This is a genomic window from Micromonospora sp. DT233 (assembly GCF_049841815.1).
Lineage (GTDB): Bacteria > Actinomycetota > Actinomycetes > Mycobacteriales > Micromonosporaceae > Micromonospora.
The window spans coordinates 554,200-610,038 of sequence record NZ_JBNCLB010000002.1; the positions used below are offsets into that span (position 1 = coordinate 554,200).

Here is a 55,839-nt window from a genome sequence, read left to right on the forward strand (position 1 = left end):
CGCGAAGCGCGCGCGGTGGCGGGTGGCGTTGGCCGCCGCAGTGGTGATCGTCGTGGCGGGCGGCGCCGGGATCGCCACCGTCGTGAGCAGTCTGAACGGCGGCGACCAGGACGACTCGCCCGCCGTGGCCGTGCCGGCGGAGTACCAGGTGCCGATCGCCGAGGCCGCCGAGTCCTGCCCGGCGCTGACGCCGGCGCGGTTGGCCGGGCATCTCATGGCGGAGTCCCGCTTCGTCGCCGACGCGGTCAACGATCGCGGCGGGCGGGGCCTGGCCGGGCTGACCGACGACGCCTGGCGGGCCTGGCAGCCCTGGTCGGGTGCCGACCGGCTGGACGCCAGGGCCAACATCGCGGCGCTGGCGCACTACCTCTGCCACCTGGTCGGGCAGGTCGACGCGGCGAAGATCGAGGGCGAGCAGTGGCCGCTCGCGGTCGCCGCCGTCCGGTCGGGGCCGGCGGCGGTGCTCGCGGCCCGCAGCCTGCCCGACGACGCCCGCGGCTACGTGGAGCGGGTGCAACGGTATGCCGCCTGGTACGAGCGGAACGCGACCTTCGGCAACCCCGCGCTCCTGGCCGCCGACGCCGACGAGACCACGGCGGCCGTGCCCTCCGCCGGCAGCACGCCGTCGCCCAAGGCGTCCGCCGCCCGTAGCACCGACGCGTCCGCCTCCCCCCGCGCCGAGGGCACCCCGTCGCCCAAGGCACCCGCCGCCCGCCGCAGCGACACGCCGGCCGCGCCGGAGCAGGCCAACACGTTGGCGAAGGGCAACTCCCTGTTCAACGACGAGTACCACGGCTGCCTGGCCGCCTACCGCCGCAGCGACGGCATGCCGGTGGTCATCACCTTCTGCGCGGACTCGGCGGTCCAGCGCTGGCAGCCCCGCTCCGACGGCACGATCCGGCTGCTCGACTCCACGCTCTGCATGGACGCCGCCGCCGGCGCGACGGCGAACTTCACGCTGGTGCAGGTCGCCCACTGCAGCGGCAACCTGGCCCAGCAGTTCCGCCTCCGGGGCAAGCAGCTCTACAGCTCGTACGCCGACAAGTGCGTCAACATCCACTCCACCCCGGGCAAGGGTACGGATATCGTGCTCTTCGACTGCCTGAGCCAGAGCAACCAGTACTTCCGCATCCGCTGACGAGCCTCGGGTACGCGCCCCGGGGGCGGCCGCGCGATGCGGTCGCCCCCGGGATGTGCCCGTCAGATCAGGCGAGCGTGCAGGTCGCGCCGTTGAGGGTGAACGAGGTCGGCCTGGCCGTGTTGCCGGCGTGCGTGGCCTGGAAGCCGATGGTGACCGACCCGTTGACGGCGATGGTGCCGTTGTAGGCCACGTTCCTGGCCGTCACCTGCCCGGAGCTCGGTGCGTAGGTGGCGTTCCAGCCGGAGGTGATGCTCTGCCCGGCGGGCAGGGCGAAGCCCAGGGACCAACCGTTGACGGCGGTGGCGCCGGTGTTGGTGATGGTGATGTTCTCGGTCAGCCCGTTGTTCCAGGCGTTGATGGCGACGCTCACGCCACAGGCCGCGTTGCCCGGCGGCGGGCTGGTCGGCGGCGGGGTCGTCGGCGGCGGACTGGTCGGCGGCGGCGTCGTGGTCGGCGGCGGCGGGGTCGTCGGGTCCGGCGGGGTGGTCAGGCCGAAGAACTGGACGGCGGCGGCGGCCATGCCGGCCGAGGGCAGGCTGTGCCCGGCGCCCTGGATGCTGTACGCCTCGACCTTGACGGCCCCGCTGGAGTCGGCGTACCTGCGCCGGTTCCAGTTGGCCTGGGGCGTGTCGGTCGAGGTGGGCGTCTGGCTCAACCCGAACACGTTGGTCCACTGCTCGATCGACTCCTGCAACAGCGAGTACGGCACCAGGTTGTCGCTGGTGCCGTGCCACAACTGCACCGGCGGGCGGGGCCCGGTGTAGCCGGGGTAGGCCTGGCGGACCGCGTCCCCCCACTGCTGCGGGGTGCGGTTCATCGTCCCGTTGGTGCACCCGCTGTTGGGGGGCGGGAAGTCCGCCGCGTTGGCGAAGCAGTTGAAGGGCACCCCCATGAACGCGGCCCCGGCCTTGAACACCTCGGGGTGCAGCGCCAGCATGTGGTTGGTCATCATGCCGCCGGACGAGCTGCCGGTGGCGTACACCCGGTTGGGGTCGGCGGCGTACTGCTGCTGCACGTGGCGGAGCATCGAGAGGATCGAGACCGGGTCGCTGCCGCCACCACGGCGCTTGGCGGCGTCCGACCAGGTGTCGAAGCAGTTGCCGAAGCCGGCCTCCTGGGTCGCGGTCGGGTAGATCACGATGAACCCGTACCGGTCGGCCAGGCTGGCGAACTCGCTGCCGGAGTAGAAGCCGGGGCCCGACCCGCCGCAGCCGTGCATGGCCACCACGGTCGCCGGTCGGGCGGGGCGGGAGTCCGGCACGTAGACGTGCATGCGCATCCGGCCGGGGTTGTCGCCGAAGCTGGTCACCTCGGTCAGCGAGGCCGCGTACGCGGGTTGCAACGTGGGGACCACCAGGCCGGCGGCCGCGAGCGACGCGGCCAGGGCGAGCAGCAGTTTTCTCTTGATTCTCAACGGACGACTCCTCGGATCACCTGTGCAGGGTGGGATCGGCCGCGCGTGCCGTGGGCGGGGGGTTGCCCGACTCCCCGCGTCGGTCGCGCACTGCCCGCTACCGGTGGCTCGCCTCGCCCGGCTCGGGGTGGCGTCGCGTAGCACATAGTGTTCCCCCGGGACGCACAAGTGTCAATCGAGATACCTCGATCACCTGCGCGCTGCGGCCCGTCTAGAGTCGACGCACCGTCGCTGATCCTGAGCCTGATCCTGATCCTGAGCCGAAGCCGGAGCGTCCGTGGCAAACGCGTTCGACATCGAGGAGATCTACCCGGACGGCGGGGGCCACCCCCTGCGGCTGCCCCGGCGGCAGAACGGCAACTCACCCCAGGGCGTCACCGTGACCCTGCTGGCGGACTACACCCTGACGACCCGCGCCGCGCTCCCCTCCGCCGCCATCGTCGCCCTGCTCACCGAGACCGGGGTCAGCACCGCCGGCGCCCGGACCGCGATCAGCCGGCTGGCCCGCCGCAGCGTGCTGGAACGCAGCCGGCAGGGGCGGCACAGCTCCTACCGGCTCAGCCGCGCCGCCGCCGCCGACCTCTCCGCCGGCGGCAACTGGATCCTCACCGCCACCACGGCGACGGACTGGGACGGCTGCTGGACCATCGTCGCCTTCTCCCTGCCGCAGGAGCACACCACGCAGCGCCGGGCCCTGCGCGGCCAGCTCCGGTGGCTCGGCTACGCCCCGCTGTACGACGGGCTCTGGGTCTCGCCGTACGACCTGACCCCGCCGGCACGGGCGCAGCTCGAAGCGCTCACCCTCGGCGCGGTCACCGTCTTCCGTGGCCGCCAGGCCGCCCTCGACGCGATCAGCCACCGCGCGCCCATCGACGCCTGGGACGTCGAGGGCATCGGCCGGCACTACCGGGAATTCCTGCGGCGCTGGACCCCGCTGCTGCCCCGGGTGCGCTCCGGCCAGGTCGACGGCGCGGCGGCGGTACGGGCGCGCACCGAGGTCATGGACACCTTCCGGCGCTTCCCCAGCCTCGACCCGCGGCTGCCCCTGGAACTGCTCCCGCCCGGCTGGCTCCGGCAGCCGGCCCGGGACCTCTTCGCGGCCGTCTACGACGGCCTCGCCACCCCCGCCGAGCAGCACGTACGGGGGGTCGTCGCGCGGTTCGGCGGGGGTGGCGAGGCCGACATCCGGGCGCACACCACCGCCGACATCCTGGCCGGCGTACGCCCCGACGAGCCCACCGGCCTACACGACGGTCAGCCCACCCCGACCACTCACTGACCCACCCCCGACGCCGAGCGCTGGGCGCTGGGCTGGGCCTGGCCGGGCTGGGCCGGGCTGGGCTGGGCGCTTGATCCACTTCGTGTACGGCACATTGCGCCTTCCCGCACGCTGTAGACCGCCTTATGCCGCACACGAAGTCGATCAAGGGGCCTACGCCATCGGCGGGACCCGATCGGCGGAGAAATCGACCGTTTTGCCGGCCGGTCAGCGGCGGGGAGGCTCCGCGACGAACACTCCTCGCCCCGGACGGCCGACCAGCAGGCCCCGCTCCCGCAGCGTCGCCACCGCTCGGCTGATGGTCGACTGCGAGACGTCGTAGGCGTCCGCCAAGTCCCGCCCGGAGGGGAGTTGAGACCCCGGCGGATAGGTGCCGTCGCTGATCTTCCTTAGCAAGTCGTCGAGCAGCTCGTCCATCGTGGGCGGGATAGGCACGTGGGGCCCCTTGCGGTCGGTTGGCCCGCCCAGTATCGATCAACGGCTGCGGCACAGGCAACACACCTAGCGGTGCCGACAGCTTTGGGTAGCTGACTCAAAGACATGCTTGACATAGGTGGTTCAGTGGCAATACCGTCGCTGTCGGTGATGCAGTGCTGTGCGGCCGGTTGGCGCCTCTCGTGTCGGCTCTCGCGTCGCCACCGAAGACCCCACACCCCGCGCCACTTCCCCCGGCGCGGCTCCCTGCTGCCGTACCGCCGCTCGTGGCTGCGGCGGCAGGGCGGGGCGGCCCTCGCCGGCCCGGACCCCGGCGGGGGCCGCCCCTCACGTCGACGTGCACCCGACGAAGGGCGGTCCCCCGTGCCACCTGATCCGCCGGCCGATCGGCCGACCGAAGAGAGCCGACCTGCCCACGCCCGCGATGGAACGACGTTGACACCCCGCGCCCGGGCAGCATCCGCGCCGATGACCGACCGCTGGGTGATCCACCTGCCGATCACCGCGCCCGACCTGCTGCGGGCACGGGTCTTCGCCCGGACGGCGGCCCGGCTGCTGGCCCGGCTCAGCCGGCGGGTCGATGCCGGGGAGGTGACCGTCTCGGCCGAGGACGCCCAGGGCGTACGGCATCGGGTCTTCTGTGACCGGCTGCTGCCCGGCGGCGCGCGGTGCGCCTTGCCGGCCGACCACGCCGCGCCCTGCTCCCACCGGCCGTGGTCACCGGCGCGCAACGCCCGGCCGGGCCGGTACCGGCTACCCGGCGGCTGAGTCAGGTTGGCGCGATGCTCAAAGCGACCGGGTGATCCCCTCGGCGGCGATCAGGTCGTCGCGGCGGGCCGGGTCGAGGTTGGCGCGGATGACCACCGACGCGCCCGCGACCAGCGGCGCGAGCAGCCACTTCACCGGGTGCTCGTACTCCGGGCGGTCCACCAGCAGCCGATCGCCGGGACGCAGCGCCAGCATGTCGGCGAGTTCCCGGGCCAGCTCACCCCACGCCTGGTAGCTCGTGCCGTCCGGGGTCGCCGCGAACGACGGGTGCACCCCGCCGTACGCGGGCGGGGCGGTGTCCTGCCCGCGGGCCTCGGCGAGCCAGTCCCGCCAGCCCTCGGGCACCTCGGCGCGCGGGTGCCCCAGGCCGAGCACGAAGCGGTGCTGACCCTGCGGCACGTCCTCCAGCCAGTCGTCCAGCCGCTCCCAGGAGACGAAGACCGCGTCCAGCGGCTCGTCGGCGCCCGGCCCGAGCACCGGCAGGCCGGCCGTCGCCCGGGAGTGGACCGACACGGCCACCCCGATCGACCAGGCACCCAGCAGCACGGCGGCCGTCTGCCAGTGCGCCGGCAGCAGCACCGCGACCCGGTCCCCCACGCCCAGCCCGCAGTCGTCGCGCAGCAGGGCGGCGGCGCGGGCGGCCCACTCGCCCAGCTCGGCGGCGGTCAGCTCGGTGTGCTCGCCGGTCGCGTCGTCGTGGAAGACCAGCAGCGGACGCTCCGCGCCGGCAACCGGCCCGGAGAACGTGGGAACGACGGCCGGGGAGATGGTCTGGTCCACGTGCCACTCCTCGCTGCGGCGGATCGTCCGACCCGAAGACCCTACCGCCGCGCCGGGGCCGAGGCGACGACCGACGTACGCGAGGAAGCGGCGGCGCGGCGACCGCCGGGACCATCCCGGCGGCGGCCCGGGAAGGACCGCCGCCGGGTCTGCGGTCAGGGTGCGACCTGGCCTCCCCAGGAGGTCGACACCGCTCCGCCGGCCGGCTGCCAGCGCCGGTCGATCAGCGCCCCGTCGCCGCCCCGGGTGAAGACGTGGGTCTCGTCGCGCCAGGCCAGCGCGACCGGATCGGTGGTGGCGCCCGTGCCGCCGCTGTCGACGGTCACCGCGCCGCCCGGCCGCCACACCAGCCGCCACACGGTGCCGTCGGCCGACCGGCCGAACACCTGCTGCGCCTGGCCGTGCCGGATGGCGAAGGGCGCGCCGACGATGTTGCCGCCCCAGTTGTCGGTGTAGTGCGCCCAGTCGCCGTGGTCGAAGAAGTGGTGCTCGACGCTGCCGTTGGCGGTCCGGTAGAAGACGTGCTGCTGGTCGCCGAAGGTAAACCCGGTCGGGTCGGACTGCACCCGCCCGGCCCCGATCCCCCAGTTGTCCAGCGCCGGCAGGTTGTTGGCGATCTCCGGGTACCAGAACCAGTGGCGCAGCGAGTTGTCGCTGCCCCGGGCGAAGACGTGCTGCTCGGTGCCGAAGGCGTACGCCACCGGGTTGCCGACCAGGTCGCCGCCGCCCCAGGTGTCCCGGCGGACCGTGCCGTTGGGCTCCTGCCACCAGTGGTTGAGCTTGCCGTCGGCGCTGCGGCCGAAGACGTGCTTCTGCCCGTTGGAGTAGAGCATCCCGGTCGGGTCGCCGGCCAGCCCCGCCCCCCAGTCCTCCTGGCGGATGCCCACACCCGGCGCCCACCACCAGTGCCGCAGGTGCCCGTCCGGCGTACGGGCGAAGACGTGCTGCTCGCCGCCGACCGGGTAGGTCACCGGCCGGCCGGCGATCGGGCCGCCCCAAGACTCGCGCCGCAGCACCCCGTCGGCCGCGCTGCGCCACCAGTGGGCGAGCGTGCCGTCGGGGGCCCGGTCGAAGTAGTGCGACCCGTCCGCGACGTGGCCGCGCGACGCGCCCGGCTCCTGACTCGACCACGGGTCACCGGAGGGGGGCGCCTGCGGGGTGGTCAGGGAGAGCGGGCGACCGAAGTTCGGCGTGCCGTCGGGATTCCAGACGACCGGCTGGGCGCGGGTGGTGCGCCCGTCGTAGGTGTACGCGGAGCTGGTCTTGCCGTGGTAGACGATCCAGTCCTGGGTGTCGTCGGGCGAGCGGAAGAAGTCGTTGTGCCCGGGGCCGAAGACGCCGGCCGCGTCGTTGCGGGAGAAGACCGGGCCGGGGTGCTGCCGCCAGTTCGACACCACCAGCGGGTCCGCGCCGTCCGCGATCGACTTCATCCAGAGCTGGTAGTCCGGCTTGCCGGTGTCACACGCCGAGTAGACGAGGAAGAGGCGGCCGGCGCCACGCAGCCCGGTCGGCCCCTCGCGTACCTCGTTGCAGCCGCCGTCGGCGGGCAGCGCCACCCGGTTGCCCGACGTCGTCCACGGGCTTGTCATCAGCCGCAGGTAGAGCTGCGCCGGGCCGCCCATGCCCCGCCCCGGGCCGGCCCAGACGAAGTACGACCGGCCGTTGTGCGTCACCGGTTCGCCGTCGATGGCGTACTCGCCGTAGTCGGCGATCCGCCCCTTGAAGTGGTACGGGCCGAGCGGGTTGTCCCCGTCGGACTCGATGACGTAGTTGCGGTGGTTGGTGTCGACGCCGTCGCTGGCGGTGTAGTAGATGTACCAGCGGGGGCCCTCCGGCCGGATGAAGCGGTGGATCGAGGGGGCCCAGACCTGCTTGTTGCGGGTGGCGTCCGGGTCCCGCCACACCGTCCGCTCGGGCGCGGTGGCCAGGCCCGCCAGGGTCGGCGAGGTCCAGATGCCGATGCGGTCCCCGAGCGTGGTGGCCAGGTAGTACGCGCCGTTGAAGTAGGTCATGGTGGGATCCGCGCTGCCGTTGAGCTGACCGCGGAAGGGGGTCGAGGCGGCGGCGGGCTGCGCCGGCAGGGCCAGCAGCGGCAGTACGCACGCGAATGCCATGAGCCGAGCGACGAACCGTTTCATGAGCGGTCCTCCACGGGGGGCGCGCCGGCGACCGGTAGGAATCTTTCAAGCCGACGTCATTCGAGGTCGGATCCTAACAGTGCAAGCGATTGACGTCGATGGAATCGTTGCTCGGCCCGGCGCGTCAGCCCCCGCGCAGTTCCGGCCCGCCGTCCAGCAACCCGCCGAGCAGATCCCCGTGCTTCTCCACCCGTTTCAACACCTCCACCGCCGTGTACGGCCGCGCCGCCGGCCGCTTCCCCGCCGCCCCCGCCGACACCTCGTCCCAGGTCAGCGGCGTCGACACCGCCGGCACCGCCTGCGCCCGCAGCGAGTACGGGGTCACCGTCGTCTTCGCCGCGTTGTTCTGGCTCCAGTCGATGAAGACCTTCCCGCCGCGCAGGTTCTTCGCCATCCTGGACACGACCAGCCCAGGATGCTCGCCCTCCAGTTCCCGGGCGACGCGGTGCGCGTAGTCGGAGACAAGGTCGGCGGGTTGGGTGCCGGCGATCGGGCAGCAGAGCTGCATCCCCTTCTTCCCCGACGTCTTCGGGTACGCGGCCAGCCCGTCGGCGGCGAGCCGGTCGCGCAGCAGCAGCGCCACCCGGCAGCATTCCCGCAGCCCGGCCGGGGTGCCCGGGTCGAGGTCGACGACCATCATGTCCGGGTGCGCACCGATCTTCCACTGTGGCGTGTGCAGCTCCAGTGCGGCGAGGTTGGCCAGCCAGACCAGGGTCGGCAGGTCGTCGCAGACGACGTAGTCGATGGTCTCCCGGCCCTTGCTGGAGCCGGGGACTGGCAGGTTCTCGGTGCGTACCCAGTCGGGGGTGGCGGCGGGGGCGTTCTTCTCGAAGAACGAGCCGCCGTCGACCCCGTTGGGGAAGCGGATCCGGGTGAGCGGCCGGTCGGCCAGGTGTGGCAGGAGCACCGGGGCGATCCGGGTGTAGTAGTCGATCACCTCGCCCTTGGTGAAGCCCGCCGCCGGGTAGAGCACCTTGTCCAGGTTGGACACCTCCAGGGCGCGCCCCTGCACGTCGACGCGGAGCCGGTCAGCCGGCATCGTCCACCTCCTCGGGCGGCTTGTCGGGGCGCAGCCGCAGCACGCGGGGGAAGCGCAGCCGGCCGTCGGGGGTGCGCTGGCCGTACTTCACCTCCACCACCACGCGGGGGGTTACCCAGATCGCGCCCCGGGCATCCTCGCGGGGGACGTCGTCGGCGAACGGCGACGCGTCGGCCCGCAGCGGTTCCAGCTCGCGCAGCAGTTCGCGTTCGATGGCCGCGCCGATGCCGCCGCCGACCCGGCCCCGGTAGGTGAGCCGGCCGTCGGCGCTCGGCACCCCGACCAGCAGTCCGCCGATCTTGCGGGCGCCGGGGCGCCAGCCGCCCACCACGAAGTCGCCGGTGACCTCCAGTTTGACCTTCACCCAGTCGGGTGAGCGGACGCCGGGCCGGTAGGCCGAGCCGGCCCGCTTGGCCATCACCCCTTCGAGGCCGTGCTCGCCGGCCGCCTCGTAGGTGGCCGGCCCGTCGGCGAAGCTCGGCGGCACCGCCCAGCGGGCGGCACCGAGGCCCAGGCCTTCCAGCAGCTCCCGGCGCTCCCGCCAGGGCCGGCCGGTCAGGTCCGCGCCGCGCAACCGCAGCAGATCGAAGATCATGTACGTCACCGGGACGGTCGCCGCGAGCCGGGCCGCCTTCGCCGCGTTCCGTACGTGCATCCGCTCGGCGAGCGCGGTGAACGAGGGCTGCCCGGCCCGGTTGAACAGGACCACCTCGCCGTCGAGCAGCGCGTCGTCGACCTGCTCGGCGAGGGGGATCAGCTCGGGGTACGCGGCGGTGATCTCCACGCCGGTCCGGGCGTACAGGTGTTGCCGGCCGGCGGTGATGTCGGCCAGCGCGCGTACGCCGTCCCACTTGAACTCGTACGCCCAGTCGGCGCCGGCGGGCAGCGGGCCGGTCATCGCGAGCATCGGCTTCAGCGGCGCCCCGGGCACGTTTCGACTGTAGTAGGGCACGGAAGCGCTCGCGCCGCCTTCGATCCTTTGCGATCCTGAGCTGAACCGGGGAGAGGAGCAGGTCATGCGGGCGATCTGGAAGGGGGCGGTCTCGTTCGGGCTGGTCTCGATCGCGGTGAAGCTCTATTCGGCCACCGAGGAGAAGGACATCCGCTTCCACCAGGTGCACCGGGCCGACGGTGGTCGCATCCGCTACAAGCGCACCTGCTCGGTCTGCGGCGAGGAGGTCACCTACGACGACATCGCCAAGGGGTACGACATCGGCGGCGGCGAGATGGTGATCCTGACCGACGACGACTTCGCCGAGCTGCCGCTGACCACCTCGCATGCGATCGACGTGCTGGAGTTCGTCCCGGCCGAGCAGGTCGACCCGATCCTCTACAACAAGGCGTACTTCCTGGAGCCCGAGGGCACGGCCACCAAGCCGTACGTGCTGCTGCGCGACGCCCTCGTCGACTCGGAGCGGGTGGCGATCGTCAAGGTGGCGCTGCGTCAGCGGGAGCAGTTGGCCACCCTGCGGGTGCGCGAGGGCGTGCTGCTGCTCAACACGATGCTCTGGCCGGACGAGATCCGTACCCCCGCTTTCGGCTTCCTCGACGAGGACCTGAAGGTCCGGCCCCCGGAGCTGGCGATGGCCAGCTCGCTGATCGACTCGATGGCCGGGGAGTTCGAGCCGGAGGCCTTCACCGACGACTACCGGGCGGCGTTGCAGGAGGTCATCGACGCGAAGGTGGAGGGCCGGGAGGTCGTCCAGCCGGAGGCCCCCGAGGAGGCCCCGGCCGCCGCGGTGGACCTGATGGCCGCGCTGAAGGCGTCGGTGGAGCGGGCCCGCGCGGCGCGCGGCGAGGAGCCGGCGCGGGACGAGGAGCGGGGGCGCGGCGGTGAGCCGACCCCGATCACCTCGGCCCGTTCGGCCCGCAAGGAGGCCGCCGAAGCCGCCGAGGCCCCGGCGAAGAAGGCGGCCCAGAAGAAGACCGCCGCGAAGAAGGCCGAGAAGAAGCCGGCCGAGAAGAAGACCGCGGCGAAGAAGGCGGCCCAGAAGAAGACCGAGAAGGCGGCCGAGAAGAAGACCCCGGCCAGGAAGACCGCCCCGAAGAAGGCGCCCCGCAAGACCGCCTAGATCCGTCGTACGGGGCGCGCGGCGGTCAGGAGATGGCCGGGCGGTGGGTCTGGTGGGTGCGGCACCGTCCCTCGCGCTCGGCTAATGCTCACACGATGACCTAATCACGCCACTGTGAGTAATGAATCGGGGTTTTCGGAGGCGCCGAACGGCGGGTGTCGGCGGCGTTCGATCGCGCCACGTGGGCGGGCCGCTGGCCGAGCCGGCGGCGCCAGCCTGCCTCCGAGCCGCCGTCGCCGGCGACTGATCCGCGCCTGCTCGCGGCGCAGCCCGCTCCGCTCCCCCGCACCCAACTCGGCCCTGCCGGTACGACAGCCGCGCTGCATCCCGAGGGATGCTGCGCAGCTGACGGGTGAGCATCCGCCGCGCGCTCCCTGACAGTCAAGATCCGAGCATCTTCAGGGAAAATGCTGGGTGAGAGCTTAATCGAGGCAGCATTTTCAGGGAAAATGTTCGGATCTTGGGCCTGCGGGAGGGGTGGGGCAGGAAGCGTGGGCATCCGTGCGGAGACGGCGTCGCCCTTGCGAAGCGTCACCGTCTCGGCCGGCTCGGTGGGGCGGCCGAAGGTGCCCCGCGGCGGTGCCATGATCACGAGCCCTTCCGACCGGATCAGCGCGATGGCCTGTCGGACGCTCGTACGCGACGGTCGTCGGCGTGGAGAAAATGATCCCCACCGATCCGGCGCACGGAGGGCCGGAGCGGGCGACCGCGTCGGGCGGAGCAGCACCAAGGGCATCGAGGCGGGTACCGTGTGCGCTGGCCTCGGCAGCGGCCGTCGGGCCGCCATCTCTCCTGAGCGGGCCGCCACCTCTTGAGCAGGGAGTCGACGTGAGCGAGCGTGTGCAGAACCGGTCGGGCCAGGGCCCGGGCAAGGCGGAGCGGCGGCTGGCCGCCCAGTTGGCGGCGAAGAAGGCCGCCGAGGCGAAGCGCCGCCGGCAGTCGATCCTCGGCGCGCTCGCCGGCCTCGCCGTCGTCGGGGTCCTGGTCGGGGTCTTCGTCGTGGTGAACCAGGGCGACGACGACTCGTCCGAGCCGGCCGCCACCGCGCCGTCGGCCGAGGCCACCGCCCCGGCCGAGCAGCCCACCGCCCCGCCCGCCCCGCAGCTCCCGGCGGGGTCGGACCCGGCGCTGAAGACCAAGCCGAAGGTCGAGCCGGGCAAGGGCGAGCTGAAGAAGCTGGCCGTGACCACGCTGATCAAGGGCAAGGGCGCGGCGGTGAAGTCGGGCCAGCAGATCACCACGAACTACGTGGGGGTGTTCTACAAGGACGGCAAGGAGTTCGACGCGTCCTGGAAGAACGGCCAGCCGGCCACCTTCCCGATCGGCGTCGGTCAGGTCATCAAGGGCTGGGACCAGGGCCTGGTCGGGGTGACCGTGGGCAGCCGGGTGCAGCTCGACATCCCCGGCGAGCTGGCGTACGGCAACGACGCCTCGGGCGGCCGGCCGGCCGGCCCGCTGCGCTTCGTCGTGGACGTGCTGGCCGCCCAGTAGTCCCCACCGCTTTCCTTCGGTCTTCCGCTGCGTTGCGGACGACCAGTAGGTTCGGGTCACCGTGGGCGGTTCCCGCCGCGCCACGGTGACCCGACACCGTTGGAGGTGCACGTGGCGGCGCTGGACGACCCGGGCTTCGCCCGGCTGATGTGGACGCACTTCGAGCCGGTGCATGCGGTCACCTACTTCCATCCCCGGGCCCGCGCCGCGTACGAGGCGGTCGGGCTGCGGGGCTTCTGGCGGGGCTACTTCGCCGGCCGGGCGGCCCCGCTGGGCGCGATCGGGGCGGCCCCGGTGGTCGCCGCGTTCTTCGCCTTCGCCCCGGGCACGGTGGGCCGGGCGTTGCCGGCGGTGTGGAGCCTGGTCAGCCCCGAGGAGGCGCTGCGCGCCCGGCTCACCGGGGCGGTGCAGGCGCTGGCCGAGCTGACGTACGAGCTGCCGGAGCAGCACCTCGTCGAGGCGGCGGGGCTGCTGGAGACGGCGGCGGGGGCGGCCGGGCACGGCGGCCGGGTGCTGAGCGCGGCGAACGCCGCGCTGCCGGCCGCCGAGTACCCGCTGGCCCGGCTCTGGCAGGCGGCCACCGTCCTGCGCGAGCACCGGGGCGACGGGCACTTCGCCGCGCTGGTCGCCGCCGACCTGGACCCGGTGGAGACCCTGGCGTGGAAGGTCGCCACGGGCATGCACGAGGCGCAACTGCTCGGCCGGGGCTGGTCCGAGCAGCAGCGGCGGGCGGCGGACGACCGGCTGGCCGCGCGGGGCTGGCTGACGCCCGGCGGCGAGCCGACCGAGCGCGGCCGGGCCGCGTTCCGGGCCGTGGAGGACGCCACCGACGCCGCCGCCCTGCGCCCCTGGCGGGTGCTCGGCGCGGAGCGCGCCGCCCGGCTGCGGGAGCTGCTGGAGCCGATCGCCCGCGCGGCGCACCTGGTCATCCCGTCGGGCAACCCGGTCGGCCTGCCCGCCCTCCCGGCCTGACCCCCGCACCGCACCAGCACCGGCACCGCGACGGCCCCGGGAACGGGTCGTCGCGGTGCGGGCGGGCTGGGGCAGGATGGGGGCGTGGTGGATGCGGTGGTTTTCGACCTCGACGGCGTGCTCGTGGACTCCGAGCCGGTCTGGGAGGAGGTGCGCCGGGCGTACGTGGCGGCGCACGGCGGCACCTGGCAGCCGGACACCCAGCGCCGGCTGATGGGGATGAGCACCGGCGAGTGGGCCCGGTACCTCAGCGACGAGCTCGGCGTCGACCGGACGGCCGAGCAGGTCGCCGCCGAGGTCGTCGAGGAGATGGCCCGGCGGTACGCGGCTCGCGTACCGCTGATCGACGGGGCCGACGAGGTGGTGCGCCGGCTGGCCGGGCGGTGGCCGCTGGGGTTGGCCAGTTCCTCGCCCACCCGGTTGATCGAGGCGGCGCTGGACGCGGCGGGCCTGACCGACGTCTTCGGCGCGACGCTGTCGACGGAGCGGACCGCGCGCGGCAAGCCCGCGCCGGACGTGTACCTGGCGGTCGCCGGGCGGCTCGGCGTCGACCCGGCCGGCTGCGTGGCGGTCGAGGACTCCTCGAACGGGGTGCGGTCGGCCGCCGCCGCGGGGATGCGGGTGGTGGCGGTGCCGCACGGGGCGTACCCGCTGGATCCGGACGCCGGGGCGCTCGCGGCCGTGACGTTGCCGGCGGTGGGTGAGCTGACCCCGCAGGTCGTCGCGGCGCTGGACTGACCGACCGGGATCCGGCCCGCCGCGCCGGGTCGGCCGCGCGGGCCGGGTCCGGCGCGCAGAATGATCAGGAACGGTCCGGGGCCGAGGGCGCTCGGACCCGGGGGACGGGCCGCGGCGCCCGCCGGGTGTGAGGGAGACGGTGATGAGAGCGATCGTGTACGAGACCAACGGTGACCCCTCGGTGCTGCGCCTGGTCGACCGGCCGACACCCGAGCCGGGTCCCGGCGAGGTCCTGGTCCGGGTGGCCGTGTCCGGGGTGAACCCGACCGACTGGAAGTCCCGGCGCAGCGCGCCGCCGCCGGTGGGCTGGCAGATCCCCGGCCAGGACGGCGCCGGGGTGGTGGAGGCGGTCGGCGTGGGCGTCGACCGGGCCCTGATCGGCGAGCGGGTGTGGCTCTGGGAGGCGGCCTGGCAGCGGCCCTGGGGCACGGCCGCGGAGTACACGGTGGTGCCGGTCCGGCACGCGGTGCCGCTCGGCGACGCCTCCTTCGAGCTGGGCGCGAGCCTGGGCATCCCGTTCCTCACCGCGCACCGCTGCCTGACGGCCGGGGAGTTCATGCCGGAGAAGCTGCACCCGGGTGCGCTGGCCGACCACACGGTGCTGGTGCAGGGCGGGGCGGGCGCGGTCGGCAACGCGGCGATCCAGTTGGCCCGCTGGGCCGACGCCACCGTGATCACGACGGTGAGCAGCCCGGAGAAGGCGCGTCTCGCGGCGGCGGCCGGCGCCTCGTTCGTGATCGACTACCGCCAGCAGGACGTGGTCGAGGAGGTCCACCGGATCGCCCCCGACGGGGTGCACACGATCGTGGAGGTCTCGGCGGCGCGCAACGCGGCGGCCGACGTGCAGGTGCTGCGCCGGGGCGGGGCGGTCTGCGTCTACGCCGACGACGGCGGCGACGAGGTCACCCTGCCGATCCGGCCGCTGATGGCGCCGAACGCCCGGTGGCAGTTCGTGCTGGTCTACACGGCCCCGGCGGCGGCGAAGGCGCAGGCGGTGGTCGACGTGACGGCGGCGGTGGCGCAGGGCGGCGTACGGGTCGGTGAGGCGTCCGGGCTGCCGCTGCACCGTCACCCGCTGGCCGCCACGGCGGCGGCGCACGAGGCGGTGGAGCACTCGGTGGTCGGGAAGGTGCTGGTCAGCACCACCGACTGAGTGACCGGCAACCTGCCGCCGCGTTCACTGGTTGTTTTCCCCGACGTCAGGACAGAACCGAACAAGTTTCGCAAGAATGGCAGTGCGGGGCCACCCGCGTGAGACGGGCGGCCCCGGCGCGGTGCGAACGCCGGGGCCGCCCCCCTGGGCAGGGAGGTTAGGAGTACGTCCCTACCCATCCAGGCGATGATGCGCCTGAAGTCGTTACGGCGTTGTCAGTTCCCTGACACTGAGCCCGCCGTCGGCGTACCGGGAGCGGACCACCTTCTTGTCGAACTTGCCGACGCTGGTCTTCGGGACCTCGTCGATGAAGGCCCACCGCTCCGGCAACTGCCAGCGGGCCACCGTCGTGGCCAGGAACGCGCGCAGCTCCTCGGCGGTCACCTCCGCGCCCTCCCGCACCACCACGGTGGCCAGCGGACGCTCGTCCCAGCGCTCGTCCGGCACGCCCACCACGCAGGCCTCCAGCACCGCCGGGTGGGCCATCAGGGCGTTCTCCAACTCGACCGAGGAGATCCACTCACCGCCGGACTTGATCACGTCCTTGGCCCGGTCGGTGAGCGTGATGTACCCGTCGGGCGACAGGGTGCCGACGTCGCCGGTGCGCAGCCAGCCGTCGCGGAACTTCTCCTCCTCCGGGGCGTCGTCGCCGACGTACCGGGCGGTCACCCACGGCCCACGGACCTCCAGCTCGCCGACGGCGGTCCCGTCGGCGGGCAGCGGCTCGCCCAGCGGGCCGACGATCCGCGCCGCCACCCCGGCCGGGATGCGGCCCTGGGTGTAGCGGTAGCGCCAGGCCTCCTCGCCGGTCGCCCCCGCCGGCGGCCGGGCCACCGAGCCCAGCGGGGACATCTCGGTCATCCCCCAGGCGTGGATCACGTCGATCCCGTGCCGGTCGTGGAAGGCGTGCATCAGGGCGGGCGGGCAGGCCGACCCGCCGACGGTCACCTCCCGCAGCGAGGAGATGTCCACGTCGTGGGTGTCGAGGTAGGCCAGCACGTCGGTCCAGATGGTCGGCACCGCGCCCGCCAGGGTGGGCCGCTCCGTGGCGATCATCTCGGCGATCGGGGCGGCCTGGAGGAAACGGTCCGGCATGATCAGCGACGCGCCGGAGAGGAACGCCGCGTAGGGCAGCCCCCAGGACATCGCGTGGAACATCGGCACGACGGCCAGGTCCCGTTCGGTCGGCCCGAGGCCCATCCCCTCCGGCATGCAGACCTGCAACGAGTGCAGGTAGATCGAGCGGTGCGAGTAGGCGACGCCCTTGGGGTGGCCGGTGGTCCCCGAGGTGTAGCAGAGGGCGGCGGCGTCGCGCTCGTCGACCTCCGGCCAGTCGAAGACCTCCGGCCGGTCGGCCAGCAGGGCGTCCCAGTGGTGCACGGCGATCCGGTCGCCGGCCGCCGCCAGCAGCGGGGCGGGGTCGCCGCCGACGACGACCACCACGTGCCGCACCGTGGTCAGCTCGCCGATCACCCGGGCCAGCAGCGGGATCAGCGTCGAGTCGACCAGCACGACCCGGTCCTGCGCGTGGTTGGCGATGTAGACGACCTGGTCGGGGAAGAGCCGGATGTTGAGCGTGTGCAGCACGGCCCCCATGCTCGGCACGGCGAAGTACGCCACCAGGTGCTCCGCGTTGTTCCACATGAAGGTGGCGACCCGCTCGTCGCCGGTCACCCCGCACTCGTCGCGCAGCGCGTGCGCCAGCCGGGCGGCGGCCCGCCCGACCTCCGCGTACGACATGCGACGGGACCCGCCGCCGGTCCAGGTGACCACCTCGGCACCCGCGTGCACGGTCGAGCCGTGCTCGAGGATCCGGGAGACCTGGAGGGGAGCGTCCATCATCGTGCTACGCATGGGTAACAAGCTAACTTCGGGGTGACACCTTGGGAACCCCCGTTAGGTTGTCCCGGTGAGCATCTCCTGGGCCGATTCGTACGTGGGGCAGCTGCGCGCCCTCGCCGGTGACCGCACGCTGATGTTCGTCGGTGCCCGCGCCGTGGTCCGCGACAACGCCGGCCGGTTGCTGCTGATCCGGCGTTCCGACAACGGGCAGTGGGCGATGCCGGCCGGCGCGATGGAACTGGGCGAGTCGATCGCCGACTGCGCGGTCCGCGAGGTGCGCGAGGAGACCGGCCTGCGCGCCCTGCGGGTCGGCGCGTTCGCCCTCTACACCGGCCCCGACCGGGTCAGCACCAACATGTACGGCCACACCTACCAGGTCTTCACGGTCGCCTTCCGGGTCGAGGACTGGGACGGCGACCTGGTCCGGATGACCGACGAGACGACCGACGCCGGCTTCTTCCACCGCAACCGCTTCCCCACCCCCCTGTCGACGTCGGTCACCGAGACCCTGGCGGACCTGGACGTCTTCGAGCAGACCAACCGGCTGATCCTGAAGTAAGGCCGGCCGGCCGGCTGGCCTCAGAGCATGGTCTGGCTCTTGGCCTCCATGTCGGCAGCGGCCTCCTCCTTCGACTCCTTCGCCAGCGGCCGGCCGCCGGGGGCGGGGGCCTTCCCGCCGAGCGGGTCCGCGCCACCGGTGGCGCCCTGCGGGCCGGCCCCGCGCAGCTGGTCGTTCGGCAGGGCCAGGGTCAGCAGCACCGCCACCACGGCGATCAGCCCGGTGGTCAGGAAGACCAGGTGCAGCGAGTCGACGAACGCGCCCTGCACGGCGGCGCGGACCGGGCCGGGCAGGGCCAGGATCGTCGCCGGGTCGTCGATCGAGATGCCCGTCCCGCCCTGCGCCGCCACCGCCGCCCGCTGCTGCGGCGGGAGTTGGGCGATCGCGCCCGGGAGCCGGTCGGCGAGCTGGCCGGTGAGCCGGGAGTTGAGCACCGTGCCGAGGATCGCCACCCCGAACGAGCCGCCCAGGGAGCGGAAGAACGTCGCCGAGGAGGTGCCCGCCCCCAGGTCCCGGGCGTGCACCGCGTTCTGCACGCCGAGGACCAGCGACTGCATGCACAGCCCCATCCCGGCCCCGATCACCGCCAGGTAGCCGAAGGCCAGCCAGAGCGAGGTGTCGACCTGGAGCCGGGTGAAGAGCAGCATCCCGGCGACCAGCACCGCCGAGCCGGCCACCGGGAACCACTTGTACCGGCCGATCCGGCTCATCGCCCGGCCGGCCGCGATCGAGGCGACGATGACGCCGGCCATCATCGGCAGCATCAGCAGGCCGCTGCGGGTCGGCGACGCGCCCCGGACGATCTGCAGGTACAGCGGGATGAAGACGATCGAACCGAACATCACCAGGCCGAGGACGAAGCCGGCGCCGTTGGCCAGCGCGAACGTCCGGCTGCGGAACAGCCGCAGCGGCAGGATCGGCTCGCGCACCCGGGCCTCCTGGGCCAGGAAGAGCCCGGCCAGCACCGCCCCGACCGCCAGCAGCCCGACGATCAACGGCGACCCCCAGGCGTACGAGGTGCCGCCCCAGCTCAGCGCGAGCAGCACGCAGCTCACCCCGGCGACCAACAGCCCCGCCCCGAGCCAGTCGACGGTGTGCTCCCGCCGGGTGAAGGGGATCAGCCGCAGCACGTGGTAGCAGACCACGATGGCCAGGATGCCCAGCGGCACGTTGACGTAGAAGATCCACCGCCAGTTGGTCTCGGCGAAGTAGCCGCCGACCAGCGGCCCGGCCACCGAGGAGATCCCGAAGACCGCGCCGAACAACCCCTGGTAGCGGCCGCGCTCCCGGGGCGCCACCACGTCCGAGATGATGGTGAACGCCAGCGTCATCAGGCCGCCCGCGCCGAGGCCCTGCACCCCCCGGGTGACGATGAGCTGGGTCATGTCCTGCGACAGCCCGGCCAGCAGCGAGCCGAGCAGGAACATGCCGATGGAGAAGAGGAAGACCGGCCGCCGCCCGTACAGGTCGGCCATCTTGCCGTAGAGCGGGGTGGAGGCGGTGGAGGCCAGCAGGTACGCGGTGACCACCCACGAGTAGTGGTCGATCCCGCCCAGCTCGCCGACGATGGTGGGCAGCGCCGTGCCGACGATGGTCTGGTCCAACGCGGCCAGCAGCATGCCCGTCATCAGGCCGAACAGCAGCAGGCGGAGCTGACGGGCGGTCAACAGGGGGTGAGGCTGGGCTTCGCTGGTCACCCCGCCCACTTCCCGGTTCCGCGCCGAACATGCCCGCCTCGGGTGAACCCGTCGACAGCGCTGCCGTCGTGGCGCAGCACCGGGGCGCGGAGCCGCGCCCGCGCCCGGCTGGTGCCGCCGAGGCCGGGCGCGGGCTGGGGCCCCGGGTCAGTGGCGGCCCTCGGCGAACTCCTCGACGATCTTGGCGCAGAAGGCCGGCAGGTCGTCCGGCTTGCGGCTGCTGACCAGGCCGTTGTCCGTGACGACCTCCTCGTCGACCCAGGTCGCGCCGGCGTTGGTCAGGTCGGTGCGCAGGCTCGGCCAGGAGGTGATCCGGCGGCCGGCGACCACACCCGCCTCGACCAGGGTCCACGGGCCGTGGCAGATCACCCCGACCGGCTTGCCGGCGTCGAAGAACGCCTTCACGAAGCGGACCGCGTCCGGGTCGGCGCGCAGGAAGTCCGGGTTCGCCACGCCGCCCGGCAGCACCAGCGCGTCGTAGCCGCCGGCGTCCGCGTCGGCCACGGCCACCGCCACCTCGTACGTCCCGCCGTGGTCCAGGTGGTTGAAGGCCTGGATCTTGCCGGGCTTCAGCGATACCAGCTCGGCCGTGGCCCCGGCCTGCTCGACCGCCTCGCGCGGCTGGGTGTACTCGACCTCCTCGACGCCGTCGGCGGCCAGGAAGGCGATCCGCTTGCCCTGCAGTGTCGTCGCTGCCATGTCGTGCGTCTCCTCTCGGGGGGTACCTCTGGACCGTTCCCGGCCCCCGGGTTCCGAAACACCGCGCCGATCCCCTCGCCGGTGCCGCCGGGCGGTGCCGGGGGCGGGTTTGACCGGGCACCCGACGGGGACCCGGCGGTCATGGCAGCAGCAGCAGCGGAAGAGCGCCGGCTCGCCACCGTCGTGGAGAGCTGGCTGGGGCGTCCCGTGCTGGTGATCGGCGACGCCATGCTCGACGAGTGGCGGTTCGCGGAGTCCGACCGGCTCTGCCGGGAGGCGCCCGCCCCGGTCCTGAGCCTGCGCCGGCACCTCTCGGCGGCCGGCGGCGCGGCGAACACCGCCGTGAACGTCGCCGCGCTCGGCGGCCGGGCGGCGCTGGTCGCCCCGGTCGGCGCGGACGTCGCCGGGGACGAGCTGCACGACTGCCTGGACCGGGCCGGGGTCTGGGACCGGACCGTCAACCAGCCCGGCCGGCCGACGCCGGTGAAACGCCGGATGCTCGCCGGCAACCAGATCCTGCTCCGCGAGGACTCCGGCCACCCGGACGACGTGCTCGACGACGAGGGCGTGGCCGGGCTGCTGGCGGCGCTGGAGGCCGCCACCGAGGAGCTGCGGGTCGCCGCCGACGGCGAGCCGCCCACGCTGGTGGTCTGCGACTACGGGCTGGGCTCGCTGCCCGGCCCCGTGCGCGCCTGGCTGGTCGCCGCCCGGGACCGGTACGCCACGGTCGCGCTCGACGCCCACGACCTCGCCGACTGGCGGGGGCTGGCCCCGACCGTGGTCACCCCGAGCTTCGCCGAGGCCACCCGGCTGCTCGCCCGCGCCGCCGCCCGCAACGACTCCCACCTGCACCTGGACCACCCCGATGTCGACCGGCCCGACGGCCCCTCGGAGCTGACCGTGGGCAGCGCGCCGGGCGAGCACCCCGCAGGGGCGGCGGCCTCCGCAGCCGGGGCACCGGCCGACGGGGCCGGCGGGACCCGGCCCGCGACGCCGGCCACCGGGGCGGGGCCGCGTCGGGTCGCCGCTGCCGGGCCGCTCGGGCGGCCGACGGGGGCGACCGGCGAGCCGACGCCCGGCGAGGACCGGGTGGCGATGACCGGCGACGGGCTCAGCGTCACCGGCACGGGCGTCACGGTGAACGCGCGGGCCGGCGACGGGGTGGACCGGGCCGTGCTGGCCGAGTCCCGCCTCGCCGAGCTGCGCGCGCACACCGGCGCGGACGTGGTCGCGGTCACCCTGGACACCGACGGCGCGGTGGTGGGCGGCGCGGAGGGCACCCCCCGGCGCAGCCACAGCACCCCGGTCCCGGCCAGTCACGCGGTCGGCGCGGGGGACGCGTACCTGGCCGCGATGACGCTGGCCCTGGCCGCCGACGCGCCGTTGCCGACCGCCGCGCAGCTCGCCCAGCTCGCCGCCACCATCACCGTGTCGGACACCGGCACCTGCGTGTGCCGGCGCGAGGACCTGCTGCACGCCCTCGGCACCGCGGCCGGGGACCCCGACCACCCGGCCCTGGTCGCCCCCGACGAGCTGGCGACCATCATGGCCGCCCAGCGGGAGGCGGGCCGGTCGGTGGTGTTCACCAACGGCTGCTTCGACGTGCTGCACCCCGGGCACGTGCGCTACCTGGAGCAGGCGCGGGCGCTGGGCGACCTGCTGGTCGTCGCGGTCAACTCCGACGGCAGCGTGCGCCGGCTCAAGGGACCGGACCGGCCGGTCAACCCGGTGGAGGACCGGGTCACCCTGCTCGCCGCGCTGGCCTGCGTGGACCACGTGGTGATCTTCGAGGAGGACTCCCCGGCGGGGCTGATCGAGGCGGTCCGCCCCGACGTGTACGTCAAGGGCGGCGACTACCCGCCGGAGCTGGTGCCCGAGGCCCCGCTGGTGCGCCGGCTCGGCGGGCAGGTCCGCACCCTGGGGTACGTGCCGGACCGCTCCACCTCGGCGATCATCGACCGGATCCGCGCCCACCACCGGGTGCCCGGCGAAGCGGAGGGGCCGAACAGCGCCGATCGGGGCGGAAGGCCGGGCGAGGTGGCGACCGCTCCGGTGCCGGGCAGGCCGGGGTGAACCGTCCGCTCGAGCGCGGCGACGCCGCCGACTTCCGCCGGGAGCGGCAGCTCGACGTGCTGATCCCGACCCGGGAACGCCCCGCCGAGCTGGCGGTCACGCTCGCCGGGCTCGCCGCCCAGGAGGGGGTGCCCGGCTTCGGGGTGGTGGTCAGCGACCAGTCCGACGGCGACCCCGCGTACGCGCACCCGGCGGCGGCCACCCTGGTCCGGGCGTTGCGCCGCCGGGGCCACCCGGTGCTGCTGACCCGGCGGCTGCCCCGGCGCGGGCTGGCGGAGCACCGCGCGTACCTGCTGGCGCAGTCGACCGCCCGGTACGTGCTCTGCCTCGACGACGACGTCTGGCTGGAGCCGGGGACGCTGCACCGCCTGGTCACCGCGATCGGCGAGCTGGGCTGCGGTTTCGTCGGCAACGCCGTGCACGGCCTGTCGTACGTCGACGACGTGCGCCCGCAGACCCACCGGCACTACGAGGAGTGGGTGGGCCGGCCGGTGCCGGAGCGGGTCCGGCCGGGCACCCCGCAGTGGCAGCGGGCGTCGATCCACTCGGCGGCGAACCTGCTGCACGTCACCGAGGCGCTGCGCCTGCCGCCGGGGGCCTGGCGGGCGTACAAGGTCTCCTGGGTGGGCGGGTGCGTGCTCTACGACCGGGCGGCGCTGGTCGCCTCGGGCGGCTTCGACTTCTGGCGGCGGGTGCACGAGCGCCACCAGGGCGAGGACGTGGCCGCCCAGCTCGCCGTGTTGGAGCGCCACGGCGGCGCGGGCGTCCTGCCCAGCGGGGCGTACCACCTGGAGTCCCCGACCACGGTCACCGAGCGGGACGTGGAGGCGTGGGAGGTGCTCCTCGCCGACTCGCCCTGACCCGGCGAGCGACCTCGCCCCGACGCCGGTACGCGCCCTGACCCGGCGGGGAACGCCGCCGGTGATGGGTCAGCCGAGCAGCTCGCGGGCGGCCTCGACCACCTCGATCACCGGCACGTCGCCGACGAAGGACTCCTGGTGCGGGCAGTCGCCGTCGCCGGGGCGGTGCGGGTAGATCCCGGGGGTGCAGTCGATCCCGCAGACCGGGCAGCGCACCGTCCAGGAGGCGATGGGCCGGTGCCGGGCGCGCAGCGGGTGCCCGGAGTTGATCAAATTGCCGATCCAGTAGATCCCGACGGTCGGCGCCCCGACGGCGGCGGCCAGGTGCAGCGGGCCGGTGTCGTTGGAGATCAGCAGGGCGCAGTCGGCGTAGCAGGCGGCGAGGCCACCGAGGCCGAGCGTGCCGACCTGCGGGCGCAGCGGCACCCCGGCCGCCGCGACCACCCGCTCGACCACGTCCCGCTCGGCGGGGGTGCCGGTGACCAGCACCTCGTACCCGTCGCCGACCAGGGCGCGGGCCACCTCGGCGAAGCGCTCGGCCGGCCAGCGGCGTCGTTCGTCGGTGGCCCCGGGGTGCAGCGCCACCCGGGGGCCGGGCGGTGCGCCGAGCACCCGCCTCGCCTCGGCCCGGTCGGCGTCCGTGACCGCCACCGTCGGCAGGATCGCGGTGGCCGCCGCCCCGACCAGGGCGACCACCTCCAGGTAGCGCAGCACCTCGTGCTGGTAGTAGACGTACCGGGTCCAGCGGTCCAGCGGCGGGGCACCCTCGGCCCGCAGCCCGGCGGTGACGCGGGCGCCCAGGGCGGTGACGAGCGGGTTGGAGTTGCCGCCCCCGCCGTGCAGTTGCAGCGCCAGGTCGAAGCGCTCCGCGCGGGCGGCGGCCAGGAAGTCGGCCGTCGACGGCTCCGCCTCGCCCGGCTGCGCGGCGCGGATGCCGGGCGCGGGCGGGACCACCAGCACCCGGTCCACCGGGCCGGGCCGGTCGCGCCAGAACTCCGCGTGCCACGGCGCGCCGAGCAGCACGATCTCCGCCTGCGGGTACGCGGCGCGCAGCGCCGCCAGCGCGGGCAGGATGAAGATGAGGTCCCCGAGCGCGTTGGCGCGCAGCACGGCGATCCGCCGCACGTCGGGCACGAGCCCGTCGACCGGGCCGAGCGGGGACGCGGTGACCATGGCCGCTACGGCCGGTCGATCTGGCCGGCGGCGCTGTCCGGGTGCTGCGGTTCCCGGCCGGCGGCGCTGCCCGGGTGCGGCGGTTCCCGGCCGGCGGCGGTGTCCTGGTGGTGCAGTTCCCGGTCGGCGGCCGGGTCGACCGGCTGGGACGTGCCGGTGCCCCGGTGACCGACGCGGCCGACGACGATGGTGCGCGGGGCGGGGCGGGGCGCCCGGGGCAGCCGGACCCGGAGCAGGCCGTGGTCCATCACGGCGTCGATCCGGGCGGGGTCCACCGGGGACGGCAGGCCGACGCGGTGCGCGAAGCCCCGGGTCTCGACGCCGCCGGGGATGCCCTGGTCGGCGTTGACCTCGGCCTCGGAGCGGGCCCGCACCCGCAGCTCCCGGTCGTCCAGCTCGACGGCCACCTCCTCGGGGGCGACGCCGGGCAGCCGGACCACCACCTCCCACCCCTCGGCGGTCTCGGTCAGCTCCACCTCGGGCGGGGACTGCGCGCTCATCGCGCGTCTCCGATCCGCTGGGTCGCCGCCGGGCCCCGCAGCGAGCTGGGCGCGTCCAAATTGGCCTCCCGGTCGACCCCGACGCCGAGCCGGTCGACCAGTTCCCCGCCGAGCCACGCGCTGCCGAGGAGGATGGCCAGGGCGACCAGCTCGATGGCGACGAGCGCGCCGCCGGCCGCCCGGGAGTCGGCGTTGAGCCGGACCGCCCAGACGGCGGCGAAGAGCAGGATCACCGCCAGGTTCGCGGCGGCGTGGCTGAGGCCCACCCGCTTCGCGCGGGTGCCGGTGGGGATGGCGAGCAGGTCGAACGCCCCGGCCGCCGCCGCCAGCAGGCCGCCGATCAGGCCGACGGTGATGTTCCAGTACGCCACCTCGCCGAGGAAGCGCGGGCCGCCGACCGTGTCGACGACGTCGAAGATCACCGCCGTGATCAGCAGGCCGACCGGGAACGTGATCAGCATGGGGTGCACGGGGTGCCCGAGCACCTTCAGTCGGCTCTCCATCGCGCGGCCTCCGTCGTGGTTGGGGGGCGTCGGCACACCTGTCCTGTGTGGCCGCGCCGCACTAGGCTCAGGCGCGACGGGGGCCACGGCACCGGCGCCGTTCGCCGCCACCGGGATCAACGGTCGGGGGAGGATGTCGTGACGGTGGAGATCACCTCGTACGAGGAACTGCGCGAGTTGCTGGGGACGCCGAGCGCCCGCGCGGCCAACAAGGAACGGCGGGCCCTGCACGCCCGCGACCGGCAGTGGCTGGCCGCCTCGCCGTTCTGCCTGGTCGCCACGGCGGGGGCCGACGGCACCTGCGACGTCTCGCCGAAGGGCGACCCGCCCGGCTTCACCCTCGTCCTGGACGACACCACGATCGCCGTGCCGGAGCGGCCGGGCAACCGCCGGGCCGACGGCTACCGCAACATCCTCGCCAACCCGCACGTCGGGCTGCTCTACCTGCTCCCCGGCCGCACCGACACGCTGCGGATCAACGGCCGGGCCCGGCTGGTGCGCGACGCGGAGTTCTTCGACGACATGGTGGTCAAGGGCCACCGGCCGATCCTGGCGATCGTGGTGGAGATCGAGGAGATCTTCTACCACTGTGCCAAGGCGTTCCTCCGCTCCGAGCTGTGGCGGCCGGAGACCTGGCAGCCGGACGCGCTGCCGGCGCGGCCCGCGCTGAGCAAGGAGGTCGAGAACCCCGACATGTCCCTGGCCGAGCTTGAGCGCTACTACGGCCCGGAGTACGGGAAGAAGATCTACGGCTGAGCGCGGCGGTCGCTCCCGCCCGCCGCCGCGCGGATCATTGCTAAAGATATCTTTCTAAAGATAGCTTTACGGTGTGACCCTGCCTGAGGTGAAGCTCTCCGACCCCGTCGCCCTGCGCGGCTACGCCCACCCGCTGCGGATGGCCCTCGTCGGGCTGCTGCGGCGGGAGGGGCCGATGACGGCCACCCGGGCCGCCGAGCGGCTCGGCGAGAGCGTCCCGAACTGCTCCTTCCACCTGCGCCAGCTCGCCAAGTACGGGCTCGCCGAACGGGCCCCCGCCGGCGACGCCCGGGAACGCCCCTGGCGGGCCACCGCCGCCAACACCACCTGGGACGGTGCCTCCGACGACCCGCGGGTGCAGGCGGCCACGGAAGCGTTGAACGCCACCCAGCTCGCCCTCTACGTCCGGTACGCGGAGCAGTTCCTCGCCCGGCGGGCCGACGAGCCGACGGCCTGGCGGGCGGTCACCGGCTTCGGCGACACCTCGCTCTACGTCACCGCCGACGAGATGGCGGCCCTGACCGAGCGGATCGACGCGCTGCTCGCCGAGTACCACGACCGCATCACCGACCCGTCCCGCCGGCCCGCCGACGCGCGCCGGGTCTCCCTGGTGCAACTCGCCCTCCTCGACGCCGCCCCGGCGACGAGCCCGACCACGCCCGACGCCGACCCAACCGAGCCCGGTCGTGCCCGGTGAGCGGCGAGACGACCCCTGCTCCGCCGGTCGCCGCCGGTCCCGCGCCCGCTCCCCCTACGGGCCCCGGTCCCGGGCGGCGCGGCGGGCGGCTCGGGCTGCCCCCGCTGCTGCGCGAGCGGACCTTCCGGCGGTACTGGTCGGCGCAGAGCGTCTCGTACTTCGGCGACGAGATCTCCACCCTCGCCCTGCCCCTGCTGGCCGTGCTCGGGGCCGGTGCCGGGCCGGCCGAGATGGGCTACCTGACCGCCGCCGCCCTCGCCCCGAACCTGTTCTTCTCGCTGATCGCCGGTGCGTGGGTCGACCGGCTGCCGCACAAGCGCCGGCTGATGATCCTCGCCGACCTCGGTCGCGCCCTGCTGCTGGCCGTCGTGCCGGTGCTGTACCTGCTCGACCGGCTGGCCCTGCCGCAGCTCTACGCGATCGCCTTCGCCACGGGCACCCTCGCCGTGCTCTTCGAGGTGGCCCGCGCGCCGATCTTCGTGGCGCTGGTGCGCCGCCCCGACTACGTGGCCGCGAACACCCTCATCTCGGGCAGCCGGGCGATGTCCGTGGTCGCCGGCCCGAGCGTCGGCGGCGTCCTGGTGCAGGTGCTCACCGCCCCGATCGCGCTGCTGGCCGACGCCGCGTCGTACCTCGTCTCCGCGTACTTCCTGGGTCGGATCCGGCCGACGGAGCCCGCGCCGGCCCGGGGCGGCGGGCTGGGCCTCGCCGACGGGCTGCGGTTCGTGGCGCGGGCGCGGGCGATGCGCTCCATCCTGCTCGGCACCACCACCCTGAACCTCTTCAACTTCATGTTCTCGGCGCTCTTCGTGCTCTACGCCGTCGAGGAGCTGGGCCTCTCCCCCGGCGTGCTCGGGGCGGTGCTGGGCGCGGGCGCGGTGGGCGGGCTGCTCGGTGCCACGATCACCGGGCGGCTGACCCGCCGGTTCGGCGTCGGGCCGACCATGGTGGCGAGCTTCGTGGCCTTTCCCGCGCCGCTGCTGCTCGTCCCGCTGGCCGACGGGCCGACGCCGGTGGTGCTCGGGATGCTCTTCGCCGCCGAGTTCGGCGCCGGGGCCGGGGTGATGATGCTCGACATCACCACCAGCTCGATGCAGACCGCGCTCACCCCCGACGCGCTGCTGTCGCGCACGATGGGTGCCCGCCGCACGGTCAACTACGGGATCCGGCCGATCGGCGCGCTGCTCGGCGGGGCGCTGGGGGCCACCCTCGGCGTCCGGCCGGCGCTCTGGATCGCCACCACCGGTGCGCTGCTCGGCCTGCTCTGGGTGTTCTTCTCCCCCGTACGCGGCCTGCGGGAACTGCCCGCCGAGCCGGAGCGGCCGGGCGGGCCGGCGCGATAACCCGTCGCCGCCGGGCGGGGCCGCTGCTAGCGTCGGCTGCCGTGCTGATCCGCGAGTTCACCGAGGGCGACTGGCCCCGGGTGTGGGAGATCGTCGCCGAGGTCGTCCGGGCCGGGGACACCTTCGCGTACGACCCGGCCATGACCGCCGAGCAGGCGTACGACACGTGGGTGGAGCGCCCGCCGGGGCGGACCGTCGTGGCGGTCGAGGGCGACCGGCTGCTCGGCTCGGCCAAGATGGGCCCCAACCGACCCGGACCGGGCTCGCACGTCGCCACCGCCAGCTTCATGGTCGCGGCCGACGCCAGGGGCCGGGGCGTGGGCGGCGCGCTGTGCCGGGACGCGCTGGGCTGGGCCCGCGGGCACGGGTACGCCGGCATGCAGTTCAACGCGGTCGCCGAGACCAACCGCTGGGCGGTCGAGCTGTACCGGCGGCTCGGCTTCGAGATCGTCGGCACCGTGCCGGGGGCTTTCGCCCACCCGAGCCTGGGCCGGGTCGGCCTGCACGTCATGTACTGCGCATTCTGACCCGCCCGCACCGAATCCGATTGGGACGACCGGGGTCGGGTACGACTGAAGGGACGTGACGACCGCGCTCTCCAACGAGCGCGCGGGCAACCGACCCGAAGGGAGCGACATGACCACCAAGGTCGAGAAGTCCGTCGAGGTGAACGTTCCGGTCCGTACGGCATACAACCAGTGGACGCAGTTCGAGGACTTCCCCCGGTTCATGGGCGGCGTCCGGGAGGTGCGCCAGCTCGACGACAAGCGCATGCACTGGGTCGCCGAGATCGCCGGCGTCACCCGCGAGTGGGACGCCAAGATCCTGGAGCAGGTCCCGGACCGCAAGGTCGCCTGGGCCGCCACCGAGGGCGCGGCCAACGCCGGCGCCGTGCACTTCCAGCCGGTCGACACCGACCGCACGCTGGTCAAGCTCTCCCTGGAGTACGAGCCGGAGGGCGTGATCGAGAAGGCCGGCGAGAAGCTGCACCTGGTCGAGCGGCAGGCCGAGTCCGACCTGGGCAGGTTCAAGGAGTACATCGAGAGCCGGGGCGTCGAGAGCGGCGGCTGGCGCGGCAGGATCGACGAGGGCCGCCAGCTCGGCACCCCCGGCATCGAGTACGCCGACACGAGCCGGAACGGCGGCGACACGAGCCGCGACGGCGGCGACCGGCCCGCCGACGGCGCGGTGACGCCGCCGGGCGGCAGCGCGTACCCGACGTTCACCGAACCGGAGGCGGCCCGCCGGCCGCTCTGATCCGAAGCTGCACCGAAAGGCCCTGTGTGCCCGGCGTAATGCCTGGTCACGGGGCCTTTTCCCGGTCGGGACCGCCGCCGTGCGGGCCGGGGCGTGCGGCGATCAGTCGTCGTCGTACGCGGCCCAGGGGTCGCTCGCCGGGATGCTGCCGGTGTGCGGCGGCAGGTCGCGCTGCGCGGGGACGCCGAAGGGGTGCGGTGCCTCCGCGGCGGGGGTGTCGTACCCGACGGGGTGCGGTGGCGGCGACATGACCAGCACGTACCGGTTGCGCTCGCACTCCTGGAAGTAGCGGTCCGAGGGCGGCAGCGTCAGCAGCGCGAGAGCGGCCAGCACGGCCAGCGCCGTCAGCGCGTCGACCGCGCCGATGCCGATGCCGTACGCCGCCGGCATGAGGCGCTCGACCATGCCGTCGCCCGCGGATCCGGCCGGCCCCTGGAAGGGATCCGTCACGCTGCCGAGGCCCCCGCAGACGAGGAAGATCCCGCCGAGCACGTACGCGGTCGTCCGGGCCTTCTTGCGACCCCGACCGGTCAGGACGGCCAGGGCGGCGGCCCCGGCGGCGAAGAGCATGTCGAGCGTCGCGGCGGCGATGCTGCCGAACCCGGAGCCGGTCTCGCCGGTGTAGGCGTCGACGTAGACGCTCAGGCTCGTGTTGGCGAAGACCAGCCCGACGAGCGCCGACCACAGGGCGAGCCCCGCGACACCGAGCAGCAGCCCGGAGGCGATGCGCACGGTGGCCGGCGGCGCCGGCGGTATCGGTGGGGCAAGACGCATGTGGGACAAGGTAGTGCCTCGGCTGCCTGGCACGCAGGCCCGCATCTACGCCATTCGCAGGTCGGGCACGATGGCGTCATGTTGGTGGATGTTCTCATTCAGGTGGTGGGGGGTCTGGGTCTGCTCGTCGCCGGGGTGCGGCAGGCCCTGGGGCTCCGGCCGCTGGGCCGCTCGGGCGTCCGGCGCCTCGGCACGGTCGTGCGGGTGCGCGTACAGCGGGACACCGAGGAGGGCGCCTGGCTCTACGCGCCGGTGATCGCCTTCCGCGACGAGCACGGCACGGAGCGCGAGTTCACGCCCGAGCTGTCGACCCGCTGGGCGAGCCACGAGCGCGGCGAGCAGGTCACGGTGCTGTACCCGCCTGGGCACCCCGAGGCCGCCCGGCTGACGTCGGGTGTGCACGGCGCGGTGCGGCTCGCCACCGCCGGGATCAGCGCCGTCTTCATCCTGGTCGGGCTGTTCCTGCTCGGCTCGTTCGTACGCGGGCTCCTGGCGCAGGGCTGAAGGCGTTCCTGCCCGTCGTGTTAGCGTCGGCGCCCGTGACTGAGAGCGTGTACGTCGGCAACGCGACCATCGACGCCGCCGGGGACAAGGGCTGGTTGCTGGGGCACTTCAAGGAGCCCGGCAGCCCCCGGCACAGCACCGATGTGGAGATCAAGTGGGGCGTGCACCCGCGCGGTGACCGGCGCGCCCGGTGGGTCACCGGGGAGAGCCGCACGGCGCTGCTGATGCTGATCGAGGGCCGCTTCCGGGTCGAGCTGCCGGGGCGCGACGTGGTGCTGGCCGAGCGCGGGGACTACGTGGTGTGGGGGCACGGGGTGGACCACTCGTGGGAGGCCGAGGAGCCCTCGGTCGTGCTGACCGTCCGCTGGCCGTCCGTCCCCGGCTACGCCGTACCGGAGCAGCCGTAGGGCGGGGTGCCGGTCATGCGCCACCGTCCGGGGTCACCCCGGCGAACAGGTCGGTCTCCGGCAGGTCGGTCGGCACCGCCGACGAGACGAGGTGGTAGTCCTCGGTGGGCCAGACCTGCATCTCCAGGCCCAGCGGGCAGGACAGCTCCGGGCCGTCCGGGTTCACCTGGGTCTCGTGGGCGAGCAGCGCGGCCCGCCGGATCGGGAAGTACTCGGCGCACTCGACGCGGGTGGTCACCTCCCAGGTCGGCCACTCCTCCGGCCAGCCCGCCAGCACCTCACCGGCCGGGGAGTCGAGGCCAGCGTCGACCATCGCCCGGTGGATCGCCTCGAAGTAGTCCCGGTTGAAGGCGCAGGTGTAGTAGAGCTTCTGCGGGCTCCACACCGGACCGCAGTCGTGGTATCGCGACGGGTCCCCGGCGGCCAGGAAGGCGGCCACGGCGACCCGGTTGGCCTGGAGGTGGTCCGGGTGCGGGTAACCGCCGTTCTCGTCGTACGTGATCATGACGTGCGGCCGGAACTCACGGACGGCCTCGACCAGCGGCCGGGTCGCCACGTCCATGGGTTGCGCGGCGAAGCTGTCCGGCGGCACCGCCCCGGCGGTCACCAGACCGGAGTCGACGAAGCCGAGGAACCGTTGCCGCACGCCGAGGATCTCGCGGGCGCGGGCCATCTCGGCCCGGCGTCGGGCGGGCAGTTCGGCCCAGACCTCCGGACGGTCCAGCGACGGGTTGAGCACGCTGCCGCGCTCGCCGCCGGTCATGGTGCAGACCAGGACGTCCGCGCCGGCCCGCGAGTACTTCACCAGGGTGGCCGCGCCCTTGCTGGACTCGTCGTCCGGATGGGCGTGCACGGTGAGCAGTCGCAGCCCGGACAGGTTGGCCCGGTTCGGCGGGGTCATCGGGTGCCTCCTTTGACGAGCGTCCCGGTGTTCCCGGGCGTAGGACCGGCCGCCGGCTTGCCCGGGGCGTGCCGCGGGTACATCGCGGCGGGGATCAGGGTCAGTACCGCGAAGGCGACCACCCAGCCGAAGGTGTGGCCGAACGCGGCATCCACCCCGGAGTCGCCGAGCGCCGTCTGCAGGATGAGAGCCAGTAGGGCCGTGCCGATCGAGCCACCGATGCGGTTCAGCACCGTACGCACCCCGGTGGCTGCCGGGATCTGCGCGCGGGTGATCGACGTGTACGTGGCCGCCGCGTTCGGCGGCACCACCGCGCCGAGCCCGAGGCCCCGGACGAACAGCGCCCCCACCAGCAGGAACAGCGGGGGCCGGGAGCCGGCGAGCAGGAACGGGACGGTGCCGGCGACGATGGCCACGATGCCGAGCAGGGAGACCGCGCGGGGGCCGTGCCGATCGGTCCAGCGGCCCGCGAACGGGGCGATCACGGCCATGCCGAGTGCCTGCGGCGCGAGGGCGAGACCGGCGGCCAGCGGGCTCAACGCGTACGCCTGCACCAGGTAAAGGGGGATCAGCAGCATGGAGCCGTACAGCGCGGCGCCGATCAGGAAGGTGTTGACCGCCGCGAGGGTGAAGCCGCGGCCACGGAAGAGGCTCAGGTCGAGCAGCGGCGTCCGGGTGGTCCGCAGGGCGTGCACCACGTAGGCGACCAGCGCGATGGCGCCGTACCCCAGTAGGGCGGCCTGGGCCACCGCGTCCGTGCCCGGACCACTCAGCGACAGGCCGTAGACCAGGGCGATCAGGCCGGGCGGGAGCAGCAGCAGACCCAGCCGGTCGACGCGCAGCGTGCGGTCCCGCTCGGCGTCGTCCGGCGGGACCAGCCGGGCGGCCAGCACGAGGGCGGCAAGGCCGATCGGCAGGTTCACGAAGAACATCCAGCGCCAGCCGGGTCCGGAGGCGAGCAGCCCGCCGAGGACCGGTCCGGCGATCGGCGCGAGCGAGACCGGGGTGGTGATGAGCCCGACGAGCCGGCCGATGCGTGCCGGTCCGGCGATCCGCGCGATCAACGCCTGGCCGACCGGCTGCATGAGCCCGCCGCCGAGGCCCTGCAGCGCCCGGAACGCGATCAGCGCCCCGGCCGTCGTGGCGAGCCCGCTGAGCGCCGAGCCGACGACGAACACCGCGACGGCCAGCAGCCAGACGCGCTTGCCGCCGAAGCGGTCGACCAGCCAGCCGGAGAGCGGTGCCACCAGCGCGACGGCGAGCAGATAGCCGGTGGTCACCCACTGCACGGTGACCAGGTCGGCGTGCACGCCCGCAGCCACGGAGCCGATGCCGACGCTGACGATGGTGGTGTCCAGTTGGGCGAGCACGGCACCCAGGACGAGCACGCCGGCCACGCGGAGGAGCCCGGCGTCCAGGCGATCGGTCATGCGGCAAACTTAGGTCGCACATATTTTTATGTCAAGCATAAACTTGTGTGGAACCCAGGCCGCTACCATCACCGCCATGAGCGACGTGCCGGGGCTGCGCGAACTGAAGAAGCAGGCGACCAGGGACCGCCTCGCGCACCAGGCCACCTTGCTCTTCATCGAGCGCGGCTTCGACCAGGTCACCATCGCCGACGTGGCGGCGGCGGCCGGCGTGTCGAAGATGACCGTCACCAACTACTTCCCCCGCAAGGAGGACCTCGTCTTCGACGCGCACGCCCTCGTCGAGGAGAGCCTGGCCGCCGCGGTGCGGGCCCGCCGGCCCGGGGAGTCGGCACTGCACGGGTTGCGCCGGCAGTACCTGGCGGCGCTGGGCGGGACGTACCCGGTGCTCACCGGGCACGCGTCGGTGGGCTTCGCGCGGCTGGCGCACGAGAGCCCACGGTTGCGCGCCCGGGAACGTGAGATCGACGAGCGGCGGGAGGAGGCGCTCGCCGCCGCCCTCGCCGCCGAGGACGGCGCGCGGGACGCCGACCACACCCGGGCCGCCGCCGCCCAGCTCGCCGCCGCGCACCGGGTGCTGTTCCGGCTCGTCCGCTCCCTGGTCCGCGACGGCGTGCCGCAGGACGAGACCGACCGGCGGGCCGCCGAGGCGGCCGAGGTCAGCTTCGGGATGCTCGAGCCGGCCCTGGGCGACTATCTCGTCCGGGCGGGCTGACCGTCGCCCGCCCGGCGCGTCAGCCCGGCGGAACGCTCGACGCGGTTAGAACTCGGTGTTCATGATGGCCTCGACCAGGATCTCGCCGGCCGGGGTCAGGTGCACCGTGCCGGCCGCCCGGTCCGTACGCAGCAGGCCGCGTCGCTCCAGCCCGGCGAGGGTCTCCCCCCACGGCTCGTCGAACAGCGACCGGCCGCCGAAGCGCTCCCGGTGCAGGTCGTCGCGGAGCGGTTGCAGCGTCGACAGCGCCATCTTGATCGAGCGGGACTCCTTGGCGCGCTGGCCGAAGCGGGTGACCGAGGCCAGCGGCAGCACGCCCGCCTCCACCAGCTCGATGTACCGGTTCGCGTTGACCTCGGTCATCGCCTCCGACTGCCGGCAGCTCGAGCTGCCCCCGAGCCCGATGGCGACCTCGGCGTCCTGGCGGTCCTGGTCGACCATGATGGCCTTCCACCGCTCCGGGGGGTGCTCGCGCCGGTGGAAGTACATGGTGGGGTGCTCGGCGTACCCGCTGGCGGTCAGCCCGCCCGCCAGCACCTCGCGCATCTGGTACTGCTCGCCGAGGGTGGGCCAGTGGTGGCCGTCGTCGGCCAGCTTCTCCCGGTAGCTGGCGAACTGCCACGCCGCCGGCCGGTCGCCGGCGACCCCCGTGCGGGTGTCGGCGTACGACCGCAGGTGCAGCTTGGTGCAGACCAGCCCCGGCACCTCGTACCCGGTGACGATGTCGAGGTCCCGTTCGACGCTGGCGACGGTCTGGTCGAGCAGCCCGTACATCAGGTCGACGGTGACCCAGTCGAAGCCCAGCCGGCGGGTGGTGTCGAGAAAGGCCCGGCACTCGGTCTCGCTGTGCTCCCGCCCGGAGAGACGCAGCACCGGGTCGTCGAACGACTGCACCCCGCAGGAGAGCTTGCGGCAGCCCTGGTCGAGGAGGAACTCCAGCAGCGGCTCGGTGAAGGTGGTCGGGTCGCCCTCGAACCGGATGGCGGTGTCGGGGGTGAAGGCGAAGTTGCGCCGGTAGAAGTCGAGCAGCCGGGCCACCGCGTCGGTCGACATCAGCGAGGGGGTGCCGCCGAAGACGTTGAACTCGCCCACCGGGGCCTCGCGGAGGTGCGGCACCCGGTCGAGCCAGAGCTGGGCCTCGCGGATGTTCAGGTCCACCCACTGGTCCACCTTGGCGCGGGTGACCTCCGGCCGGCCCTTGACCAGGACGACCGGGTACTGGCAGAACCGGCAGCGGTAGCTGCACGTGGGGATGTAGGACCAGAGGTGGATCGGGCGGGTGTCGGCCAACTGCGTGTTCAGATCGGCGAGGAAGGAGTCCACGGGCGCGTCGGGGATGTCGCCGGGGAAGACGTGCGCGCCGAACGGGTCGAGGGCGACGTATTCGAGCAGTTGGCGGTTCTCCGCGGCGGCCAGCACGTCCACGACGGCGGGCCGGGGACGCGCCGGGTCGAGGCTGTGCAGCGAGGCCAGCGCCGCCGCGTACGGGTCGCCCATCAGAACACCCCTCCGTTGCCGAAATGGTCGTGCGCCGCACCGGACTCCCGGTCCTCGCAGTAGTAGCGGACGAAGTCCCGGAAGCGCTCCGGATCGCCCTGGTCGCGGATCTCCTGGAGGCAGTCGGGCAGCGGCGGCGGGTAGCCGATGTCCGGCCCGACCGTGGCGCGCAGCCGGGCGAAGAGCTCGTCGGCGAACTCGAAGTAGAGCCGGAAGCTGGGCGACTTGTACGAGTGGATGGGGACGAAGTCGATCAGCCGCGACTCGGCGGTGATCTCGGCGATCCGGCGGGCCAGCCGCTGCGCCAGCGCCGGGGTGAAGAACTCGACCACCGCGCTCTCGTTGAGCAGCGCCGGGGTCAGCAGCACCGGCAGGATCATGTTCTTCGGCACGAAGTCCTTGATGGAGAACTCCCACGCCTGCAACGCCTCGTCCTCGGTGAGGTCGGCGATCACGGGGGCCGGGGCGTCCGGGCGGATGTCGCGCATGGTGATGATGCCGCCGGCCCCGTACGCCCGCCCGGTGATCACCTCGTCGATCGCGTGGTCCACCCGGCGCGGGTTGATCTCCACCCGGGAGCCGGGCACGTAGGTGATGTCGTCGCCGCTGGCCCGGACCAGGATGCCGAAGTCCCAGTCGTCGGAGAGGTGGTTGAGGAAGCGGCCGTCCTTGAGCTGGTACGACAGCTCGATGCCGCCGACCCGCTGGTACGCCTGCCGTTCCACGGCGAAGCCCTTGCCGTCGGGGAAGCCGCCGAAGAGGGAGAACGTCACCGCCCGGCAGCGCAGCGTCCGGTCGATCGCGTCCCAGAGCAGGGGCCGACCGGCGAAGTGCGCGCGGTCGTAGTAGTAGTCGCAGACCCCGATCGCGGCCTTGCTGCCCTGCATCGCGGCCAGCAACTCCGCCAGCCAGTACGGGTCGACCCGGCAGTCCGCGTCCGCCGAGACCAGGAAGAACGAGGGCGGGTCGACGGCCGACGCGTCCCGCGACCGGGCCCGCTCGGCGGCGAAGTCCATCCCCGCCTTGCGGGCGCACGACACCCCCTGCTCCGGCTCCCCGATGGCGTGCACCCGCAGCCCCGGGTGCGTGGCGGCGAGGTCGCGAGCCAGCGCCACGGTGTCGTCGGTGGAGTTGTTGTCGACCAGCAGGACGTCGAAGAGACCCCGGTCGAGCGGGCCGTCGGCCCCGCGCTGCCCGGCCAGCGAGTCGAGCACGGCGGCGATGTTGGCCGCCTCGTTGAAGACCGGCAGGACGACGGTCATCCGTACGCCGTCGGTCAGCGGGGGCACGGCGGCGCGGCCGTAGATTTCGGTCGCCGCCGGTCGGCGGGTCGGCGTGGCCCCGGTGGCTGTCGCATTGGCGATGGCCCCCGCGCCGAGCAGCTCGTCGACCAGCTCGGCGGCCCGGCTGGTGGCGAAGTACCGCCGGCCCCGGGCGTGGTTGTGGGCGGCCACCCGGCGGTACAGCAGCGGGTTGGTGAGCAGCTCGGCGACCTCGGCGACGAAGGCGTCGGTGATCGGGGCCTCGTCGTCCGGGCCCACGTCGAGCACGGGCGCGTGCAGTCCCTTGCTGCCGTAGACGGCGTCGTAGAGCTCGTAACGGGTGGTCAGGTAGGGCACCCGGGAGGCGATGGACTCGCCGATCGGGTTGCCGTAGCTCTCGTAGTCGTACGAGGTCAAAAACGACGTGAGGTCGGCCGCCGCCAGCAGGTCCGCCACCGTGTGCCGGCGGCGCGGGTCGGGGCCGAGGCGGATGTCGCGGGGGGCCAGCGGGCCGCCGAAGGTCACCCGGTCGGCGACGCCCCGGCGCTGCGCGTACGCCCGCAGCGCCGCCGTCGTGGCCGGGTGCTCGGTCGGCTCGCCGGCCACGAAGAGGTGGACCGGCCGGTCGACGCCCCGGTCGGCGAACCAGCGGGTCAGGCGGACGACCAGGTCGATGTCGCGGTCGATTCGCTTCTGCGGCACCAGCCGGGTGAACCGGGCGATCAGCGCCGCGTCGGCGGGGATGCCGTGGCGGGCCCGGAACCCGTCGTCGGTCGCGCCCGGCCGCGGCGGGTCGAACCGGAAGGTGTTGGGCAGCACCCGGATGTCGCGCAGCTCGGGGGCCCAGGCCAGGGTGCGCCGACGGGCGTGCTCGTGCAGGGCCAGGTAGCGGATGTGCGGCGAGTCGACCGGGCGCACCGCGTGCGGATACGGCGATGCTCCGTACTTGCCGGCCGCCGGCTCGCTGGACCACATCAGGTCGTGGTCGCGCCAGAGCACGTACGTGCCGAGGCCCGCTTCCCGGCCGTAGCGCGCGATGGCCTGGTGGAGGGCGCGGGTGTAGGTGACGTTCTCCGGCAGCGTGCCGTTCTCCACCAGCACGGCGCTCACCCGGTGGCGACGCCAGGTGGCCACGATCCGGTCGGCGACGGCCGCGCTGATCGCCGCCACCTCGGTCGGCAGCTCGGTGCCCCGGCCGACGGCGTCGAGCGTGGCCCGGACGAAGTCGGCGTCGTAGCCGGGGACGTCGGCGAGGCCGTCGATGCGGGCCAGCTCGACCCAGGGCGGCAGGTGCGTCGCCTCGTCGGTGTACGGGACGAAGAAGTGGCCCTTGTCCTCCTTGATGTCGTACCCGACGTCCAGCAACACCCGGTGACCGCGCTGTCGGAACGCCTCGGCGAGCTTGACGAACTCGACGACCACCCCGGAGAGCGGAGTGGCGTCGAAGGAGACCCCCCAGAGGACGGGTGCTTCGACATCGCTCTGGTGCGGCGGGTCGAGCGGCGGCTGCATCCGGAATCTCCCTTGCCAAGGGGGCATGGAGGAGCACCGATCGGCGGTGATCGCTGTTACCTCGCCGTGATCACTGCAGCCTACGACTCCCATCCAACGATCACCATAGATGTGACTCCGCGCATGCCGGTGACCCGGGTAAAACGAGCGACGGCCCGTCAGGTCACCGACGCTCCCCCGTGGGCGGCGTTTCCGCCGGGGCCTTCGGCGGTGAGATCGTCATCCACAGCGGCCAGCCGACGAACCAGATCAGCGTGACGACGGTGACCTGCACCGTGTAGCCCCAGAGGGCCTGGCTGTTCGGGGCGTTCCTGGCGACCAGGGCGAGCACCCCGGTGACCGCGCAGGTGATCGCCCAGGCCAGCACGCACCGAAGCCAGGCCCGCCACTCGTAGCGGACCCGCGCCGCGCCGTACTTCGGGGGCTTGGCCGGGCGGGGGCCGCCGGCGAAGCGGTGCGCGAACCAGCCGTCCGCCCAGCGGATCAGATCCGGGCCGAAGGCGACGCTGAAGCCCAGGTAGACCGCCGCCAGCCCGTGCGTGGCGTCGACCGCCGCGCCGCCGCGCAGGTCCAGGATGGACGCGACGATGAGGATCAGGTCGGTCACCGGGACGAAGAGCAGCAGTACGGAGCCCAGGCGCTTGCGGCGCAGGACGTACCGGGCGAAGAGGCCGGCACCGAGGATCAGCCAGAAGCCGATCTCGCACGCGACGATCACCGCAACGATCACACGAGCACTCCTTCGGGCGAGACCACCTGGACGCTAGCACCCTGCGTTTCGGCACCACCTCCTACTAATTGACGGAGGCCATATCGTTCCGCTTGATGACGGCACGGACCGCATGGCCGGGCAGGATCGGCCCAGCGAACAACGGACGCAGCAGCATCCCGTAATGCCTATCTCGAAGAAAGATCATCACTGCGGTGTACCGGGGTATGAAGGGCTCCGACCGGCACGGCCCTGATAATGAACCTGCGGCACATGACCTTGGTACCGTCGATGACGGCAGGCTCGCTGGTTGTAGCGGTCGGCGGGCCGCCACCCAGACCGCCACCTGGGAGGTCGAATGCCTGCCCGCAACCGCGCCATCGTCGACCCGCAATTTCCCGCCGAGCTGAGCCGGCTACGCCGCGAACGGGGCCTTTCCCTGCGCGAGTTGGCCCGGACCGTCTACTACGGCAAGAGCTACCTGCACGACCTGGAGACTGGACGCATCCGCCCGACCCGCGAGGTCGCCGAGCACCTCGACCGCGCCCTGGCCGCTGGCGGCGCGCTCGCGGCGATGGTCATCGACCCGCCGCCGATCGGCTCGGCCGACGACGCCGGGAGGATGGCGTACGTCATCGCGCGACCTACCCGGCTCGACGCCCAGGCCGTCGAGGTGTTCACCGACGTGCTGGCCGCGCAGCGCCGCCTCGACGACGTGGTGGTGGCGCAGCTCATGCTGCCCGGAGCCGTCGCCCAGTGGCGCACTGTCCAGGCCGTCGCTGATCAGGCGCGCGGGCCGCACGCCGAGCGCCTTCGGCCGGTGGCCGCCGAGTGGACGCAGTTCGTCGGTTGGCTACACGCCGAGGCGCGCCACGACACCCAGGCCGTCGAGGTGCTGACCGAGGCCGCCGAGCAGGCCGACGCGGTCGACGGCGGGGAGCTGGCGGCGCAGGCGGAGAACTTCCGTGGCTACCTCGCCCGGCAGCAGGGCCGTCCGCGCGGCATCGTGCGGCACTTCCTCGCCGCCTACCACACGCCCGGGGCCGCACCCCTGCAGCGGGTCGGTGACGCCGTGCAGGCCGCCCACGGGTACGCCTTGCTCGGTGACCGGGCCGCCGCTGTCCGGCTACTCGGCGAGGCCAGTGATCTCACCGAGTCGGCTGGGGACGAGCCGCCGCCGGCGACCGCCTACTGGTTGACCCCGAGCTTCTGCCGAATGGGGCTCGGCCTGGCGTACCTGGCCCTCGGCGATCGGGCCGCAGCGGCGGGGAACCTCCGCGCGGGGCTGGACGAGCTGCCCGAGGAGCAACGCGAGGCGGAGTGGACGGCGGAGTACCGGCGCGCCCTCGCCGTCGCCGGTTGATTTGTCCGACACCTGTCCGCTACTCGTGCCGGACAGATTGCAGTACCGTCGGTGACGGCAAGCTTGCTGGTTGTGGCTGCCGGGGGGCCGCCACCCAGACCGCTACCTGGGAGTCGCCATGACCGAGCCAACCTTGCTGAACGGCTCGACAGGGTCCTTGAAGCCGCCGGAGGCCTTGCCGTCCTCGCCGCCATACGCCCAGGGCTGCGACGCCGCGAGTTCGTAGCCGCCGCCGGCCTGGCCGCTACCCTGCCCCACACCCTGCTCGCCGACGGGCGCCACGTCGGAGCAGCCACACCCGGCAGGCTCATCGAGCGCACCGCCCGACTCCGCCGCCTAGACAACCATCTCGGCGGTGCCGACACCCGTCGCATGTACGCCGTCGAAGTCGACGCTACCGCCCGCCTGATCCAGGATGGGTCCTACAGCGAGGCGACCGGCCGGCAACTCCTTGCTGTCCTCGCCGAGCAGGCCCAGCTCGCCGGGTGGGCCGCTTTCGACGCCGGGCACCATCCCGACGCTGACCGGCTGTACCGAGTCAGCCTCGCCGCTGCCCGTGACGCCGACAGCGCCGCGCTGGCCGGCAATGCCCTGGCCTTCCTCGCCTACCAGCAGCAGGCCCTCCACCGCACCGCCACCGACACCGCCACCGCGGCCTGCGACACCGCTGGCGCCACCGTCACCCCCGGAGTACGCGCTCTACTGCACCTCCGGGCCGCCTGGGCGCACGCCCTCGCCGGCGACGACGCGGCCACCGAACGGCACCTCGACGTCGGCACCACCTGCCTGACGGAACACGACGACCGTCCTGAACCCGACTGGGTGTACTGGGTCGACCGCACTGAGGGTGAGATCATGACCGGCCGGTGCTGGACGGTGCTGCGCCGGCCAGTGCGGGCGATTCCCGTTCTTGCGCGGGCGCTGGGTCAGGTCGATGACACGTACGCCCGGGACAAGGCGCTGTATCTGTCATGGCTCGCAGATGCCTACCTTGACGCGAACGAGGTGGAGCAGGCGTGCGCCACCGCAGTCGTGGCCATGCGGCTCTCCGGGGGCGTCGGTTCGATCCGGCCAGGCCAGCGCCTGGACTCCGTCCTCAACCGGCTTGAGCCGTACGCCACTCTGCCCTGTGTCGTCGAGCTGCGTGCGTTGGCAGCCGAAATGTCTAGGCGCCCACTGACCGGGCCAGCCACGCCAAATACTCGATAGAGCCTTGCACGATCGGGACGCCGACCACCTGCGGATTGCTCCACGGGTGCGCTGCGAGTAAGTGCCGCTCCAACTCCGGATACTTGGCGGCGGCGGTGAACAGCAGCACCTGCCATTCCTCACCTGTGCCCTGTTTCCCTTCATGCCAGAACACGCTGATCACCGGTCCGACCACCTGGGCGCCCGCCGCGAGGCGGGATGCCACGGCACCTTCAGCGAGGGCTACGCCCGCCTCCCGGCTGTCCGTCGCGGTGGTCACCTGCATGTAGCCCGTCACGCTGGTGACCCTACTCGCAGGCGTCCGCGGACAGCTCGGACAGTGGGCGGACAAGCTGCTCCTGTGTTGAGACAGGGCCATCGGTGAGGCTGACACGAGGGTGGGTGGCGACCACCGATAGGCCGCCTCGCCCTACGGGTGGCGACGGTGGTCCGATTTGTGCGAGCTGCTGTCGCCACCCTCCCCAGCGGAGAGGAGACGACCGTGACGATCATGTCCGAGCTACGCGCGATCACCCGGTGGCTGCTGCGCCGGGCCGATTCGCCCCCGCCACCCGACACCGGCCAGCGCATCCAGGAAGCGGAGCAGATCGCCGCGCGGCAGCGCATCCTGGACCAGGCCAAGGCCGATCGCTCGCGGACCGACCGGTGACCCGCATGATCGAGGACATCGACGCCGGCGGCGTCGCCATGGTCGCCAACATCGTGCTGCGCAGCCACGCCACCGGCCAGCGGTGCTGGCGGTGCAAGCCGGACGGAACCTGCACCGAGATCGAGTGGGCGAAGGGAATACTCTCCCTGGCCGAAGCGGACTGGGCGGCGCTGCAGCGGCACGTCGCCACGTGGTGACGCGGTAGACGTGGACGATCTGCCCATAGGCCGGCGGGTCGCGTACTGGCGCGGCCGGCGGAAGATGTCACAGCAGCAGTTCGCCGACGCCGTCGGCAAGTCGAAGAGCTGGGTCGACAAGGTCGAACGCGGCGTCCGTCGGCTCGACAAGGTCTCCATTTTGGAAGACATCGCCGACGCGCTCCGAGTCGATCTGCGGCTCCTGCTCGGCAAGGACGGTGCGAGGCAGCGGGGCGCGGGCGGACCGGACGAGGAGGCCGTGGACGCCGTCCGGGGCGCCCTGGCCCGGTGGGGACCCGCCCGGATGGGCGTGACGCGGGCAGCGCCGACGCTCGGCGAAATGGGTAAGGCCGTCACCCACGCCTGGCTGACCTATGAGCACGCCCGGTACGCCGACCTCCTGCGTACGCTGCCGCGCCTGCTGCTCGGCGCGGACCTGCTGCACGCCGAACACCCGCGCGACCCGGCGGCGGGCCGCCGGCTGGCCGAGGTCTACCAGCTCACGTCGACCGTCATGGGCAAGCTCGGTGTCACGGACCTGGCCTGGCTGGCAGCGGACCGGGCGCTGACCGCCAGCCAGGACACCGGCGACCGGCTACTGACGGGGGCCTCGGCCGCCCAGCTCGGTCACGCACTGCTCGCCCAGGGGCAGGCCCGGCACGCGATGGAGGTCAGCATCGCAATGGCCAACCGGCTCGCCCCGCCGCAGCCGCTGGCCGCCCCGGCTGAACACCTGTCGGTCTACGGCACGCTGCTCACCACGGCCGCGCTCGGCGCTGCCGCCCTCGGGTACGCCGACGACGTCGACGATCTGCTCGCCCAAGCCGCCGAGGCGTCGACGGGCGTCGATGAGGGCCAGGATCACTACCGGACCGCCTTCGGGCCGGTCGCCGTCGAGCTGGCCAGGGTGGCGGCGACGGTCGAGCTCGGCGACGGCAGCGCCCTCGACACGGGCGCGCACCGGCGGCTCGTCGACGGGCCCGACTGGCGGCGGCTACCGCCGGAGCGGCGAGCGGCCTACCTGCTCGACGTGGCACGCGGCCACCTGCAGGCGGGTGACGTGGCCGGTGCCGACCAGGCGGTGGTGATCGCTGACCGGGTGGCGTCGGCGGAGATCCGGGCCCGGCCGCTTGGTCGCGAGGTGCTGGCGACGGTCCTGCGCCGGTCGCCGACGGCGAGCGCCGACGTGCTGCGCGTGGCCGACGAGGCCGGCGTCAGTGTGTGACCGGCCCTCCGTGACGAGCCCCGGCCATAACCAGGAGCCAGCCGGCAAAACGACGAATGCCCTGGTCAGGGATAGTGACCAGGGCATTCGTCGTGCTGAGCCGCCTGACGGAATCGAACCGTCGACCTACGCATTACGAGTGCGTCGCTCTAGCCGACTGAGCTAAGGCGGCAACGATCAGTGAGTCTACGGCACGCCCCGCCCACCCTCGCAACCGGATGACGCCGTCCAGCAACCGGACACCAGGCCCGTCCGCGCCCACACCCGACAGCGCGCCACACCCCGCCGGACTACGCTGCGGCGGGTGACCGACGATCCCACCCCCGTCGAGGGTCCGGACGGCGACGACTTCGCCCGCTCCGCACGCCGACCCCGCAGCACCGACCCGCTGGAGCTGGGCTTCACCCCGCGCAAGCCGGTGCCGTGGCTCGCGCCGTTCCTGCTGATCAGCACCGGCCTGCGTACGCTGCTGGCGATGCTCTTCGGGGCGTACCTGGACAAGCGGGAGTTGCAGAACGCGTTCGGCGGCGGGATCTTCCGCCAGGTCGGGCCGGACGGCGGGCTGTGGCTGGACTACGTGGCCGACCTCGGGGACGGCTTCAACGGCACGTACTCGGTGGCGTACCTGATCGCCCAGCCGGAGATCGAGGTCGACGGGCACCGGCTGCCCCGGGCGCAGACCCTGGTGATGGGCGGCGACCAGGTCTACCCGTCGGCGTCGTACGCCGCCTACGAGGACCGCTGCAAGGGTCCGTACCAGGCCGCGCTGCCGGTCACCCCGCCCGAGCGGCCCACCCTCTTCGCGGTGCCGGGCAACCACGACTGGTACGACGGGCTGACGGCGTTCCTGCGGCTCTTCGTGCGGTCCCGGGACCGGCACTTCGGCGGCTGGGAGACCGGGCAGTCCCGGTCGTACTTCGCGGTGGAGCTGCCCGCCGACTGGTGGCTGCTCGGCCTCGACGACCAGTCCGGCTCGTACCTGGACGACCCGCAGCTCACCTACTTCGACGAGGTGGCCCGGAAGCTGGGGCCGCAGAGCCGGGTGATCATGGCCGTGCCGGCGCCCACCTGGGTCAAGGCCGGCGACGACCCCACCGCGTACGACTCGATCGACTACTTCATCCGGACCATCGTCACCCCGACCGGGGCCCAGGTGCGGCTGCTGGTCTCCGGGGACCTGCACCACTACGCCCGGTACGCCGGCCCGGACCGCCAGTTGATCACCTGCGGCAGCGGCGGGGCGTACCTGTACCCCACCCATCATCTGCCCGAGCGCATCGAGGTGCCGCCGCGCGACACCCTCTCCCGGCGGGCCAGCCGCACCCGCCCGTACGACCTGGTGGCCCGCTTCCCCGACAAGGCCCGCTCCCGGCGGTACGGCTGGGGGATCTTCGGGCGGCTGCCCCTGCGCAACCCGGGCTTCGGGACCCTGCTCGGCACCCTGCACACCCTGCTGATGCTGGCGATGGCCGGGGCGGCGACGACTGGCGGCGGCGAGACCGAGCAGCGGCTGTTCAGCGTCCCGCTGGTGGCCATGCTGCTGGTGACGGCCGTCGGTGCGGTGGTCTTCGCCAAGCCGCCCAGCGCCGGCGGGAAGCGGGAGGTACGACACTGGATCCTCGGGGTGGGGCACGCCCTGGCCCACGTGGCGCTCGCCGCCGCCGGCACCTGGGTCTGGCTGGCGCTGCCCCTCTACGACTGGGCCTGGCCGTTGCCGGCGGTCGCCGCCGCGGTGGTGTACGGCCCGGTGATCGGCCTGGTCGCCACCGAGCTGGTGGCGGCGTACCTGCTGGTCGCCGGGGCCTTCGGGGTGAACGTCAACGAGCTCTTCGCCGGCCAGGGCATCGAGGACGCCAAGGCGTTCCTGCGGATGCGCATCGACCCCGACGGCACCCTGACCATCTACCCGGTAGCGGTCGACCGCGTAGCCCGCGACTGGCAGGTCAACCCCGACACCTCCCCCGCCGCCTCCCCCACCACCTCCTGGCTGACCCCCACCCGCCCGCTGACCCCCCGCCTGGCCGAACCCCCCCTCACCCTGACCCCCTGACCCCCTGACCCGGGGGCTGCGCGCGTTGATCAAGAGGTTTGCGTCAAAAGACCGCCGTCCGATGACGCAAACCTCTTGATCAATCAACAAGTCGGGTGGGATGCGGACTCGGTCACCGCGCTATGCCTTCCGGGCTTGGCTCGTCGCGGCCCTCGTAGGCGCGGCGGGAGCCGCAGACGTCGGCGCGGGAGCACATGGAGCGCGAGCCGTCGGCGTCCAGGCGGACGGTCACCGCGTCCCTCGGGACGCTGTGGCCGACCACGCGACCCTCCCCCTCCGGGGTGGTGACGCGGGTGCCCACGGACGGGGTGGACGCCTGGAACCGCTGGTACAGCGGGTGTTCGTACTTCAGGCAGCACATCAGCCGGCCGCACGCGCCGGAGATGCGCAGCGGGTTCAGCGGCAGCTCCTGGTCCTTGGCCATCCGAATGGTGACCGGCTCGAAGTCGGTGAGGAAGGTGGCGCAGCACAGGTCCCGGCCGCAGGAACCGATGCCGCCCTGCACCCGGGCGGAGTCCCGGGCGGAGAGCTGGCGCAGCTCGACCCGGCAGTGCAGGGTCGCCCCGAGGTCACGGACCAGGGAGCGGAAGTCGACCCGGTGCGGGGCGGTGAAGTAGACCGTGGTCCGGTCCCCGCCGCCGTCGACGGCGAGCACGTGGTCGACGGCGACCACCTTCATCGGCAGGCCGTGCTCGCGGATCAGCCGCTTGGCGGCCACCTTCGCCTCGGCCTTGTGCCGCCGCAGCAGCTCGTCGCGGCGCAGGTCCTCGTCGCCGGCGAGACCGGCCAGCTTGGGGAACCCGTCGGTGTCGTCGCTGACCCACTGGGCGGCCCAGACGCACTCCGCCACCTCGGGCCCGTCGTCGGTGGGGACCAGCACCCGGTCACCCACCTGGGGGCGGAACTCGCCCGGGTCGAGGTAGTAGAGCCGCCCGTACCGATTGAAGCTGACCGCGCAGAGCATGCCCATCCCCTCACCTTACGACGGGTCGACGGCGACCACCCACCCGGCCGTGGCCGGCCCGTCACCGCCCGCAGCGATCCATCGACGTCGACTCGTACCACGCGATCCGGCCGCTCGTCCCGATGCGCCTCGCCCGGACGGTTGATTCCGCCCCGAGGCGGGGGACAAACGGCCGGCGGAGGCGTTGAGTGGTGGCAGACCTGCGGGGGTGCAGGGGGAGGTCACGGCGTCGCCGCCGGGTGCCCGGCCAGACCGGCGCACCGGCGCGACGCCGTGACCGGTTTCCGGCCCCGGAACGTCGTCACCACCAGCCCCGGAACGTCGTCACCACCGGCCCCGGAACGTCGTCACCACCGGGCGGGAGGGTCAGCGGCCGACGCGGGTGACGGTGTCGTAGCGGGTCGGGCCGGCCGCCTGGCCGCGCCAGGTCGTCTCGGCCAGGCTGGGCGACCACTGGCGCAGCAGCGTCTCCGCGCCGTCGTAGGCCACCCCGAGCACCGAGAGCACCCGGTACGCGACGTCGGCCGCCGCGAGCAGCCCCGCGTCGGCGGCGTCGGCCCCCGGTGCGGCGGCGCGGACCCGGACCGCCTCGGCGGAGCCGAGCACGTCGGCCAGCGCCCGCGCCAGCGCGAGCCGGCTGCCCTCCACCCAGTCGGCCAGGGCGTCCGCGTACCCGGCCGTCGACTCCAGTCGGCCCACCAGGCTCTCCGGGCCCTCGTCGAGGTGGCGCAGCAGCGTCGAGCGCCCCTGGCCGTACGCCGACGCGGCCGGCCCCGACCAGACGGTGGCGTCGTTGAGGGCGTGGCATGCCTCGTCGTACCCCCGCACGAGCGCCCGGACCGCGTGCCCGGCGGCGGCCAGCGGCGCCGGGTGCAGGTCGAGGAAGCCCCGCACCGCGTCGCCCGGCAGCACCCGCATCCGGCGCAGCAGCGGCCAGAGCCGGTGCCCCTCGGGCGCCCCGTCGGCCAGCAGCGCGTCGACCCGGGCCAGCAGGTCCAGCCCCGGCTCGGCGAGACGGTCCAGGGCGTCCATCAGAACTCCCGGCCGAGCCGCCGCCGGGCGGAGTCGTCGACCCCCGCGTACCGGTCGGCGGCGGTGCGGACCGCGGCGGCGGTGGCGGCGAGCCGGGTCGCGGCGACGGTCGCCTCCCGGGCCCGGTCGCCGGTGGCCTCGACCCACCGTCGGTGCAGCGCCCGGCCGATCTCGCCGGGGCGGCCGGGGACGTGGGTGCCGAACGCCGGGTGCGGCGGGTCCGTGGCGGTCACCTCGCGGGCCAACGCGCCGAGGGTGTCGCCCGCCTCGTCGAGCCGGTCGGCCAGCGCCCGCAACTCGTCCATGTCAGGCACCCGCCAGCGGCCGGTACGCGGCGAAGGTCTCGTTGTGCAGCTTCTCCCGGGCCCACTCGGCGGCGTCGGCGGCGGCGGTCACCGCCGCCCGCACCGAGGCGGCCACGTCCCGGGGGTGACGGTTGTGCAGCGGGCCGAGGAACCGCACGTCGGTGATCCGGCCGCCGGCGGTGACCACCACCTCGACCAGCCCGTCCGGGGAACGCACGGTGACCTCCACGGTCGTCACCGCCCGGTCGAACTCGGCCTGCAGGAACTCGATGCGGCGGTAGCGCCGCACCGCCTCCTCGATCCAGGCCTCGTCGATCTCCCCCCGAGGCATCGCGGACTCCTCCCGGCAGTGCACCCACTGGGTGTGCCGCCAGCGTCACCGCGCGGCATCACGGACCGTACCGCACACCAATCGGGGCTGTCGATGGGCCGGCGGACCGGTGGCCGGTGACGGATCAGCCCTTCCAGAGGGTCAGCATCATCGCCTCCACGGCGATCCGCGGCTTGACGTTAGCCTCGATGGCGGAGCGGCACTCCAGCACGGCCTCCAGGCGCCGCAGCGACCCCTCGGCGTGCCACCGCTGCGCGCCCGCCTCGGCCAGCGCGGCGGTGTCGGTGTGCACCGGGGCGACCGGGGCCCGCAGCGCCACGACCAGCGCGTCCCGGTAGAACCCGGCCAGGTCCACCAGGGCCCGGTCCAGGGCGTCGCGCTGGGCCCGGGTGGCCCGCGACTTCTGCCGCTTCTCCAGCTCCTTGAGCTGCCCGGCGGACCCCCGCGCCGCGCCGGCCGCGCCCCGGCCGGTGCCGCCCGCGCCGAGTGCCGTCTGCAACGCGGCCCGCTCGGCGGCGTCGCTCTCCGCCACGGCCGCCCCCGCCTCGGCCTCGGCGGCCTCGATCAGCGCGGACGCCGCGTCGAAGGCGGTGCCCACCCCGGTCAGCCGGCGCGGCACCCCGAGCACCAGGTCGCGCCGGGCGCGGGCCTCGGGGTCTCTGGCGAGCCGCCGGGCCCGGCCGACGTGCCCCTGCGCGGCCGCCGCCGCCCACCGCGCCACGTCCGGCGCGACGCCGTCGCGGCGGGTGAGCACCTCGGCCACCGCCTCGGGCGCCGGCTGCCGCAGCGGTACGACCCGACAGCGCGACCGGATCGTCACCGAGATGTCGTCCGGGTGGGTCGACGGGGTGCAGAGCAGGAAGACCGTCCGGGGTGGCGGCTCCTCGACGGCCTTGAGCAGCGCGTTGCCGGCCGCCTCGGTGAGCCGGTCGGCGTCCTCGACGATCACCACCTGCCACCGGCCGCCGGAGGGGGTGCTGGCCGCCCGCAGCACCAGGGTGCGCATCTCGCCGACACCGATGGAGAGCCCGTCGGGCACCACCAGCCGCACGTCGGCGTGGGTGCCGGTCAGCGTGGTGTGGCAGCCCTGGCAGACGCCGCAGCCGGTGCCGTGCGCGCACTGCAGGGCGGCGGCGAAGGCCCGCGCCGCCACCGAGCGGCCCGAGCCGGGCGGCCCGGTGAAGATCCACGCGTGGGTCATCCCCGCCCCGGGATCGCCCGCGCCGGCGGCCTCGGCGGCCTCCGCCTCCGCCTCGGCCTCGGCGGCGAGGGCGTCGAGGTCGTCGGGGTCGACCGGGCCGGCGGTGGCCGCCGCGTGCGCGGCGGTGGCCTGGCGCAGCAGCGCGGCGGCCGACGCGGCGGCCCGGCGCAGCGTGTCGACGGCCTCGTCCTGGCCGACCAGGTCGGCGAAGACGTCCGGCATCAGGTCCGGTGCTCCATCGTCACCAGCTCCGAGTCGGATAACTCCGGCTGCACCGACGTGTCCGGCCCCTGGGCGGGGCGGGGGTGCACGATGCCGGAGAGGTCGGCCAGGAACTCCTCGACCCGCCGGGCCACCAGCTCGGCGGTCTCCCCGACCGGGCGGGAGGCGTCGAGCACCAGGTAGCGCTTCGGGTCGTTGGCGGCGAGGTCGAGGAACGCGTACCGGACCCGCTCGTGGAAGGCGACGGACTCGGCCTCCAGCCGGTCGGCGCCGACGTCGCGGGTGGCGATCCGGGACAGGCCGGTGCTCGGGTCGACGTCGAGGAGCACCACCAGGTCGGGCTTGAGCCCGCCGGTGGCCCAGGAGGAGAGCCAGGAGACCTCGTCGACGGGGAGCGTCCGCCCGGCCCCCTGGTAGGCCAGGGACGAGTCGACGTACCGGTCGCTGATCACCACCGCGCCCCGGGCCAGCGCCGGCCGGACCACGGTCGCCACGTGGTGCGCCCGGTCGGCGGCGTAGAGCAGCGCCTCGGCGCGCGGCGACGGTGCCTCGTCGGCGGCGTCGAGCAGCAGCGAACGGATCCGCCCGCCGATGCCGGTCGCTCCGGGCTCCCGGGTCTCCACCACCTCCCGGCCCTGCCCGCGCAGCCGCTCGGCGAGCGCGGCGAGCTGGGTCGACTTGCCCGCGCCCTCGCCGCCCTCGAAGACCACGAAGAGCCCGTTGGAGACGAACTTCTCGGCCGGCATCAGCGGGCGGCCCCGGATCGACCCCCAGAGGTCGGCGAGGACCGGCACGCCCTTCTTGTCGTCCATCTGGCCGAAGGCGCTGATCCCGGCGAAGATGCCGGCGGCACCGGCGGCCAGCAGCAGCAGGCGGGTGGAGGAGACGGAGATGCCCAGGTCGGCGATCTCGAGCCGGCGCGAGCCGCCGACGCCGACGAGCAGGCTGCTCAGCGCGATGGCCAGGATCAGCACCAGCCGGGTGCCGATCTGCACCACGGCGAAGACCCGGCCGCGCACCTCGTCGGCGATCTCGCCGCCGAGCAGCGTGGTGCCGGCGAGGAAGGCCATGCCGGCGCCCGCGCCGACCAGGATCGCGCCGAGGATCGCCATGGAGAGGTGCACGGCGAACGCGAGCACCAGCACGGACGCGCTGGCCAGCACGATGCTCATGCCGAACCAGCGCCGCCGGGACATGTCCCGCACGATCATCGGGCCGAGCCCGATGCCGATCGCGAGGCCCACGAACATCGCGCCGAAGAGCAGGTAGAAGGCGGCGTCGCCGGCGCCGAGCGAGGCGGCGAAGAACTTCGCCGTGCCGATCACGATGCCGCCGCCGGCGAACGCGCCGAAGATGCCGAGCACCAGGCCGCGCACCAGGGGGGTCTGGGCGATGAACTTCCAGCCCTCGGTGAACTGGCTCATCATGCCCTGCTCGGTGCGCTTCGCCTCAGCGGCCTGCGTCTGGCTGATCTCCTTGATCCCGAAGGCGACCACCAGGGCGGTGGCCAGCCGGGAGAAGGCGTTGAACCAGAGCGCGAGGTTGGCCGGCTCGGCCCAGGAGGGCATCTCGCCGCCGGTCGCGCCCCGCACGCCCCGGTCGAGCAGGGCCAGGCCGAGCGCGGCGGCGATCGGGGTCAGGCCGTACGTGGTGATCAGGGTGAGCTGGTTGGCCGACTCCAGCCGGGCGCGCGGGATGAGGTTGGGGACCGCGGCCTCCTTGGCCGGGATCCAGAGCAGGGTGATCGTCTCGATCAGGAAGGTGGCGATCGCCGCCCAGCCGACCACCAGCCCGCCGCTGGCCCCCGTGAGGAGGAACAGCGGGATGGAGGCGAAGAGCAGGAAGCGCAGCACGTCGCAGATGACCATCGTCCAGCGCCGGTCGAACCGGTCGGCGAGGACGCCGGCCACCGGGCCGAGGAGCAGCGCGGGCAGCAGCCGGATGGCGATCAGGGTGCCGAACGCGGCGCCCTGCGCGGTGCTGCCGGAGACCTGGGCGGCGGCGAAGACGGAGGTGGCCAGCAGGCCGAGCCAGTCGCCGAAGGAGGCCGCGCCGAGCACGATCCAGAGCCGGCGGAAGGGCCGGATGCGCAGCACGGAGCGGATCCCGCTGGCCCCGGAGCGGTCGGCCGCCGACGTGCCGGCCGAGTCGCTCGGCGCGGCGGCGGACCGGCCGGGGCCGGCACCGGGCTGGCCGGGGGCGGCGGCGTCGGGCCGGTCGCCGGGCGACGACGCGCCGGGCGACTGGGGGTTGTTCTGGCTTTCGATGGCCGTACCTCCACGTGCCGGCCCAACGCTGGGCGGTTCCGGTGCAACACTCTAGTCCTGGTCGGGTGCCTCCCCGCCCGCGACATCGCCTGCTCGCCGAGCCTAGGTGGCCGAGACCACCGGCCGCAGCCCGGCAGATGCGAGGCTATTTCGCATTCATCGTCTGAGAGTTAGCGTGCAATACGTGGCCACCGAAAGCGACAAACTGCGCGAGCGCCTGGACCGGGCGACCGCCCACCTCGACCCGCCCTTCGCGGCGGTCGACCTGACCGCGTTCGACGCCAACGCGGCGGCGCTGCCAACCCTCGGCGGGGGCAAGCCGATCCGGGTCGCCAGCAAGTCGGTGCGGGCACGTGAGCTGCTCGGCCGCGCGCTGGGCCGGCCCGGCTGGGCGGGGGCGCTGGCGTTCACCCTGCCCGAGGCGAGCTGGCTGGTCCGCACCGGTGTGACCGACGACGCCCTGGTGGCGTACCCGACGGCCGACCGGGGGGCGCTCGCCGAGCTGGCCGCCGACGAGACCCTGGCTCGGGCGGTCACCCTGATGATCGACGGCACCGACCAGCTCGACCTCATCGACGCGATCGTCCCGCCGGGGCGGCGCCCTGCCCTGCGGGTCTGCCTCGACCTCGACGCCTCCTGGCGGCCCCTGGGCGGGCGGGTGCACCTCGGGGTGCGCCGCTCCCCGGTGCACAGCCCCCGGGCGGCCGGCGCGCTCGCCGCCACCATCGCCGGCCGGCCGGGCTTCCGGCTGGTCGGCCTGATGTCGTACGAGGCGCACATCGCCGGCCTGGGCGACGCGCCGCCGGGGCGGGCGGCGCTGGCGGCGGCGATCCGGGCGGCCCAGCGCTGGTCGTACCGGGAGCTGCTGGCCCGCCGGGGCGCGGCCGTCGCGGCGGTACGCGAGCACGCCGAGCTGGAGTTCGTCAACGGCGGCGGCACCGGCAGCGTGGCGGCGACCAGCGCCGACCCGGCGGTCACCGAGGTCACGGCGGGGTCGGGGCTCTTCGGGCCGACACTGTTCGACGCGTACCGCGCCTGGCGGCCCACCCCGGCGGCGTTCTTCGCCTGCACGGTGGTCCGCCGCCCGGCGCCCGAGCTGGCCACGGTGCTCGGCGGTGGCTGGGTCGCCTCGGGCCCGGCCGCCGGCAGCCGCCTGCCGAGCCCGTGGCTGCCGGCCGGGCTGAAGCTGCTCGGCGCGGAGGGGGCCGGCGAGGTGCAGACCCCGGTGGCCGGCGCGGCGGCGGCCGGCCTGCGCGTCGGTGACCGGGTCTGGTTCCGGCACGCCAAGGCCGGTGAGCTCTGCGAGCGCGTCAACGAGCTGCACCTGGTCGAGGGCGACCGGGTGATCGCCACCGTCCCCACCTACCGGGGGGAAGGCCACGCCTTCCTGTAGCCGCCGGAGGTCGGCCTGTAACCGCCGGAGGTCGGCCTTCAGCCGCCGGACGTCGGGCCGGCCCCGACGGGCGGGACCGGCGCGCGAAACGGGCAGCTCAGGGACGGGCCGGATCAGGACGGGGCGGGCGAGGCGTCGGCGGGCGCGCTGACGTGCTGGTGCAGGTATTCCCGGATGACCGCCTTGGCCTCGGCGAGGACCCGCTCGTCACCCTCGGCACTGCGCCGGAACGCCAGCTTGATCAGGGCGTCGGCGACCTCCACGGCGACCTCCAGGCAGAACCGCAGGCGCGGCTCGTCGACCATCCCGAACCGCTCGATGAGCACCCGGGCCAACTGGTCGGCGATCACGCCGTTGTTGTCCCGCTGCTCGTCGAGCAGGTGCAGGTCGACCACGTCGCCGAAGTGCAGGGTGCGGAACCCCGGCACGGTCCGGTGCATCGTGATGTATTCGTCGATCCCCGCGTCGACCCCGTCCCACCAGTGGGTGAGGTCGTCGGAGGCGAAGCGCTCGTCGAGACGCTGGAGGTAGGACTCCATGGTGCGCAGGGTCAACGCCTGCACGATGGCCCGCTTGTCCGGAAAGAACTGGTAGACCGACCCGATCGCCACCTCGGCGCGCTCGGCGAGCAGGGTCGTGGTGAGACCCTCGTACCCCACCTCGTCGACGAGTTCGGCACAGGCGTCCAGCATCCGCTGGACGCGCGCCACGCTTCGACCCTGGACCGGTACCCGGCGCAGCGGCCCGGTCGTGGCGGCTGGTGTGGACACTCGGCGCCACCCCCCTTCGACGGATGAACATATCTGCACGTCACGAGTGCGTGACTACAAGTACAACGAGCGGGCCACGATTGCGGTATTTACCAGGCACAACGTTCCTGATATGAAGTCACTTCACGTTCATGTCGAGGAGCGCGCATGGCTCGCACCGCACCGCTCAGCACCGCCGCCTGGAGCAACTGGGCCGGCAACCAGCGCAGCACCGCCACCGCCATCCTCCGTCCGCGTACCGTCGCCGACGTCACCGAGGCCGTCCGGTCCGCCGTGGCGGACGGTGCCCGAGTCCGGCCCGTCGGCAGCGGCCACTCCTTCACCCCCGTGGCCCGCACCGACGATCGCCGCATCGAACTGACCGACCTGGACACGACGGTACGGATCGATCGGGAACGACGCTTGGTCACCGTACCGGCCGGAATGCCGCTGCACCGACTCAACGCGCTGCTCGCCCAGAACGGGCTGGCGATGCCCAACCTCGGCGACATCGACGCACAGACCATCGCCGGGGCGATCTCCACCGGCACCCACGGCACCGGGGCCGCGTACGGCTGCCTGTCGACCTTCGTCGAGGCGCTCACCCTCGTCACCGGCACCGGCGAGGTGCTGCGCTGCTCCGCCGACGAGCATCCCGACGTCTTCGCCGCCGCCCGGGTCTCCCTCGGTGCCCTGGGCGTGCTGACCGAGGTGACCCTGCGCTGCGTCGACGCCTTCACCCTGCGCGCCCACGAGCGCCCCGCCCCGCTGACCGAGGTCATGGCCGACCTGCCGGCCCTGCTCGCCCGCCACGACCACGTCGAGTTCTACTGGTTCCCCTACACCGACCGGGTGCAGGTCAAGACCAACGACCGGGTGCCGGCCGACGACCGGCCGCTGCCCCGCTGGCGCGGTTGGCTGGACGACGAGCTCCTCTCCAACACCGTCTTCGGCGGCGCCTGCCGGCTCGGCCGGGCCGTGCCCGCACTGGCCCCCACGATCAGCGCGGTCTCCGCCCGAGCGCTCACCGAACGCACCTACACCGGCCGCTCCGACGCGGTCTTCTGCACCCCGCGCCGGGTCCGCTTCGTGGAGATGGAGTACGGCCTGCCGCGCGCCGCCCTGCCCGAGGCGCTGGCCGCGCTGCGCCGGATCGTCGACGGGCTGCCGTTCAAGGTGCTCTTCCCGGTCGAGGTCCGCTTCACCGCGCCGGACGACATCTGGCTGTCGCACGGGTACGGCCGCGAGTCGGCGTACCTCGCCGTGCACCAGTACGTGGGGATGCCGTACGAGCCGTACTTCCGCGCCTTCGAGCGGGTCGCCACCGCCCTGGACGGCCGCCCCCACTGGGGCAAACTCCACTGGCAAACGGCAGCTGAGCTGGCCGAGACCTACCCAAGATTCAAGGACTTCCAAACCCTCCGCACCCACCTGGACCCCCACCGAGTCCTAACCACCCCCCACCTGACCCACCTCCTAGGCCCCTAACCGCACAGATCTTGAAGGCCCGCACAGATCTTGGAAGCAAACGGCCCTCGGAGGGGCCATCAGCTTCCAAGATCTCGGCGAGCCAGCGTCAGCCGGCGTCAGCC

General features: G+C 73.7%; 52 protein-coding genes, 1 tRNA gene and 2 pseudogenes (1 of these 55 only partly in view). 28 read left to right on the top strand and 27 right to left on the bottom strand.

What is annotated here, in order from left to right; genetic code table 11:
* Positions 1-1,138, top strand: the 3' portion of a protein-coding gene (locus ACLQ2V_RS06675) for a ricin-type beta-trefoil lectin domain protein (protein ID WP_425717474.1). 5 nt of this gene lie to the left of the window's left edge; only the last 1,138 of its 1,143 coding nucleotides appear in the window; the start codon falls outside the window, past its left edge; its stop codon occupies positions 1,136-1,138.
* Between the two features lie 67 nt (positions 1,139-1,205).
* Here the strand turns inward: ACLQ2V_RS06675 and ACLQ2V_RS06680 are convergent, their stop codons facing one another.
* Positions 1,206-2,555, bottom strand: a complete 1,350-nt coding sequence (locus ACLQ2V_RS06680; protein WP_425717475.1) for an extracellular catalytic domain type 1 short-chain-length polyhydroxyalkanoate depolymerase — start codon at positions 2,553-2,555, stop codon at positions 1,206-1,208.
* 277 nt (positions 2,556-2,832) lie between these two features.
* Here ACLQ2V_RS06680 and ACLQ2V_RS06685 point away from each other — a divergent pair, with 277 nt between their 5' ends.
* Entirely contained in the window at positions 2,833-3,834 is a 1,002-nt protein-coding gene (locus ACLQ2V_RS06685) for a PaaX family transcriptional regulator C-terminal domain-containing protein (RefSeq protein WP_425717476.1), read from the top strand.
* Positions 3,835-4,041: 207 nt separating this feature from the next.
* Here ACLQ2V_RS06685 and ACLQ2V_RS06690 read toward each other — a convergent pair whose 3' ends face one another.
* Positions 4,042-4,251 (bottom strand): GntR family transcriptional regulator, encoded by a 210-nt coding sequence (locus ACLQ2V_RS06690; RefSeq protein ID WP_425717745.1) that lies wholly within the window; start codon positions 4,249-4,251, stop codon positions 4,042-4,044.
* Between the two features lie 486 nt (positions 4,252-4,737).
* Between ACLQ2V_RS06690 and ACLQ2V_RS06695 the strand changes: the two genes are divergently transcribed.
* On the top strand, positions 4,738-5,037 hold the full coding sequence (locus ACLQ2V_RS06695; RefSeq protein ID WP_425717477.1) for a hypothetical protein: 300 nt from the start codon (positions 4,738-4,740) through the stop codon (positions 5,035-5,037).
* An 18-nt stretch (positions 5,038-5,055) separates the two neighbouring features.
* Here the strand turns inward: ACLQ2V_RS06695 and ACLQ2V_RS06700 are convergent, their stop codons facing one another.
* The 4 genes from ACLQ2V_RS06700 to ligD (ACLQ2V_RS06715) all read right to left on the bottom strand — a co-directional run bounded on the left by ACLQ2V_RS06700 (position 5,056) and on the right by ligD (ACLQ2V_RS06715) (position 9,925).
* Positions 5,056-5,817 carry a TIGR03089 family protein gene (locus tag ACLQ2V_RS06700; protein WP_425717478.1) on the bottom strand — a complete coding sequence of 254 codons (762 nt, stop codon included), beginning with the start codon at positions 5,815-5,817 and terminating at the stop codon, positions 5,056-5,058.
* Between the two features lie 155 nt (positions 5,818-5,972).
* Positions 5,973-7,955: a family 43 glycosylhydrolase gene (locus ACLQ2V_RS06705; protein WP_425717479.1), complete on the bottom strand. Its 1,983-nt coding sequence runs from the start codon at positions 7,953-7,955 to the stop codon at positions 5,973-5,975.
* 124 nt (positions 7,956-8,079) lie between these two features.
* Complete coding sequence (gene ligD / locus ACLQ2V_RS06710; protein WP_425717480.1) at positions 8,080-8,994, bottom strand: non-homologous end-joining DNA ligase; 915 nt, start codon at positions 8,992-8,994, stop codon at positions 8,080-8,082.
* The gene (gene ligD, locus ACLQ2V_RS06715; protein ID WP_425717481.1) at positions 8,984-9,925 is read right to left on the bottom strand and encodes a non-homologous end-joining DNA ligase; all 942 of its coding nucleotides are present in this window, start codon (positions 9,923-9,925) and stop codon (positions 8,984-8,986) included. The genes ligD (ACLQ2V_RS06710) and ligD (ACLQ2V_RS06715) overlap by 11 nt, the downstream gene beginning before the upstream one ends.
* Positions 9,926-10,010: 85 nt before the next feature.
* Here ligD (ACLQ2V_RS06715) and ACLQ2V_RS06720 point away from each other — a divergent pair, with 85 nt between their 5' ends.
* From ACLQ2V_RS06720 to ACLQ2V_RS06740, 5 genes are all read left to right on the top strand, one after another.
* A complete protein-coding gene (locus tag ACLQ2V_RS06720) occupies positions 10,011-11,066 on the top strand; it encodes a Ku protein (RefSeq protein ID WP_425717482.1) in 1,056 nt (351 codons plus the stop codon).
* A gap of 828 nt (positions 11,067-11,894) precedes the next feature.
* Positions 11,895-12,557 (top strand): FKBP-type peptidyl-prolyl cis-trans isomerase, encoded by a 663-nt coding sequence (locus tag ACLQ2V_RS06725; protein ID WP_425717483.1) that lies wholly within the window; start codon positions 11,895-11,897, stop codon positions 12,555-12,557.
* 147 nt (positions 12,558-12,704) lie between these two features.
* Positions 12,705-13,529: an SCO6745 family protein gene (locus ACLQ2V_RS06730; protein WP_425717746.1), complete on the top strand. Its 825-nt coding sequence runs from the start codon at positions 12,705-12,707 to the stop codon at positions 13,527-13,529.
* An 84-nt stretch (positions 13,530-13,613) separates the two neighbouring features.
* Positions 13,614-14,267: an HAD family hydrolase gene (locus ACLQ2V_RS06735; RefSeq protein WP_425717484.1), complete on the top strand. Its 654-nt coding sequence runs from the start codon at positions 13,614-13,616 to the stop codon at positions 14,265-14,267.
* A gap of 142 nt (positions 14,268-14,409) precedes the next feature.
* On the top strand, positions 14,410-15,420 hold the full coding sequence (locus ACLQ2V_RS06740; RefSeq protein ID WP_425717485.1) for an NADPH:quinone reductase: 1,011 nt from the start codon (positions 14,410-14,412) through the stop codon (positions 15,418-15,420).
* A gap of 204 nt (positions 15,421-15,624) precedes the next feature.
* Here the strand turns inward: ACLQ2V_RS06740 and ACLQ2V_RS06745 are convergent, their stop codons facing one another.
* Positions 15,625-17,274, bottom strand: coding sequence for a fatty acid--CoA ligase (locus tag ACLQ2V_RS06745; RefSeq protein WP_425717486.1), 1,650 nt, complete (start codon positions 17,272-17,274; stop codon positions 15,625-15,627).
* Between the two features lie 55 nt (positions 17,275-17,329).
* Between ACLQ2V_RS06745 and ACLQ2V_RS06750 the strand changes: the two genes are divergently transcribed.
* Entirely contained in the window at positions 17,330-17,821 is a 492-nt protein-coding gene (locus tag ACLQ2V_RS06750) for an NUDIX domain-containing protein (RefSeq protein ID WP_425717487.1), read from the top strand.
* 20 nt (positions 17,822-17,841) lie between these two features.
* On the opposite strand, the gene ACLQ2V_RS06755 is transcribed toward ACLQ2V_RS06750, so the two are convergent.
* Both ACLQ2V_RS06755 and ACLQ2V_RS06760 read right to left on the bottom strand, forming a co-directional pair.
* The gene (locus tag ACLQ2V_RS06755) at positions 17,842-19,488 is read right to left on the bottom strand and encodes an MDR family MFS transporter (RefSeq protein ID WP_425717488.1); all 1,647 of its coding nucleotides are present in this window, start codon (positions 19,486-19,488) and stop codon (positions 17,842-17,844) included.
* Positions 19,489-19,665: 177 nt separating this feature from the next.
* Complete coding sequence (locus ACLQ2V_RS06760; protein WP_425717489.1) at positions 19,666-20,217, bottom strand: type 1 glutamine amidotransferase domain-containing protein; 552 nt, start codon at positions 20,215-20,217, stop codon at positions 19,666-19,668.
* 141 nt (positions 20,218-20,358) lie between these two features.
* Between ACLQ2V_RS06760 and rfaE2 the strand changes: the two genes are divergently transcribed.
* Positions 20,359-22,290: a D-glycero-beta-D-manno-heptose 1-phosphate adenylyltransferase gene (gene rfaE2, locus ACLQ2V_RS06765; RefSeq protein WP_425717490.1), complete on the top strand. Its 1,932-nt coding sequence runs from the start codon at positions 20,359-20,361 to the stop codon at positions 22,288-22,290.
* A complete protein-coding gene (locus tag ACLQ2V_RS06770) occupies positions 22,287-23,150 on the top strand; it encodes a glycosyltransferase family 2 protein (protein WP_425717491.1) in 864 nt (287 codons plus the stop codon). Before rfaE2 ends, ACLQ2V_RS06770 begins: the two co-directional genes overlap by 4 nt.
* Before the next feature lie 69 nt (positions 23,151-23,219).
* On the opposite strand, the gene ACLQ2V_RS06775 is transcribed toward ACLQ2V_RS06770, so the two are convergent.
* Genes ACLQ2V_RS06775 through ACLQ2V_RS06785 form a run of 3 tightly spaced genes read right to left on the bottom strand, consistent with a single transcriptional unit; the run spans position 23,220 to position 25,326 of the window.
* Positions 23,220-24,323: a glycosyltransferase family 9 protein gene (locus ACLQ2V_RS06775; RefSeq protein WP_425717492.1), complete on the bottom strand. Its 1,104-nt coding sequence runs from the start codon at positions 24,321-24,323 to the stop codon at positions 23,220-23,222.
* A gap of 5 nt (positions 24,324-24,328) precedes the next feature.
* Positions 24,329-24,823, bottom strand: coding sequence for an Hsp20/alpha crystallin family protein (locus ACLQ2V_RS06780; protein WP_425717493.1), 495 nt, complete (start codon positions 24,821-24,823; stop codon positions 24,329-24,331).
* A complete protein-coding gene (locus ACLQ2V_RS06785) occupies positions 24,820-25,326 on the bottom strand; it encodes a DUF2231 domain-containing protein (RefSeq protein ID WP_425717494.1) in 507 nt (168 codons plus the stop codon). Before ACLQ2V_RS06785 ends, ACLQ2V_RS06780 begins: the two co-directional genes overlap by 4 nt.
* Positions 25,327-25,464: 138 nt before the next feature.
* Between ACLQ2V_RS06785 and ACLQ2V_RS06790 the strand changes: the two genes are divergently transcribed.
* From ACLQ2V_RS06790 to ACLQ2V_RS06810, 5 genes and pseudogenes are all read left to right on the top strand, one after another.
* Entirely contained in the window at positions 25,465-26,082 is a 618-nt protein-coding gene (locus ACLQ2V_RS06790; protein WP_425717495.1) for a pyridoxamine 5'-phosphate oxidase family protein, read from the top strand.
* 73 nt (positions 26,083-26,155) lie between these two features.
* Entirely contained in the window at positions 26,156-26,779 is a 624-nt protein-coding gene (locus ACLQ2V_RS06795; RefSeq protein WP_425717496.1) for a winged helix-turn-helix domain-containing protein, read from the top strand.
* Positions 26,776-28,122: an MFS transporter gene (locus ACLQ2V_RS06800; RefSeq protein ID WP_425717497.1), complete on the top strand. Its 1,347-nt coding sequence runs from the start codon at positions 26,776-26,778 to the stop codon at positions 28,120-28,122. Before ACLQ2V_RS06795 ends, ACLQ2V_RS06800 begins: the two co-directional genes overlap by 4 nt.
* A gap of 41 nt (positions 28,123-28,163) precedes the next feature.
* On the top strand, positions 28,164-28,649 hold the full coding sequence (locus ACLQ2V_RS06805; RefSeq protein ID WP_425717498.1) for a GNAT family N-acetyltransferase: 486 nt from the start codon (positions 28,164-28,166) through the stop codon (positions 28,647-28,649).
* 109 nt (positions 28,650-28,758) lie between these two features.
* A pseudogene (locus ACLQ2V_RS06810) lies at positions 28,759-29,208 on the top strand (SRPBCC family protein); the annotation flags it as partial.
* 273 nt (positions 29,209-29,481) lie between these two features.
* Here ACLQ2V_RS06810 and ACLQ2V_RS06815 read toward each other — a convergent pair.
* Positions 29,482-30,153 (bottom strand): hypothetical protein, encoded by a 672-nt coding sequence (locus tag ACLQ2V_RS06815; RefSeq protein WP_425717499.1) that lies wholly within the window; start codon positions 30,151-30,153, stop codon positions 29,482-29,484.
* A gap of 78 nt (positions 30,154-30,231) precedes the next feature.
* On the opposite strand from ACLQ2V_RS06815, the gene ACLQ2V_RS06820 reads away from it, so the two are divergent.
* Together ACLQ2V_RS06820 and ACLQ2V_RS06825 are read left to right on the top strand one after the other, a co-directional pair.
* Positions 30,232-30,657 (top strand): DUF3592 domain-containing protein, encoded by a 426-nt coding sequence (locus tag ACLQ2V_RS06820; RefSeq protein ID WP_425717500.1) that lies wholly within the window; start codon positions 30,232-30,234, stop codon positions 30,655-30,657.
* A 35-nt stretch (positions 30,658-30,692) separates the two neighbouring features.
* The gene (locus ACLQ2V_RS06825; protein ID WP_425717501.1) at positions 30,693-31,064 is read left to right on the top strand and encodes a signal peptidase I; all 372 of its coding nucleotides are present in this window, start codon (positions 30,693-30,695) and stop codon (positions 31,062-31,064) included.
* A 13-nt stretch (positions 31,065-31,077) separates the two neighbouring features.
* Here ACLQ2V_RS06825 and mca read toward each other — a convergent pair whose 3' ends face one another.
* Both mca and ACLQ2V_RS06835 read right to left on the bottom strand, forming a co-directional pair.
* Positions 31,078-31,965, bottom strand: a complete 888-nt coding sequence (gene mca, locus ACLQ2V_RS06830; protein ID WP_425717502.1) for a mycothiol conjugate amidase Mca — start codon at positions 31,963-31,965, stop codon at positions 31,078-31,080.
* A complete protein-coding gene (locus ACLQ2V_RS06835) occupies positions 31,962-33,395 on the bottom strand; it encodes an MDR family MFS transporter (RefSeq protein WP_425717503.1) in 1,434 nt (477 codons plus the stop codon). The genes mca and ACLQ2V_RS06835 overlap by 4 nt, the downstream gene beginning before the upstream one ends.
* A 76-nt stretch (positions 33,396-33,471) precedes the next feature.
* On the opposite strand from ACLQ2V_RS06835, the gene ACLQ2V_RS06840 reads away from it, so the two are divergent.
* Positions 33,472-34,110 (top strand): TetR/AcrR family transcriptional regulator, encoded by a 639-nt coding sequence (locus ACLQ2V_RS06840; protein WP_425717504.1) that lies wholly within the window; start codon positions 33,472-33,474, stop codon positions 34,108-34,110.
* A gap of 45 nt (positions 34,111-34,155) precedes the next feature.
* On the opposite strand, the gene ACLQ2V_RS06845 is transcribed toward ACLQ2V_RS06840, so the two are convergent.
* The 3 genes from ACLQ2V_RS06845 to ACLQ2V_RS06855 form a co-directional block, all read right to left on the bottom strand.
* Positions 34,156-35,607, bottom strand: a complete 1,452-nt coding sequence (locus tag ACLQ2V_RS06845; protein ID WP_425717505.1) for a radical SAM protein — start codon at positions 35,605-35,607, stop codon at positions 34,156-34,158.
* Positions 35,607-38,381: a glycosyltransferase gene (locus ACLQ2V_RS06850; protein WP_425717506.1), complete on the bottom strand. Its 2,775-nt coding sequence runs from the start codon at positions 38,379-38,381 to the stop codon at positions 35,607-35,609. The genes ACLQ2V_RS06845 and ACLQ2V_RS06850 overlap by 1 nt, the downstream gene beginning before the upstream one ends.
* Positions 38,382-38,544: 163 nt before the next feature.
* Complete coding sequence (locus tag ACLQ2V_RS06855; RefSeq protein WP_425717507.1) at positions 38,545-39,111, bottom strand: hypothetical protein; 567 nt, start codon at positions 39,109-39,111, stop codon at positions 38,545-38,547.
* A gap of 337 nt (positions 39,112-39,448) precedes the next feature.
* On the opposite strand from ACLQ2V_RS06855, the gene ACLQ2V_RS06860 reads away from it, so the two are divergent.
* On the top strand, positions 39,449-40,453 hold the full coding sequence (locus tag ACLQ2V_RS06860; RefSeq protein WP_425717508.1) for a helix-turn-helix domain-containing protein: 1,005 nt from the start codon (positions 39,449-39,451) through the stop codon (positions 40,451-40,453).
* Between the two features lie 132 nt (positions 40,454-40,585).
* A pseudogene (locus tag ACLQ2V_RS06865) lies at positions 40,586-41,662 on the top strand (helix-turn-helix domain-containing protein); the annotation flags it as partial.
* Here ACLQ2V_RS06865 and cutA read toward each other — a convergent pair.
* On the bottom strand, positions 41,619-41,927 hold the full coding sequence (gene cutA / locus ACLQ2V_RS06870; RefSeq protein ID WP_425717747.1) for a divalent-cation tolerance protein CutA: 309 nt from the start codon (positions 41,925-41,927) through the stop codon (positions 41,619-41,621). The pseudogene ACLQ2V_RS06865 and the gene cutA overlap by 44 nt on opposite strands.
* Positions 41,928-42,143: 216 nt before the next feature.
* Here cutA and ACLQ2V_RS06875 point away from each other — a divergent pair, with 216 nt between their 5' ends.
* The 3 genes from ACLQ2V_RS06875 to ACLQ2V_RS06885 are packed head-to-tail and all read left to right on the top strand — an operon-like array spanning position 42,144 to position 43,733.
* Entirely contained in the window at positions 42,144-42,311 is a 168-nt protein-coding gene (locus ACLQ2V_RS06875) for a hypothetical protein (RefSeq protein ID WP_425717509.1), read from the top strand.
* Entirely contained in the window at positions 42,308-42,508 is a 201-nt protein-coding gene (locus ACLQ2V_RS06880) for a hypothetical protein (RefSeq protein WP_425717510.1), read from the top strand. Before ACLQ2V_RS06875 ends, ACLQ2V_RS06880 begins: the two co-directional genes overlap by 4 nt.
* Before the next feature lie 10 nt (positions 42,509-42,518).
* Positions 42,519-43,733, top strand: coding sequence for a helix-turn-helix domain-containing protein (locus ACLQ2V_RS06885; RefSeq protein WP_425717511.1), 1,215 nt, complete (start codon positions 42,519-42,521; stop codon positions 43,731-43,733).
* Positions 43,734-43,831: 98 nt separating this feature from the next.
* Here the strand turns inward: ACLQ2V_RS06885 and ACLQ2V_RS06890 are convergent.
* Positions 43,832-43,905 (bottom strand) — tRNA-Thr (locus ACLQ2V_RS06890).
* 132 nt (positions 43,906-44,037) lie between these two features.
* Between ACLQ2V_RS06890 and ACLQ2V_RS06895 the strand changes: the two genes are divergently transcribed.
* Complete coding sequence (locus ACLQ2V_RS06895; protein WP_425717512.1) at positions 44,038-45,783, top strand: metallophosphoesterase family protein; 1,746 nt, start codon at positions 44,038-44,040, stop codon at positions 45,781-45,783.
* 112 nt (positions 45,784-45,895) lie between these two features.
* Here ACLQ2V_RS06895 and ACLQ2V_RS06900 read toward each other — a convergent pair whose 3' ends face one another.
* The 6 genes from ACLQ2V_RS06900 to tmk form a co-directional block, all read right to left on the bottom strand.
* On the bottom strand, positions 45,896-46,753 hold the full coding sequence (locus tag ACLQ2V_RS06900) for a PSP1 domain-containing protein (protein WP_425717513.1): 858 nt from the start codon (positions 46,751-46,753) through the stop codon (positions 45,896-45,898).
* Between the two features lie 360 nt (positions 46,754-47,113).
* Positions 47,114-47,779 carry a hypothetical protein gene (locus ACLQ2V_RS06905; protein WP_425717514.1) on the bottom strand — a complete coding sequence of 222 codons (666 nt, stop codon included), beginning with the start codon at positions 47,777-47,779 and terminating at the stop codon, positions 47,114-47,116.
* Positions 47,779-48,084, bottom strand: a complete 306-nt coding sequence (locus ACLQ2V_RS06910; RefSeq protein WP_425717515.1) for a hypothetical protein — start codon at positions 48,082-48,084, stop codon at positions 47,779-47,781. Before ACLQ2V_RS06910 ends, ACLQ2V_RS06905 begins: the two co-directional genes overlap by 1 nt.
* A 1-nt stretch (position 48,085) precedes the next feature.
* Complete coding sequence (locus ACLQ2V_RS06915) at positions 48,086-48,415, bottom strand: YbaB/EbfC family nucleoid-associated protein (RefSeq protein ID WP_425717516.1); 330 nt, start codon at positions 48,413-48,415, stop codon at positions 48,086-48,088.
* A 124-nt stretch (positions 48,416-48,539) separates the two neighbouring features.
* Positions 48,540-49,838 carry a DNA polymerase III subunit delta' gene (locus ACLQ2V_RS06920; protein ID WP_425717517.1) on the bottom strand — a complete coding sequence of 433 codons (1,299 nt, stop codon included), beginning with the start codon at positions 49,836-49,838 and terminating at the stop codon, positions 48,540-48,542.
* Entirely contained in the window at positions 49,838-51,898 is a 2,061-nt protein-coding gene (gene tmk / locus ACLQ2V_RS06925; RefSeq protein ID WP_425717748.1) for a dTMP kinase, read from the bottom strand. Before tmk ends, ACLQ2V_RS06920 begins: the two co-directional genes overlap by 1 nt.
* A gap of 25 nt (positions 51,899-51,923) precedes the next feature.
* On the opposite strand from tmk, the gene ACLQ2V_RS06930 reads away from it, so the two are divergent.
* Together ACLQ2V_RS06930 and ACLQ2V_RS06935 are read left to right on the top strand one after the other, a co-directional pair.
* Positions 51,924-52,160, top strand: a complete 237-nt coding sequence (locus ACLQ2V_RS06930; RefSeq protein WP_425717518.1) for a hypothetical protein — start codon at positions 51,924-51,926, stop codon at positions 52,158-52,160.
* A gap of 129 nt (positions 52,161-52,289) precedes the next feature.
* Positions 52,290-53,498, top strand: coding sequence for an amino acid deaminase/aldolase (locus tag ACLQ2V_RS06935; RefSeq protein ID WP_425717519.1), 1,209 nt, complete (start codon positions 52,290-52,292; stop codon positions 53,496-53,498).
* A 113-nt stretch (positions 53,499-53,611) separates the two neighbouring features.
* On the opposite strand, the gene ACLQ2V_RS06940 is transcribed toward ACLQ2V_RS06935, so the two are convergent.
* Entirely contained in the window at positions 53,612-54,268 is a 657-nt protein-coding gene (locus tag ACLQ2V_RS06940) for a TetR family transcriptional regulator (RefSeq protein WP_425717520.1), read from the bottom strand.
* 147 nt (positions 54,269-54,415) lie between these two features.
* Here ACLQ2V_RS06940 and ACLQ2V_RS06945 point away from each other — a divergent pair, with 147 nt between their 5' ends.
* Positions 54,416-55,735: a D-arabinono-1,4-lactone oxidase gene (locus ACLQ2V_RS06945; protein ID WP_425717521.1), complete on the top strand. Its 1,320-nt coding sequence runs from the start codon at positions 54,416-54,418 to the stop codon at positions 55,733-55,735.
* Positions 55,736-55,839 lie beyond the last annotated feature (104 nt).

Coding starts and splice junctions, on each gene's coding strand:
- ACLQ2V_RS06690 (WP_425717745.1), bottom strand. CDS start 4,251: ATGGACGAGCTGCTCGACGACTTGCTAAGGAAGATCAGCGACGGCACC.
- ACLQ2V_RS06695 (WP_425717477.1), top strand. CDS start 4,738: ATGACCGACCGCTGGGTGATCCACCTGCCGATCACCGCGCCCGACCTG.
- ACLQ2V_RS06705 (WP_425717479.1), bottom strand. CDS start 7,955: ATGAAACGGTTCGTCGCTCGGCTCATGGCATTCGCGTGCGTACTGCCG.
- ligD (WP_425717480.1), bottom strand. CDS start 8,994: ATGCCGGCTGACCGGCTCCGCGTCGACGTGCAGGGGCGCGCCCTGGAG.
- ACLQ2V_RS06720 (WP_425717482.1), top strand. CDS start 10,011: ATGCGGGCGATCTGGAAGGGGGCGGTCTCGTTCGGGCTGGTCTCGATC.
- ACLQ2V_RS06730 (WP_425717746.1), top strand. CDS start 12,705: ATGTGGACGCACTTCGAGCCGGTGCATGCGGTCACCTACTTCCATCCC.
- ACLQ2V_RS06740 (WP_425717485.1), top strand. CDS start 14,410: ATGAGAGCGATCGTGTACGAGACCAACGGTGACCCCTCGGTGCTGCGC.
- ACLQ2V_RS06745 (WP_425717486.1), bottom strand. CDS start 17,274: ATGCGTAGCACGATGATGGACGCTCCCCTCCAGGTCTCCCGGATCCTC.
- ACLQ2V_RS06760 (WP_425717489.1), bottom strand. CDS start 20,217: ATGGCAGCGACGACACTGCAGGGCAAGCGGATCGCCTTCCTGGCCGCC.
- rfaE2 (WP_425717490.1), top strand. CDS start 20,359: ATGGCAGCAGCAGCAGCGGAAGAGCGCCGGCTCGCCACCGTCGTGGAG.
- ACLQ2V_RS06775 (WP_425717492.1), bottom strand. CDS start 24,323: ATGGTCACCGCGTCCCCGCTCGGCCCGGTCGACGGGCTCGTGCCCGAC.
- ACLQ2V_RS06780 (WP_425717493.1), bottom strand. CDS start 24,823: ATGAGCGCGCAGTCCCCGCCCGAGGTGGAGCTGACCGAGACCGCCGAG.
- ACLQ2V_RS06785 (WP_425717494.1), bottom strand. CDS start 25,326: ATGGAGAGCCGACTGAAGGTGCTCGGGCACCCCGTGCACCCCATGCTG.
- ACLQ2V_RS06815 (WP_425717499.1), bottom strand. CDS start 30,153: ATGCGTCTTGCCCCACCGATACCGCCGGCGCCGCCGGCCACCGTGCGC.
- ACLQ2V_RS06820 (WP_425717500.1), top strand. CDS start 30,232: ATGTTGGTGGATGTTCTCATTCAGGTGGTGGGGGGTCTGGGTCTGCTC.
- mca (WP_425717502.1), bottom strand. CDS start 31,965: ATGACCCCGCCGAACCGGGCCAACCTGTCCGGGCTGCGACTGCTCACC.
- ACLQ2V_RS06835 (WP_425717503.1), bottom strand. CDS start 33,395: ATGACCGATCGCCTGGACGCCGGGCTCCTCCGCGTGGCCGGCGTGCTC.
- ACLQ2V_RS06840 (WP_425717504.1), top strand. CDS start 33,472: ATGAGCGACGTGCCGGGGCTGCGCGAACTGAAGAAGCAGGCGACCAGG.
- ACLQ2V_RS06845 (WP_425717505.1), bottom strand. CDS start 35,607: ATGGGCGACCCGTACGCGGCGGCGCTGGCCTCGCTGCACAGCCTCGAC.
- ACLQ2V_RS06850 (WP_425717506.1), bottom strand. CDS start 38,381: ATGCAGCCGCCGCTCGACCCGCCGCACCAGAGCGATGTCGAAGCACCC.
- ACLQ2V_RS06860 (WP_425717508.1), top strand. CDS start 39,449: ATGCCTGCCCGCAACCGCGCCATCGTCGACCCGCAATTTCCCGCCGAG.
- cutA (WP_425717747.1), bottom strand. CDS start 41,927: ATGCAGGTGACCACCGCGACGGACAGCCGGGAGGCGGGCGTAGCCCTC.
- ACLQ2V_RS06900 (WP_425717513.1), bottom strand. CDS start 46,753: ATGGGCATGCTCTGCGCGGTCAGCTTCAATCGGTACGGGCGGCTCTAC.
- ACLQ2V_RS06905 (WP_425717514.1), bottom strand. CDS start 47,779: ATGGACGCCCTGGACCGTCTCGCCGAGCCGGGGCTGGACCTGCTGGCC.
- ACLQ2V_RS06910 (WP_425717515.1), bottom strand. CDS start 48,084: ATGGACGAGTTGCGGGCGCTGGCCGACCGGCTCGACGAGGCGGGCGAC.
- ACLQ2V_RS06915 (WP_425717516.1), bottom strand. CDS start 48,415: ATGCCTCGGGGGGAGATCGACGAGGCCTGGATCGAGGAGGCGGTGCGG.
- ACLQ2V_RS06920 (WP_425717517.1), bottom strand. CDS start 49,838: ATGCCGGACGTCTTCGCCGACCTGGTCGGCCAGGACGAGGCCGTCGAC.
- ACLQ2V_RS06930 (WP_425717518.1), top strand. CDS start 51,924: ATGCGCAGCACGGAGCGGATCCCGCTGGCCCCGGAGCGGTCGGCCGCC.
- ACLQ2V_RS06945 (WP_425717521.1), top strand. CDS start 54,416: ATGGCTCGCACCGCACCGCTCAGCACCGCCGCCTGGAGCAACTGGGCC.